Raw genomic sequence first — 56,096 nt, forward strand, 5'->3', positions numbered from 1 at the left:
CGATGTCGGCTCATCGCATCCTGGGGCTGTAGTCGGTCCCAAGGGTTGGGCTGTTCGCCCATTAAAGCGGTACGCGAGCTGGGTTCAGAACGTCGTGAGACAGTTCGGTCCCTATCCGTCGCGGGCGTAGGAAATTTGAGAGGACCTGTCCTTAGTACGAGAGGACCGGGATGGACATACCGCTGGTGTACCAGTTGTTCCGCCAGGAGCACCGCTGGGTAGCTATGTATGGACGAGATAAACGCTGAAAGCATCTAAGTGTGAAACTCGCCTCGAGATGAGATTTCCCATTTCCTTCGGGAAAGTAAGACCCCTCAGAGATGATGAGGTAGATAGGATGGAAGTGGAAGTGCCGTGAGGCATGGAGCGGACCATTACTAATCGGTCGAGGACTTAACCAATCAAAGATTGTCTGATTAATTGAGTTAGCGATTATAATTCGTTAATTAAAACTCAAATAACGCGGTGTTCTCGGTTTATTGTTTTGTTAATAAAGAAATTAGATAGTATTTAGTTTTCAAAGTACAAATCATTTAAGTGCGTCATTTGACGGACATCCTTTCATATAGGTTTGGTTCACTTAATATGATACCTGATGTCACGCCGAATGGCGTTTTTTATTTACCACCAACTGGGTGGCTAACTTCATTCTATAGTCCACCAATGGATAGTACAGTAACTAACAACCCGCAGACAAACAGCAAGCTTAATGTAAAACGTGATCCTGTCAAGACAGTAATTTTGGCTTCGATGATGGGAACGGCAATTGAGTTTTTCGATTTTTACGCTTACGGGACTGCATCTGCTGCCTATTTTCCCAAAATTTTCTTTCCGCAAATGACCCCTTTACTCGCAACACTTTTAAGTTTGTTGACTTTTGGAGTAGCCTTTGTAGCACGCCCGGTAGGTTCCTTCCTCTTTGGACATTATGGTGATCGTTTAGGACGCAAGAAAACACTTGTGATCTCACTTTTAGTAATGGGAGTGGCGACAGTAGCCATTGGTTTCATTCCTAGCTATCAAGTTATCGGCGTTTGGGGAGCATTGTTACTTTGCCTTTGTCGGTTTGTCCAAGGAATTGGGCTTGGAGGCGAATGGTCCGGAGCTGTGTTAGTAGCTACTGAAAATGCTCCGGCTAACAAGCGGGCATTATATGGTGCATTTCCGGAAGTGGGAGCACCAATCGGATTCTTCCTATGCAATGGCTTATTTTTTGCTTTAGAACGGGTACTAACACCAGCGCAAATGATGACGTTTGGTTGGCGAATTCCTTTTTGGGCCTCGGCTGTTTTAGTCGTTATAGGGTTATATGTCCGACGTCGTTTACAAGAAACACCTTTGTTTAAGTTGGCTCAAGAACGTGATAACACAACTGCTTCGCCTCTTCGTGAAGTATTCAAATCTAATTGGCGTGAAATCTTAAAAGGAACTTTCATCATGGGAGCAACCTATGCACTATTCTTTACATTAACAACCTGGTCATTATCATATGCTACAACAGCTTTAGGTTTTACCTCTTCGGAATTTTTATTATTATTAATGGGTGCAATTGCTGAATTCGCTGTTTTGATCATGTTAACTTCTGTATTAGCAGATCGTGTTGGTCGGAAAAAAGTTTTATTAACTGCGTCAGTAGCACTAGTTGGCTATTCCTTGGTATTCCCATATTTCCTTACAGGACAACATAACTTAGTTGGCGTTTTACTCTTCTTAGGACTAGGATTCTTAGTGATGGGCACTCTTTATGGTCCAGTCGGCGCTGTCTTGCCTGAACTGTTCCCAACCAGAGTTCGCTATTCTGGTGCAGGAATTACTTACAACTTAGCTGCAGTGGTTGGGGCAGCCGTTGCTCCAACTGTAACAACTTGGTTAATTGCTAATTATGGATTACATTCGGCCGGATATTATATGCTAGTTTTATCAGTACTAGCAGTTATTTCTTGGTTATTGACAAAAGAAACAAAGGATATGGATTATACTAAATAAAAGGATCCAAGTCACTTAACTGATGATGAAAAGAATCAAGTTAAGAACAAGGTCGATAATGCTAACAAGGATAAGTTCCCAGCTGGCACTACAGTTACAGTAGGCGATGACGGTACAGCTACAGTAAATTACCCAGATGGTTCAAAGGATACTATTCCAGGAAGTGACCTAGTTCGTCAATCAACCGACGCAGATAAGACTACTCCAAGTGTTCCAGAAACCAAGGTACCAGTAACGAATCCAAGTCACTTAACTGATAGTGAAAAGGACCAAGTCAAGACTAATGTAACTAATGCCAACAAGGATACTCTTCCATCAGGCAGTCAGATTACAGTAGGTGATGATGGAACAGCAACCATAACATACCCAGATGGCTCCAAGGACACTATCCCAGGCAGAGATTTAATTAAAGGTATTTCTGGAAATAAGCATGATTCAAATTCTTCTAGTGGATCTAATGGGACTGTTTCTAATACTGATGATGAAACCAGTGGTGACACTGTCAATAATGCAGAAAGTATGAATGGAAATACAGCTAAGAGTGGTAGCAAGAATAATAGCTTAAAGACATTACCACAAACAGGAACTAAAGATGTTACGATTTTAGAAATATTAGGGCTGTTTTTAAGCTTATTCGGACTACTCGGATTAAAGAAGAAGCATCACGAAGAATAACCTGGAATAGTATCCTTTGAACCATCTGGGTAATTTACTGTAGCTGTACCGTCATCGCCTACTGTAACTGTAGTGCCAGCTGGGAACTTATCCTTGTTAGCATTATCGACCTTGTTCTTAACTTGATTCTTTTCATCATCAGTTAAGTGACTTGGATCCTTACTCTGAAATGTCTCTTATCCATGATTAAGCACCATGAAAAATACCACTATCGGTATACGGACTCAATGGTCCCTGTGAAGGCATAATCACCTCACAATTTTAATATACCACTAATTCTCGATTTTTAAAGAAGAACCGGGTTGGTTTAGTATACTCTTCTTTTCTAAATATTTTTCTTGACTAATCGTAGGAAAAAGGAGATGAATACAAAAATCGATACTGCAAAAAGTAAACAGCATGTTGCCCGTTCCCGTTTTGCCTATTCAATGGGAGCCTTCGGGCATGATGTCTTTTATGCTTTACTTTCAACGTATTTCATTATGTATGTTACTGGACACTTATTCAATTCTAGTAACAAAGCATTCAACAATCACATGGTTTTATGGGTTACATCAATTATCGCTGTATTACGAATTGTGGAGTTGTTAGTTGACCCATTAATTGGAAACGCAATTGATCGTACTAACACACGTTGGGGTAAATTTAAGCCGTGGGTTGTCGGTGGTGGAATCATTTCAGCAATTATTTTAGCCATCTTATTCACCCCAATGGGCGGTTTAAGTCTTTCTAATCCTTACCTATACCTATTGATCTTTGCTATTTTATATATCATTATGGATATCTTCTATTCATTTAATGATGTTGCCTTTTGGTCAATGATTCCTGCGCTATCATTTGATTCACATGAACGTGATAAAATAGCTACTTTTGCGCGGGTTGGTTCTACTGTTGGAGGAAATATTGTTGGTTTTGTTATTATGCCAATGGTTTTATTCTTCTCAGCAAATCAAAATGGCGGTACCGGTGATGATCGTGGTTGGTTTATTTTTGCTGCAATTGCCGCTGCTGTTGCTGCTATTACTGCTGTTGGTGTCGGGCTTGGTACTCATGAAGAAAAGTCATTGCTTCGTGAAAACAAAGAACAAACTAAACTAAAAGACGTTTATAAAATTCTTGTCAAAAATGACCAATTATTCGCTATAGCTCTCTCATATCTATTCTATACAACAGGAATCACATTAGTTAACAGTATGGAGCTTTACTACTTTACTTATATTTTAGGTGATTCAAAGGCTTTCTCTATTCTAGGTGGATTAAACACTGTTATTGGTGTTATTTCAGTTCTTACTTTCCCTCTCTTTACTGGTAAAATTAGTCGGCGTAAATTATTTTACGGGTCAGTTTCAGTACTTTTCCTTGGCTTATTAATCTTTGCATTTGCTGGTAAATCACTCATTTTAGTTTTAGTTGGTGCAGAATTATTCTTCATTCCACAACCATTAGTATTTTTAGTTGTTTTAATGACTATTACTGATTCTGTTGAATATGGTCAATTAAAATTAGGACACCGTGACGAATCACTTACATTATCAGTTCGTCCACTGCTAGATAAGTTCGCTGGTGCTGTTTCTGGATGGATTATTGGACCAACTACTATTATTGCTGGAATGACTGCTGGTGCCACTGCAGCAACAGTTACTGCTGCAGGTGCTGCTAAGTTTAAGCTAGTAATGTTCCTAGCCCCTGCTATCTTGATCCTCATTAGTGTATTTATCTTTGCAAAAAAGGTTAAACTTGATGAAAAGATGCACGCCAAGATCGTTGCTGAACTTGAAAAGACTTGGGGAGATCACCTTGAAGATGCTGACAGCGACAACCCTCAAACAGTATCTGTTTCTACCCCACAACCTGGCGTTACTGATATTACATCACCAGTTGCCGGTACACTTGTTAACTTAAAAGACGTTAACGATGAAAACTTTGCTTCTGGGAACATGGGTAAAGGATTCGCTATAAAACCATCTGATGGTAAAGTAATTGCTCCATTTAGCGGAACAGTACGAGCAACTTTCTCTACTCGTCACGCAATCGGGCTTGAATCTGACAATGGTATTATGTTACTGATCCACGTTGGTATTGATACTGTTAAGCTTCGTGGTACTGGATTCATTAGTTACTTTGATAAGGATCAACACTTTAACAAAGGTGACGAATTAATGGAATTCTGGGACCCGGCAATCAAGAAAGCTGGCCTTGATGATACTGTCATGGTAACAGTTACTAACAGTAAAGACTTCGATATTAAATTATTGAAAGATGCTGGTGAAAAGGTAACCACTATTGATATCGTCATGGAAGTTACTAAAAAGTAAATGAATAAAACATTTATGAGCGGCTATTACCAAGGTGTCATCGAAACAGCCCCTACTACTCTTTCTGCTGCTAAAACAGAACAGTTAGCAATTACGATGACAATCCTCCATTTACGTCATGCTGGAATAAACATTACATCAATCCATGATTTTCTTGTCAACGATCTTCATGCAAATGAACGCCTTGTAAATAAGTATATTAATTTAAATGCTGATGGGTTAGAAACTATTCAGGCCCAAGTTATAGCAATCGCTTTCAACCAATAAAAATCATAACCACCCGTCAAACGGGTGGTTTGCACATCGGCTATAAGCCGATAATAAAAGCCGGCGTCTCAAGGCGCTGGCTTTCGCTTTGCTCAAGCCAAAATGCTCTGACTACTTTGCCACCGCTTCGGTGCAGTACTTTGCCTTAGACTTCCTTCAGATTCCACCTCGCAGTGGACACCCTTGTCCTCAGCTCATGGTTCCGACTACTACGGCCCATAGCGGACTCTCACCGCCTAGCTAATACCCATGCCAGGCGCACAAGAAAAACGACCTCATCCAAAACTGAACAAGGTCGCCATGGTAGCTTGTATGAATAAAACTCTGAAATGTCTCTTATCCATGATTAAGCACCATAAAAAATACCACTATCGGTATACGGACTCAATAGTCCCTGTGAAGGCATAACCACCTCACAATTTTAATATACCACTAATTCTCGATTTTTGAAGAAGAACCGGGTTGGTTTAGTATACTCTTCTTTTCTAAATATTTTTCTTGACTAATCGTAGGAAAACGGGAGCGAGACAGAAGTCACTCGTGACTTCGTTTTCGAGTCCCCGCAAGCAACAATAGGCCTTCAGCGTTCGACTTTGCCGGACGCTGAAGGCCATTGTTGTACTGCGCTGTTCGTATTTTGTGGAAGTGACCTAACTTATGTCACAGCTCATGGCATTAACATGGACAATTATTTGGTGGTGTTTGCTACTGGTTATTCTCGTCAATGAAATTGCGGCCATTTATACTGTTTTCCGTGAAAAGCGGGATATTGCTGCAACTTGGGCATGGTTATTGGTGCTAACGCTGATTCCTGGTTTTGGCTTTATATTATATGCATTCTTTGGACGAAAATTACCACATAAACAATTAGCCCGAATAAAATCCCAAACGCAACTAAAATTAAAACAAGCACTAGAAAGGCAGAAGCAACAATTCATCAATATGCCGAAGCCTAAAGATCAAACCGTCCAGATTTATCGGCGGACCATCATGCTTTTTCAAAGTATTGATGACTCATTTTTAACGCGGCACAATGCCGTTAATATTTTTACAAATGGTAATGCGCTTTTTAAGAAAATGTTTGATGATATTGCAGCAGCAAAAAAGAGTATCCATATTGAGTTTTATACAATTTATAATGATCAAATTGGTAATGAATTACGGACGTTACTTGAACAAAAGGCCGCTGAGGGAGTAGAAGTGCGAGTTCTCTACGATTCATGGGGGTCGATGGGAGTCTGGCCAAGTTTTTATGATCATTTACGTGAAGTCGGTGGTTATGCGGCCCCGTTCCTGATGTCGCGAAGTAACTTCTTTGATTTTCGGATAAACTACCGTGACCACCGGAAAATCATTGTTATTGATGGTGAGATTGGGTATGTTGGTGGTTTTAATGTTGGCGATCAATACCTAGGACGCGTTCCTAAATTTGGCCCATGGCGTGATACCCACCTTCGAATTGTCGGTGGTGGCGTTTATGGTCTTCAGCGACGGTTTATCGGCGACTGGAATGCATCAATGAAAAAGGATGAAGATAAGATTGTGCATTACCATCCTTACTTTCAACCAATTAGAGTTCATGGGGACGTTGCATTGCAGACTGTCTCTAGTGGTCCTGAAGCGCCATTGGAAAAAATTAAAATGGGGTATTTACGTCTAATTAATGCAGCGCAGGACCATATTTGGATCCAAACTCCCTATCTGATCCCCGACGATAGTATATTGGATGCGTTAAAAGTGGCAGCTCATTCAGGAATCGATGTACGGATAATGATTCCTTCAATGCCAGATCATGCTTTTGTATATCGGGCAACGCAGTATTATGCTCGTGAGCTCGCTAATCATGGTGTAACAATTTATTACTATCAAAAAGGTTTCCTTCATGCCAAAACAATGATGATTGATGGTCGGATGGCTTCTGTTGGATCTGCTAACCTTGACTTTCGGAGTTTTAAATTAAACTTCGAAATTAATGCCTTTATTTACAATCAAAATACGGTAGACGATCTTGAGCGAATTTTTGTTAATGATATTCGTAACTGTCGGGTGATTACACCAGCAATGTTTGCAGAGCAACCACGCTGGTTGAAGTTTAAGCAAACAGTGTCACGTCTGCTGTCCCCAATTTTATAAATGGCAGAAATATATTTACGACGCGCCCAGCTTCAAGATTTAACGGCGATTATGAAAATAATTGATGATGCAAAAGAGCTTCTAAAGAAAAATGGTAGTCCGCAATGGCAAAACGGTTATCCAGATCAGGAAACCTTTACTCAAGATATTGTGATGCAAACAAACTGGATATTAATTAATGATAATAAAGTAGTGGCTACTGCGACTCTTCAACTTACACCCGAACCAACCTACCGCAATATTACACAGGGACAGTGGCAACAACCAGATGAGCCTTATGCTACCATCCACCGGGTAGCTATCAGCAGTAATTATCAGGGCCAAGGACTTAGTAAATTGCTATTTTCTAACTTGCTAACAGTTGGCCAAATGCAAGGAATTAAGAATTTTCGGGTTGATACTCACCGCAGCAATAAAGCGATGCAGCACATTGCCGAAAATTTTAACTTTAAGAAACGAGGAATCATTAAAGTTAATGACCAAAATGATCCCGAGCGATTAGCCTATGAACTAAACTTAGGAAGCCATCATAAGCTTACCCGAATCAATAATAATTTTATGCAACCATTGATTGATAAGCTATAGAAAGAGACTGGGAATTAACTATTAATTCTTGGTTCTCTAACAGTAAAATCCGGACTATGATTTTTGATCGATTCAAAAATCGTAGTCCGGATTTTAAATTATTTATAAAATTAGTCGCCAATCGACTACTTTGCCTTAGACTTCCTTCAGATTCCACCTCACGGTGGACACCCTTGTCCTCAGCTCATGGTTCCGACTACTACGGCCCATAGCGGACTTTCACCACCTAGCTAATACCCATGCCGGGCGCACTAGAAAAGATGAGAACTTATTTAAAAACATGTGATAGGATAGATAATGTTAAAAATAAAAAAGGGGTAAATAAGTCAATGAGTGTTCATAAACATTATAAAATGTTTAAAAAGGGGAAAAACTGGTGCTACATGGCAATTGCCACGCTTTCAGTAGCTGTTGGTACGCTATCTGTTTCTCAAAGTGTTAATGCAGATACTACAGCCAATGATACTGAAAGTGTAAGTAATGCTTCAGCAGATGCACTAAGTCAAGTTACCAATACAGTATCATTAACAACACCTTCAACACCAAATAATGTGGCTACTGATCAAGCAGGAGCACAAGCATCGACGAATAACAATAATAATACACAAGCTGACCAAACTATTAATCAACCAGCAAAAGATAACAATGTTCAAGCAACTTTAAGTGAAAGTAAGGTTGCGGTAGCTCCACAGGCAGCGGCTTCTCAAAATGGTTGGCAAAAAGATAATGGTAATAATTACTATTACAAGGATGGTCAAAAAGTAACTGGTCAACAAAGTATTGACGGTAAAGACTACTACTTTAATGATCAAGGCCAGCAACAAAAGAACTATTTTTTGAATCAAGCTAATCATACTTACTACTTTCAAGCTGATGGTACGCGTTTAAACGATGGCTTCTATAACAACTGGGGTCACACCTACTATTTCCAAAAGGATGGATCTCGTTTAGATGATGGCTTCTATAACAACTGGGGTCACACCTACTATTTCCAAAAGGATGGATCTCGTTTAGATGATGGTTTCTATAACAACTGGGGTCATACCTATTATTTTGGCAAAGACGGTGCCCGTTTAGATGATGGCTTCTATAATAACTGGGGTCATACTTATTACTTCGGTAAAGATGGCGCTCGCTTAGATAATGGCTTCTACAATAATTGGGGTCATACTTATTACTTCGGTAAAGATGGTGCTCGTCTAGATAATAGTTTTTATAATAATTGGGGTCATACCTATTACTTTGGTAGTGATGGCGCTCGCTGGGACAATCGTTTTATGAACAATTGGGGTAATGTATATTACTTTGGCAAAGATGGGGCATTGCTTCAAGGTCAATCTATTAATTTAGGTTATGGTAATCTTGACTTTGATAGTCAAGGACGTTTAACCTCTAATAATGCTTTTATTGGCAGTATCGTCAATGGTGCTATTCAAGGATGGACACAACATCAAATCTTGCCGTCATTAACACTTGCTCAAGCAATTCTTGAAAGCGCATGGGGTAAGTCTTCGCTTGCTTCACAATACCACAATTTGTTTGGTATTAAGGGGAGCTATAAAGGTATGTCAGTTAATATGCCAACCTATGAAGAGTACGGTGGACGGATGGTCTTAATTAATGATGCTTTCCGTCGCTATCCAGATAATAATGCTAGTGTTCAGGACCATACTGACTTCTTAGTTAAGAATAGCCGTTACCATAATTTAATTGGGGTTCGTGATGCAAATACAGCTACTTATTTAATTCGGGCAGATGGTTATGCAACAGCATCTAGCTATACTAATTCATTACGTAGTGTAATTAATACCTATGATCTAACCCGCTATGACCGCGTAGCCTTTAATCTTTAACAAGGTGGTGTTCGGTTAGACGATGGCTTCTATAATAATTGGGGCCATACTTATTACTTCCAAAAAGATGGTTCTCGTTTAGATAATGGCTTTTATAACAATTGGGGTCACACATACTACTTTGGTCAAGGTGGTGTTCGGTTAGACGATGGCTTCTATAATAATTGGGGCCATACTTATTACTTCCAAAAAGATGGTTCTCGTTTAGATAATGGCTTTTATAACAATTGGGGTCATACTTACTACTTTGGTAATGATGGAGCCCTAGTACAAGGCACAGGAATTTGGGTTAATGGAAGCTTCTATCGTGCCGATAACAGTGGGATTCTTTTACCAATCTCAGTTTACAATAATAAGATTAATAGTTACATTATGAATAATGGTATTGGTCATGCTAATATTTCATATGTTAATGCAATTCCTGATGTAAGTAGCCATTCATACTCCGGAACGACAGACGGTAAGCCTAATATGGTAGTAGTACATGAAACCGATAATCCCAATGATAGTATTTGGGGTGAAATTAATTACGAAAAGCAGCATTATAATAGTGCGTTTGTTCATGCATTTGTTGATGCTAATAACATTATTCAAATTTCCGATACCGATCATGAAGCATGGGGAGCTGCATATCCTGCCAACGGTCGTGCTGTTCAATTTGAACAGGTTGAAGTTTATGGTGCCTGGAATTTTGCTCGTGAATTAGTTAATGCTGCTTACTACACGGCATACAACATGCGCAAGTACGGATTGACACCATCATTAGCTCAGTCCAATGGAACAGGAACTCTTTGGTCACACCATAATGTTAGCCAATACTTAGGTAATACTAATCATACTGATCCAGATGGTTACTGGAGTAATCGAGCTAGCAGTTATTTTGGTACTGGGTATAATATGAATGATTTTCTACAATTAGTAAATTATGAGTATTCTAAATTAAGCTAAACCAAAGTAGTAAGTATGACCCCAATTGTTATAAAAGCCATTATCTAAACGAGAACCATCTTTTTGGAAGTAATAAGTATGGCCCCAATTATTATAGAAGCCATCGTCTAACCGAACACCACCTTGACCAAAGTAGTATGTGTGACCCCAATTGTTATAAAAGCCATTATCTAAACGAGAACCATCTTTTTGGAAGTAATAAGTATGGCCCCAATTATTATAGAAGCCATCGTCTAACCGAACACCACCTTGAGGACAAAGAGTGTGGTGATGATGGCTTGAAGGATACACCTGTACCCATGCCGAACACAGAAGTTAAGCTTCAACACGCCGAAAGTAGTTGGGGGATCGCTCCCTGCGAGGATAGGACGTTGCCACGCTAGTGTGGTGATGATGGCTTGAAGGATACACCTGTACCCATGCCGAACACAGAAGTTAAGCTTCAACACGCCGAAAGTAGTTGGGGGATCGCTCCCTGCGAGGATAGGACGTTGCCACGCTTGGAGGATTAGCTCAGTTGGGAGAGCATCTGCCTTACAAGCAGGAGGTCACAGGTTCGAGCCCTGTATCCTCCAGAGCCGTTAGCTCAGTTGGTAGAGCATCTGACTTTTAATCAGAGGGTCGACGGTTCAAGCCCGTCACGGCTCAGCCGACTTAGCTCAGTTGGCAGAGCACCTGTCTTGTAAACAGGGGGTCGGAGGTTCGAATCCTCTAGTCGGCATGCGGAAGTAGTTCAGTGGTAGAACATCACCTTGCCATGGTGGGGGTCGCGGGTTCGAATCCCGTCTTCCGCTTTGCCAGTTCTATAATGCCGGGGTGGCGGAATTGGCAGACGCACAGGACTTAAAATCCTGCGGTTAGTGATAACCGTACCGGTTCGATCCCGGTCCTCGGCACTGCGGAAGTAGTTCAGTGGTAGAACATCACCTTGCCATGGTGGGGGTCGCGGGTTCGAATCCCGTCTTCCGCTGCCGGGGTGGCGGAATTGGCAGACGCACAGGACTTAAAATCCTGCGGTTAGTGATAACCGTACCGGTTCGATCCCGGTCCTCGGCAGCACCCATAGCGCAATTGGATAGAGTGTCTGACTACGAATCAGAAGGTTGAAGGTTCGACTCCTTCTGGGTGCACGGGAAATAGCTCAGCTTGGTAGAGCACCTGGTTTGGGACCAGGGGGTCGCAGGTTCGAATCCTGTTTTCCCGACGCGGTGTAGCTCAGCTGGCTAGAGCGTCCGGTTCATACCCGGGAGGTCGAGGGTTCGATCCCCCCCGCCGCGAGGACCTTTAGCTCAGTTGGTTAGAGCAAGCGGCTCATAACCGCCCGGTCGTAGGTTCGAGTCCTACAAGGTCCATCAGGAGGATTACCCAAGTGGCTGAAGGGGGCGGTCTTGAAAACCGCTAGGCCGTGAGAGCGACGCGAGGGTTCGAATCCCTCATCCTCCTCGCGGGGTAGAGCAGTCTGGTAGCTCGTCGGGCTCATAACCCGGAGGTCGTTGGTTCAAATCCAGCCCCCGCAAGGTCCGTTGGTCTAGTTGGTTTAGGACGCATCCCTGTCACGGATGAGATCACGAGTTCGAGTCTCGTACGGACCGGGCTCGGTAGCTCAGTTGGTAGAGCAACGGATTGAAGCTCCGTGTGTCGGCGGTTCGATTCCGTCCCGCGCCAGCGGGTATAGTTTAGTGGTAAAACCACAGCCTTCCAAGCTGTTGTCGCGAGTTCGATTCTCGTTACCCGCTGGGCCTATAGCTCAGCTGGTTTAGAGCGCACGCCTGATAAGCGTGAGGTCGATGGTTCAAGTCCATTTAGGCCCAGGAGAAGTACTCAAGTGGCTGAAGAGGCGCCCCTGCTAAGGGTGTAGATCGCGCAAGCGGTGCGAGGGTTCGAATCCCTCCTTCTCCGGACCCGTTAGTCAAGTGGTTAAGACACCAGCCTTTCACGCTGGTATCGTGGGTTCAAATCCCGCACGGGTCACGCGGGGTAGAGCAGTCTGGTAGCTCGTCGGGCTCATAACCCGGAGGTCGTTGGTTCAAATCCAGCCCCCGCAAGGTCCGTTGGTCTAGTTGGTTTAGGACGCATCCCTGTCACGGATGAGATCACGAGTTCGAGTCTCGTACGGACCGATGACAGAACAAAATGAAATTATTACCCCAGTTTTCAAAAACAAGCCAAGTAATTTACAAAAGCATTCTTTTACGGCACGCCCTGCCGTAAAAATTAATGTGAATGAAGTCAAATTAACGATTTTCAAGGGGACTAATTCTGTTTTAGCTTCGGATATCGTTAAAGTGGTTATTCGTTATGCTCGTTAAATGCGAAAAGGTATTGATGGTCTCGCAATGGTAATCGCTGAGAACTATAGATTAGAATTATATAATAATTCGCTTTTCTTATTTTGTAGCGGACGTAATGATCGCTTTAAAGGACTGTTTTGGGATGGCGAGGGCTTTATTATGCTCTATAAACGGTTTGAAAATGGCCACCTTAGTTGGCCGAGAAACAGTAATGAAGCCAAAGAATTATCTGCTCAACAGCTCGACTGGTTATTGCAAGGACTGAACCCATTACCAATTCGTAAAATTCAAGCTGTTCGACCAGGAAGTTTTTATTGAGGAAGTTTTTATTGAGTTACCTCTATTTAAAAGAAGAATTCTTTGATATAATTACCAAAGAATAATTCAAAGGAGGTGACGTACCATGAAGCAAACAGCGGAAGAACAAATCAAAGAACTTAAACAACAATTAGCTATGGCCAATGAAATGAAGCAAACAGCGGAAGAACAAATCAAAGAACTTAAACAACAATTAGCTATGGCCAATGAAAGTGTGGAATATTCAGACCCTTTTAAGGGTAAGTGAGGTAGTACAAACACCGCTTAAAGCGGTGGCAAAGTAGTCAGAGCATTTTGGCTTGAGCAAAGCGAAAGCCAGCGCCTTGAGACGCCGGCTTATGATTTATGATGCAGAAGCTGATGGTGGAATTCCCTTTAAGACACCGGAATTAAATATTGACTGGCCAATTGAATTTGATAAGGCCATTACTTCCGAAAAGGATGCCGCACAACTAACCTTAACTGAATTTGAAAAAGACAACCCATTTGTTTATGGTGAAATTTAAATGGAAACTTTTAAGAATATTATTGTTACCGGGGGAGCCGGTTTTATTGGCTCCAACTTTGTTCACTATGTTGTTAACCACCACCCGGAAGTTGAACATATTACAGTTTTAGATAAACTGACTTATGCTGGTAATCCTGCTAATCTTAATGGCTTGCCAACGGATAAAGTTGAACTCGTAGTTGGGGATATTTGTGATAAGGATTTAGTTGATAAGTTGGTAAGCAACGCTGATGCAGTTGTACATTATGCGGCGGAAAGTCACAATGACAACTCCTTGATTGATCCCACTCCATTTATCCAAACTAATATTGTGGGTACTTCAGTTTTAATCAATGCTTGTCGCAAGTATGACGTCCGTTACCACCATATTTCAACGGATGAAGTTTATGGCGATTTACCATTGCGTGAAGACTTACCCGGTCATGGTGAAGGAAAAGGAGAAAAATTTACTCCCGAATCACCATACCGACCATCAAGTCCTTATTCTTCATCGAAAGCTAGCTCTGACTTGTTAGTGCGGGCTTGGTTCCGGTCATTTGGTTTATGGGCGACGATTTCCAATTGTTCCAATAACTATGGCCCTTACCAACACATTGAAAAGTTCATTCCTCGTCAGATTACTAATATCTTGAGCGGTATTCGCCCTAAGCTTTATGGATCCGGTAAGAATGTCCGCGACTGGATTCACACTAATGATCATTCCCGGGCGGTTTGGGATATTTTGACCAAGGGGAAGATCGGTGAAACTTACCTCATTGGAGTCGATGGTGAAAAGAACAACAAGGAAGTTCTGGAAATGATCTTAGAGTTAATGGGCCAACCTAAAGATGCTTATGACCATGTTAAAGATCGTCCCGGCCACGATTTGCGTTATGCCATTGATGCCACGAAGCTCCGGACTGAACTCGGTTGGGAGCCCGAATTCACTGACTTCAAGACCGGTTTACAACACACGATTGATTGGTATACGGAACACCAAGATTGGTGGAAAGATGAAAAAGCCGCAGTTGAAGCAAAATATGCGAAAAACGGTCAATAATTGCTAAATAAACATGAAATTGTATATAATTTTAAGCAGTCCAATATCACTGATCAAGCCGTTGTAAATGAGAAGATTAGCGCCCTTAAGCCGGAAGTAATCTATCATTGTGCAGTTGATAACGCAGAAGATGTTGCCAAAGACCTCAATTGGCAAGTAAACGCAGATGGTACGCGCAATGTTGCCGAGTCTGCTAAAAGAGTTGGCGCTAAGATGGTTTACATTAGTACCGATTATGTCTTTGATGGGACCAATGAAGGCGAGTATGAAGTTGATGCGCCCACTAATCCGAAAAACGAATATGGCAAAGCTAAACTTGCCGGTGAAAAAGCAATCCAAGAAACCTTAGCTGATTACTACATCATTCGCACATCCTGGGTCTTTGGTAAATATGATAAGAATTTTGTCTACACAATGCTTCGTCTTGCCAAAGATCATGATCAGCTCATCGTCGTCAACGATCAATTTGGTCGCCCAACAGGACTAGAAACCTGGCAGAATTTATGAATGACTTACTTAGTCGATCATGATCAGCCATTCGGTACCTATCAGCTATCTAACGAGAATAGTTGTTCCTGGTACGACTTCGCCACCGAGATCTTAAAGGATAAAGATGTTGAAGTCGCTCCTGTTGATTCTTCAGCATATCCGGCCAAAGCTTATCGCCCTCGCCATTCAGTTATGAGTTTGAAGAAGGCCGAAGATACTTGCTTTGAGATTGTGGATTGGCAGACTGCGTTGAGTGAGTTTATGGAAGAAATAGGGGAGTAGACCCGAAATGTCAATTTAAGTTAGAAAAAAAGTAGTTGCTCATCAGTGACATACTTCATGAATACCTCGTAAGGTGTTTGATAGCCCAATGACTTGCGAGGAATGTTATTCCGGTAACTCATTATTTGAGCAACCTCTTCATCAGCTAGGTGGCGGAGATCGCGGCCTTTGTGGAGCCCATCGCGCCGCAGAAGGCCGTTGTTGTTCTCGTTTAACCCCCGTTGGTTAGGTGCCCGCACCTAACCAACGGGGGTTAAACGAGAACAACAACGGCCTTCTGCGGCGCGATGGGCTCCACAAAGGCCGCGATCTCCGCCACCTAGCTGATGAAGAGGTTGCTCAAATAATGAGTTACCGGAATAACATTCCTCGCAAGTCATTGGGCTATCAAACACCTTACGAGGTATTCATGAAGTATGTCACTGATGAGCAACTACTTTTTTTCTAACCTTGGTTAATAGTCGTAACCTCTGCTTGAAGGTTCGTTCAGAATCGGTAGGGTAAGTATGCGATGTTTCCAGAATCTCCCACTTCAAGCATTAAACCGTAGGTTTAGCTAAGTGGGAGTAGTTCAAAATGATTGTGCTAAATATTGGCGATGGAATCCTGTTAAATTTAGGAATAAAATTATCGTCCGCAGTATCAATGTCGTTAATTAGTAATTTTGAAATCGTTGCTACGGCAGTGATTTGCGGTGAGAAAATTACAAAGAAATTATGGCTTGGGATTAGTGTGATTGTTATTGCCAGTATGGTATTATCCTTTAACTTTAGCAGTTTGAAAATTTCTTGGGGCATCATTCTGGGCTTATTGGCAACCATTTTATGGGGATTTGAGAATAATGTTACTAAAAACTATCAATAAGTGCAAGTAGTAATAATTAAAGGGTTTGGTGTTAGCATTGGTAGCTACTTAATAGCGCTTGGTGTTAAAGAAACACCAGTAAAAAGCGTCTTGACCATCGTTTATTGTTTAATATTAGGATTTTTTGCGTTTGGTTTAAGCATTTTATTATATATAATGGCGCAGCGTTATTTAGGAGCGGCCAAAACAAGTGCTTATTATGCGTTAAGTCCGTTTATTGCGGTTATTTTATTGTTACTAATATTAGGAGAAAGTCTTAGTCTTCAATTCATTATCGCGCTTATATTAATGATTGCGGGGATATTTATTGTGGTAAATGATGTACCCGTAAGTGAGAAAAGACCGACTCAAAAATATTCGTAGATGAAAAAATTTAAGTTGATTAGCGGTTTATTAGTTATGTTCTTAGCATTCTTTATTTTAACGGGATATACAAATAATACTCAAAAGAATAGCAATACAATTAAGGTTACATACACTCTTAAACAAGGTAAAAAGGTGGTTGCTACTAAGAAAACGACTTTGAAAAAGAATGATAAGGTAATTACCGGATTGAAGAAAAATTGGAAAGTTAAAGAAGTTAAAGGCTTTATTACATCAATTGATGGAATGAAGGAAAACCAAAAGAAAGGAATTTATTGGACATATACAATTAATGGAGAAAAGGTTAATAAGTTAGCTAACCAGCAAACATTGAAGAATAAAGATAAGGTTCAGTTCACGTTGGATAAGGCGGAATGAATGAAAGTACGTGTTCATCCAGTAAGTAAGCATATGCAGGTCAAACGAATGACGCTAATTGCGATGCTGGCAGCACTAGGGACTGTTTTACGGGTCTTTAAGATAATTCCAATCCCTAACGTTCAACCTGTTACAGATTTGATAATGATTGCAACATTAGTTCTTGGCGTTGGCTTTGGAATTTCATTAGCGATGATGATAATGATCTTGTCAAATTTGCTATTAGGTTTTGGTATTTGGACCGTGCCACAGATTCTGGCTTATGCCGTATGTGTTCTTACAGTGGCTGGTCTTGCTAAAGTAACACCCTTAAAAAAGCATTTTACATTACAGCTTATATTGGCAACTTTTCTGGGATTTGAATATGGATTTTTTGTTAGTTTAGGAATGTCAATTTATGGTGGCTGGGCTGCTTTCTTGGCTTATTGGCTTAGCGGACTGTTATTTGACCTATATCATGCATTAGGAAATTTAGGCTGTTACTTTATTTTATATAAGCCGTTAACGGTAGCATTTAAGCACTATTTGCAAGAAGGATAAATGAATTACGATCGAACAGCTAAGCAGCAACAAAATTATGTTAATCAATATCGCCGCCGTATGATTCAACAAGATTTAATTACACCGGCTGGTAATGGTCAAGTGCGATTTAAATTACCGTTATTTAAAGAATATCTTGATGATACTCAAGATATCAATTCTGTTCGCTATGACCCATTGCTTTAACTGAAACTTGAAAGCACCTTAAAGAACCAGAGCCCACGCCAGCTCTGGTTTTGTTGGCCTTAAATTAGTTTTAGACAGCCACTCTAAGTACCCTTTGGATGTTTTGCGGTAAGTAGCCGATGAATTGGAATCACTATCCACGAGCTATGTTTAATGGACATTCGTCAATGGATATCTATCGTAAGGCCTTCTACCAAGAGATATCACAGCTCCATCAACCAATAATCAATTGGTCAGTATTATTTATTTGAGTCTAGTGGTTAACTTATTCTTGAAATTTAGGAAATAGCGGGTATAGTTCAGTGGTAAAACCACAGCCTTCCAATCTGTTGTCGCGAGTTCGATTCTCGTTACCCGCTTTAATATGGCCCGTTAGTCAAGTGGTTAAGACACCAGCCTTTCACGCTGGTATCGTGGGTTCAAATCCCGCACGGGTCATTTTTGGAGGATTAGCTCAGTTGGGAGAGCATCTGCCTTACAAGCAGGGGGTCACAGGTTCGAGCCCTGTATCCTCCATTGGCCCGTTAGTCAAGTGGTTAAGACACCAGCCTTTCACGCTGGTATCGTGGGTTCAAATCCCGCACGGGTCAGGAGGATTAGCTCAGTTGGGAGAGCATCTGCCTTACAAGCAGGGGGTCACAGGTTCGAGCCCTGTATCCTCCATGGGCTATAGCCAAGCGGTAAGGCAACGGTTTTTGGTACCGTCATGCGCTGGTTCGAATCCAGCTAGCCCAAATGTCCCATAATGATTCTATCCTAAATATTCTTGGAATTAAAGATAAAAATATTAAAATTATTTCTGTTGAAGAAGCTGAACACAACAACGATTCTGTTAAAGAGTATATAACGCTAATAACAGCTACTCTTTCTTATCCGATTAATCGTTGTCGTAACTGTGGCTTTCCCACAGTTAATAAGGATGGCTTTCGCAAAACTCATGTACGACTGGCAAGTTTAAATGGGAGAAGATATGAACTAGAGCTTCGTAAACAACGTTATAAATGTAAATCATGCCATACTACTTTTGGTGCTATTACTAATTTAACCAAAGAAAATCAAACCTTATCCAGTGATCTCAAAAATCAAATCATGCTTTTAGCTCGTAAAGGCCTATCTGGTCAGCTTATTGCTGAAATGTGTCACTGCTCTCCTAGCAGTGTTCGTCGAACAATCTTAGAGCGCATGGAACCACACTATCGTGTGGCTAAGTTGCCTAAGCATCTATGTTTTGACGAGTTTCGTTCAATTAAGTCTGTGATGTCCTTTATCTGTTGTGACGCTGAAACCCACCAAATTGTCACAAAGTTACAGGATCGTCTATCACCTACCATTGTTGATTATTTTGAAAGTCGTTATTCAAAAGCCGAACGCGAATGCGTTCAATCAGTTGTAATTGATTTAAATGCTCAATATCAAAGTTTTATCTATCGCCTTTTCCCTAATGCCAATATCATTATTGATCGCTTCCACCTTGTACAATTAGCTGGTCGCGCTTTGGACAATTGTCGTATCTCTATCCTAAAGCAACTTGATAAACAGAGCCGAGAATATAAAATTATGAAGTCACATTGGAAGCTATTCCATAAAAAAGCTGAAGATCTTCACCCTGAAGAAGTAGTTTTTCTTCGCGGCGTTAAACAATATATGACTCGCCAAAATGCTGTTGATCTCATTACTAGTAAATTTTCCAAGTTCGCTGAAGTCTACCAAACTTACCAAGATATCACGAAAGCCCTAAACGAGCGCAATAGTGAATTACTAGAGTCAACCATCTTAGACTACCAAAAAACCAATACAGAAATGGATACTGCTATTCAAACCCTTCGTCAAAACAGAAAATATGTCTTAAATAGCGCTAAATTTGAATACTCTAATGGTCCTTTAGAAGGCATCAATCGCAAAATCAAAACCCTAAAACGAACTTGTTATGGTTTTGCCAATCAAAAATTTTTCTTTTTAAGAATCGATTGTATTTTTTCGTAAGTTTTTTTAGTGCGCCCGGCATGGGTATTAGCTAGGTGGTGAAAGTCCGCTATGGGCCGTAGTAGTCGGAACCATGAGCTGAGGACAAGGGTGTCCACCGTGAGGTGGAATCTGAAGGAAGTCTAAGGCAAAGTACTGCATCGATGAACAAGAAGTAGCTATAAGGCTGAAATTAACTGGATAAGGCTGCTAGACAAGTTGAAGTCCACTTGTTTTAGGAAGAGTTTGGTTTTCGCTTTCCACTAAAACAGTAATGTAATATTGACCAGCAACGTTCAGACGAACAGTGACATTCTTAATTTTACCCATTGGCAATCGACCAGCTCTAAAATAGACGATACCGAGTTTTGGTAACTTTATATGATGGCAATCTAAAACTTTAATATTGCCATTAACGTACTTTGAATTGTAGCTCTGAGAATATTTTCTGGATTTAAATCGAGGGAACTTATTTTGACCTTTAAAAAAGCGTTGAAAAGCATCGGCTAAATTGCGATTAGCACTTTGCAAAGCAGTTGATTCTGCTTGTTTCAACCAAGGATACTCAACCTTAAGTTGTTTCAACAGATTATTCAATGGTTCTAAAAGCCGTTAAAATGCGCATCTATCCAAATTCAGCACAACGAAATCAGCTCTGGCAAACCTTCGGTTGTGTTCGTTTTGTATGGAATCAAATGCTTAATATGCAAATTGAACGGCGCAAGAATAATCCGGAAGCTAAATTTGTGAATGCCTTTGGGATGAATAATCTGTTGAAACAACTTAAGGTTGAGTATCCTTGGTTGAAACAAGCAGAATCAACTGCTTTGCAAAGTGCTAATCGCAATTTAGCCGATGCTTTTCAACGCTTTTTTAAAGGTCAAAATAAGTTCCCTCGATTTAAATCCAGAAAATATTCTCAGAGCTACAATTCAAAGTACGTTAATGGCAATATTAAAGTTTTAGATTGCCATCATATAAAGTTACCAAAACTCGGTATCGTCTATTTTAGAGCTGGTCGATTGCCAATGGGTAAAATTAAGAATGTCACTGTTCGTCTGAACGTTGCTGGTCAATATTACATTACTGTTTTAGTGGAAAGCGAAAACCAAACTCTTCCTAAAACACTTCCGGATTATTCTTGCGCCGTTCAATTTGCATATTAAGCATTTGATTCCATACAAAACGAACACAACCGAAGGTTTGCCAGAGCTGATTTCGTTGTGCTGAATTTGGATAGATGCGCATTTTAACGGCTTTTAGAACCATTATTTTCTCCCTTGACTTTCAATATATCGTTTTACAACTTCTAAAGGCGCTCCACCAGTGCTAATTAAGCAATAGCTTTGTGTCCAAAAAGCTGATTTCCAAAGATACTGCTTGATTTCTGGAAATTGTTTTTTGACCATTCTGGAGCTAGACGATTTGTAAGCATTTAAAAATTTAGCCATTTCCGTATGAGGCGTTGCTCTAAACAAAACATGTACGTGGTCCTGATCATGATTCCATTCTTGCAAATTAATGCCGTATGCTTGTCCCACAACTACAAAACGATGTTTAAGATATTCAGATATTTCATCGTTAATTACTTTTCGACGATACTTAACCACCATTACCAAATGGTAATTAAGTAAGTATACTGAATGCTGATTCCTATCTAACTCTATTGTTATCAGCACATTTTATAGATATATACTAAATATATCATAGAACAAAAGAAAAAGCACTAACGTGCTTTAAGAGAGCGATTCATCCCCTACTTATAGAAGTGGGGGTATTCTCGCAAATTTATGGATAAAAAGATGGTGGTTAAGTATCGTCGAAAAGTAATTAACGATGAAATATCTGAATATCTTAAACATCGTTTTGTAGTTGTGGGACAAGCATACGGCATTAATTTGCAAGAATGGAATCATGATCAGGACCACGTACATGTTTTGTTTAGAGCAACGCCTCATACGGAAATGGCTAAATTTTTAAATGCTTACAAATCGTCTAGCTCCAGAATGGTCAAAAAACAATTTCCAGAAATCAAGCAGTATCTTTGGAAATCAGCTTTTTGGACACAAAGCTATTGCTTAATTAGCACTGGTGGAGCGCCTTTAGAAGTTGTAAAACGATATATTGAAAGTCAAGGGAGAAAATAAGTGTATGAAAACTCTCAGATATTCCATGGAAAAGTAGGCCTTCAGCTTGAAACTGTAGAAGAAGCACGACAAAAACAGCGAATTACAAAAACAAGTAAAAACAATCAGTTTAATAAACGTCATCAGGTGAAAAACAAAGAGATGATTTGTCATTCGAATAAAAAAGACCTCCCGTCATAATTGATATATCAATGTGTTGGTTTTAAATTGTGTGATGGTGGGGAACTCCATGTTCATTTACTGATTAATACAGTAAAAACAAATGGTAAAACAGTATCAATAAGTCGCCTTTCTGTTAATAAAGCAAGCCCACGTAAAGATGCTAAGACGATAACTAAGAAAGCACAACTTAAACAATCGGTTTCCTATTCGGGTGTATGAGCCAACTTAGCTCAGCTGGTAGAGCATCTCCCTCGTAAAGAGAAGGTCGGAGGTTCGACTCCTCTAGTTGGCATCCGGCATAGCTCAGTTGGTAGAGCACCTGACTGTTAATCAGGTTGTCGTCAGTTCGAGTCTGACTGCCGGAGAGAGTGTGGTGATGATGGCTTGAAGGATACACCTGTTCCCATGCCGAACACAGAAGTTAAGCTTCAACACGCCGAAAGTAGTTGGGGGATCGCTCCCTGCGAGGATAGGACGTTGCCATGCGTTCGCATGGCAACGTCCTATCCTCGCAGGGAGCGATCCCCCAACTACTTTCGGCGTGTTGAAGCTTAACTTCTGTGTTCGGCATGGGAACAGGTGTATCCTTCAAGCCATCATCACCACACTCTTTGTCCCTTCAGACATGGTATCATTTAAGTGCGTCATTTGACGGACATCCTTTCATATAGGTTTGGTTCACTTAATATGATACCTGATGTCACGCCGAATGGCGTTTTTTATTTACCACCAACTGGGTGGCTAACTTTATTCTATAATCCACCGTAAAAATGAAGCCCAAAATTACACCGGAAATGAAATTAGGGATGAGAGAGTTTGAAAATACCATGTTTATGCTCAAAGCAATCCCTTGTGAAGAAAATATTAACCGTTTTGCGCTTCAAGGTAACCTCAACCCAGAACGATTAGATAACATTGCCTGGTTCTTACCGGCATATCTTTCAGCCGATTTCAACCTCTTCTTTATTTTTGCTCCAAACGTCAATAATCGTTGGGCAATTAGTTGCTCACAAATTCATATTGAGAATGATAACCAAATTACAGCAATGAGCGAAACTGTTCCAACTGGTCTTGGTTTGAATGCAGTAAACGAATTAAGTCCTAGTTCCGCAATTGAATTGGTAGCTTATCTAAAAACACTCGAAGTAAATGGATTAGGTTATTTTGACGAAGAAGTTGGTAAAGAAGAAAATGTACGTTTTCAATAAATGAAGCGAAATCTTAAATCAGCAGTATATAAACACCTAAACTTTGCTAATGATTTTCAAAATTTCTTTGATTTTCCGGATTTTCGTGAAATGAGACCAATCATCCGTGAAGCAGTTCAGCAGCTTGCTAAAGATAGCTTTTCGCAACCAGTCTTGCCTGTTAAAATTGAGCATCAGGCCCTTGCAATTGAGCAACAATTGGAACGGGAAACTAGAAAATATCAGCAACAAAACGGTTTCTACCCTAATCAGCAGTCTGAACTCCATAATTTAATCCGGCTCTACACAAACCTCTTACAAACGATTAGTAAACGTGAAATAATTGATCAAGAGATTGAAGATGTTATTTATGCCGCCAACCAAACTCGTGAAAGTCTCCGTAAACTAAAAAAGCTTGAAGGTTCCGGAGATTTATATGAGGATAGTCAAGATAAGGAACTTGTGCCAGGAACCTTTTATGATATTGTAACGCGACAGCTAATCCGACCTTACTTGTTAAATCCACAGGGAAAGATGATTCCGAAAAATGTTAATTACGAGGGACGCCAATTAGTAATCCAAATGATTACTTATTGCTATCGTGACTGGGATTCTTATCTTACCCACCAATACGATGAGCAATACAACATTAAAAATGAACGTGGCCTGACAAGCAGGGAGTATTACGATAAATTAGAGGAAAACGAACTGAAATATGCTGACCATGCCTATGCTGAGGTGATTGCAGATACGTTTAACGAATTTAAAAAAATTCTTGTCCCCAAATATCTTGCCGCTCTTGATATTATGTCAACTAACATTGAGAAAATTCTCATCCAATATCCTCGTCTCCGCCTGCAGTTCAATCAGGTAATCGCAAACAATTTCAAGCTTGATGCCCATGGGAAAATGCACGTGATGGACGCCCCGCTCCAAGATATAAGAAATAAGTATAACTACTATCGCGAAAACTTTAGTTAGTTGTATCCTAAATTTCAAGAATAAGTTAGCCACTGGACTCAAATAAATAATACTGACCAATTGATTATTGGTTGATGGAGCTGTGATATCTCTTGGTAGAAGGCCTTACGATAGATATCCATTGACGAATGGGCATGGGTATTAGCTAGGCGGTGAGAGTCCGCTATGGGCCGTAGTAGTCGGAACCATGAGCTGAGGACAAGGGTGTCCACTGCGAGGTGGAATCTGAAGGAAGTCTAAGGCAAAGTACTGCACCGATGAACAAGAAGTAGCTATAAGGCTGGAACTAACTGGATAAGACTGCATGACAAGTTAAAGTCCAACACTACTCGAAGTTACTTTCAGTAAAGCTACCGGTGACATGGTACGAAAGTTAATATCCTTACCCGGGGAGATCTGGCCTACACGTTTCCGACAAGAGGAATAAGTTTAATTTCCACAGAAACAAGCGGTGCAGTGATGTAGCGTTGAGTAAGCCAGAAGTCAGCCGAGGTCATAGTAGTCTGAGTAATCAGATGAAGGACTGAACGACAATAACTTGTAACTTATATCGGAGGTGTAATCAGGTGCGACAATCGCAGAAAACAGAACAACAAGCTGACCGCTTGTCGAGGATAGGTTTGGAAAACCGAAAGTACACAAGGGCGCGTAGTACCGATTATGGTGAAGGTAAAGGTATGAGTGTCACTATCCAAGACTTAGTCTTGGACCGCAATAACCTTAATCAGGCTTATTTGCGAGTTAAGAGAAATAAAGGGGCAGCAGGCATTGACGATATGACAGTCAATGACCTTCTGCCATATCTCAGAGAAAATAAGACGGAATTGATCGCTAGTTTGCGTGAGGGCAAGTATAAACCAGCACCAGTCAAACGGGTAGAAATTCCGAAGCCTAATGGTGGAGTAAGAAAACTCGGAATACCAACAGTGGTGGACCGAATGGTTCAACAAGCTGTGGCCCAAATTCTTACACCTATCTTTGAGCGTGTTTTCTCTGATAATAGTTTTGGCTTCCGCCCTCACCGTGGGGCTCACGACGCTATTGCAAAAGTAGTAGATCTTTATAATCAAGGTTATCGAAGAGTTGTCGACTTAGACCTAAAAGCCTATTTTGATAATGTTAATCATGACTTGATGATTAAGTATCTTCAACAATATATTGATGACCCATGGACACTAAGGCTCATTCGTAAGTTTCTAACTAGCGGAGTCTTAGACCATGGGCTTTTCGCTAAGAGTGAAAAAGGAACCCCACAAGGAGGGCCATTGTCACCAATACTGGCGAATATCTATCTAAATGAGTTGGATAAAGAGTTGACTAGACGTGGTCACCACTTTGTGCGCTATGCGGATGATTGTAACATTTATGTTAAAAGTCAACGAGCCGGAGAACGAGTAATGCGAAGCATTACCCAGTTTCTTGAAAAGCGATTGAAAGTTAAAGTGAACCCAGATAAAACCAAAGTCGGTAGCCCGCTACGGTTAAAGTTTCTTGGCTTTTCGTTGGGTGTAGACCACAATGGAGCCTACGCCCGTCCAGCAAAACAATCGCAACAACGAGTAAAGAAAGCATTGAGGTTATTAACTAAACGTAATCGTGGAATATCCCTGACAAGAATGTTTGAAGAAATTCATCGAAAAATGCGTGGATGGCTTCAGTACTACTCAATTGGGAAACTAACTGACTTTATTCAACGCCTTGACAAGTGGTTGAGGGCCCGAATAAGACAGTATATCTGGAAGCAATGGAAGAAGCTTAAAACTAAGGTAACTAACTTACAGAAGCTGGGGCTGTCCCAGCGTGATGCATATGTCTTCGCTAGTACCCGCAAGGGCTACTGGCGAACTGCACACAGTAAGACCTTGAGCTATTCTCTAACTAATAGAAAACTGGAACAACTCGGACTTATGAATATGTCCAAGACGCTCCAGTCAATTCAATGTGATTAAGTTGTCGAACCGCCGTATACGGAACCGTACGGTGCGACAATCGCAGAAAACAGAACAACAAGCTGACCGCTTGTCGAGGATAGGTTTGGAAAACCGAAAGTACACAAGGGCGCGTAGTACCGATTATGGTGAAGGTAAAGGTATGAGTGTCACTATCCAAGACTTAGTCTTGGACCGCAATAACCTTAATCAGGCTTATTTGCGAGTTAAGAGAAATAAAGGGGCAGCAGGCATTGACGATATGACAGTCAATGACCTTCTGCCATATCTCAGAGAAAATAAGACGGAATTGATCGCTAGTTTGCGTGAGGGCAAGTATAAACCAGCACCAGTCAAACGGGTAGAAATTCCGAAGCCTAATGGTGGAGTAAGAAAACTCGGAATACCAACAGTGGTGGACCGAATGGTTCAACAAGCTGTGGCCCAAATTCTTACACCTATCTTTGAGCGTGTTTTCTCTGATAATAGTTTTGGCTTCCGCCCTCACCGTGGGGCTCACGACGCTATTGCAAAAGTAGTAGATCTTTATAATCAAGGTTATCGAAGAGTTGTCGACTTAGACCTAAAAGCCTATTTTGATAATGTTAATCATGACTTGATGATTAAGTATCTTCAACAATATATTGATGACCCATGGACACTAAGGCTCATTCGTAAGTTTCTAACTAGCGGAGTCTTAGACCATGGGCTTTTCGCTAAGAGTGAAAAAGGAACCCCACAAGGAGGGCCATTGTCACCAATACTGGCGAATATCTATCTAAATGAGTTGGATAAAGAGTTGACTAGACGTGGTCACCACTTTGTGCGCTATGCGGATGATTGTAACATTTATGTTAAAAGTCAACGAGCCGGAGAACGAGTAATGCGAAGCATTACCCAGTTTCTTGAAAAGCGATTGAAAGTTAAAGTGAACCCAGATAAAACCAAAGTCGGTAGCCCGCTACGGTTAAAGTTTCTTGGCTTTTCGTTGGGTGTAGACCACAATGGAGCCTACGCCCGTCCAGCAAAACAATCGCAACAACGAGTAAAGAAAGCATTGAGGTTATTAACTAAACGTAATCGTGGAATATCCCTGACAAGAATGTTTGAAGAAATTCATCGAAAAATGCGTGGATGGCTTCAGTACTACTCAATTGGGAAACTAACTGACTTTATTCAACGCCTTGACAAGTGGTTGAGGGCCCGAATAAGACAGTATATCTGGAAGCAATGGAAGAAGCTTAAAACTAAGGTAACTAACTTACAGAAGCTGGGGCTGTCCCAGCGTGATGCATATGTCTTCGCTAGTACCCGCAAGGGCTACTGGCGAACTGCACACAGTAAGACCTTGAGCTATTCTCTAACTAATAGAAAACTGGAACAACTCGGACTTATGAATATGTCCAAGACGCTCCAGTCAATTCAATGTGATTAACCTTGGCTAATAGTCGTAACCTCTGCTTGAAGGTTCGTTCAGAATCGGTAGGGTAAGTATGCGATGTTTCCAGAATCTCCCACTTCAAGCATTAAACCGTAGGTTTAGCTAAGTGGGAGTAGTTCAAGAAAATGTGGAACAACTCTATGACCAGTTTCAACGAAAAATTGATTATTTACGATTATCAATAACAGACCGGTGTAATTTACGGTGTGTTTACTGTATGCCAGAAGAAGGATTGAAGTTCTTCCCTAAAGATAAAATTATGTCCCAAGATGAAATTATTCAGTTAGTGCAAAATTTCGCCAAAATGGGGATTACGAAAGTCCGCCTAACTGGTGGCGAACCATTATTACGGCGGGACTTACCCGAGATTATCCAGCGTATTCGGCAAATTTCTGAAATTAACGACATTTCAATTACGACGAACGGGACGGCCCTGAAGTATCAAGCAAAGAAATTGAAGGAAGCGGGTCTTGATCGCCTTAATATTTCTCTTGATACTTTTAATCCAGCAGTATATAAAAAGATGACCCGTGGCGGAAATATCAAGCATGTCCTGCAAGGGATCGCGGCAGCTGAACGAGAGGGTTTTAAGATTATTAAGGTCAACACCGTAGTCGTGCGGGGCGAAAATGACCAGGAAGTCATGGATTTTATTAATTATACGAAAGACCACCCGATCAATGTGCGCTTTATTGAATACATGCCAATCGGGCAAGAGATTAGCGATTGGAAAAAAGAATATGTTCCGCTAACCAGCATTTTTGATAAGTGTCGCGAGGCGGGGTTAACATATAAACCGTTATCATTGCCCGGTAATGGTCCTGCCGATAACTATCAGATTAAGGGTTACCGAGGTAGCTTCGGTTTGATTCACCCAATTTCAGAGCGGTTTTGTGAATCTTGTGACCGTTTGCGAATTACCTCCGATGGTTACGTCAAAGCCTGCTTATATTGGAATGAAGAACTGGATATCCGACCGGTCATCAATGACTTTGCGGCATTTAAGAAAGTAGTGCAGAAGGCGCTAAATAATAAGCCGTTAAATCATGAAATGGCAATGAAAAATGTTCATCAGATTATTAATCCAGCGCCAACGTGGCGGCATATGAGTCAGATAGGTGGGTAAATGGCAGCTGATCAAAATACCGGCGCTCCTTTTTCGCCGACGGAAAACCGAGTAATGGATGCTCTGCAGTCGGTAATTGACCCAGAATTAGGGGTAGATATTGTTAACTTAGGGTTGATTTATGATGTTCAAGTTGATGACCAACAATTATGCGTGATTACCATGACGCTAACGACAATGGGGTGTCCGGTTAGTAACGTCTTGAGTCAACAAATAATTGAACAAGCTTTGGCAACTGACGGGGTAGCAAAATGTAAGATTAACTTGGTCTGGGAACCAGTGTGGAGTCCAAGCATGATGACTCGCTATGCTAAGATTGCCCTGGGAATTCATGAATAATTATGTGCGCCTGGCATGGGTATTAGCTAGGCGGTGAGAGTCCGCTATGGGCCGTAGTAGTCGGAACCATGAGCTGAGGACAAGGGTGTCCACTGCGAGGTGGAATCTGAAGGAAGTCTAAGGCAAAGTAGAGGCTGGGAAAAAACTCTCAGTCCAAAATGAAAGCCGGACGATGAATCAAATCTTGGTTCATCGTCCGGCTTCTTATGTACACAGGAAATCGTTCCTGATATGATGTAATTACCCCTAAAAACAAAATGTATCAAAATTATATCACGGGACAAACAGAATTCGTACTAAATTATGACTACAATGTGCCAAAAAATCATCTGGTTCGGTTAATTGATACTTTTGTCGATTCCATTCCACAAGAGGTTTTGTTAGAAGAGAACGTGGCCGTCACCGGCCGCCCACTTTCTCACCCTGCACTGATGTTAAAAATTCTGTTGTTTGCGTACTCTCGTCAAACTTATTCTGGCCGGAAAATAGAAACCTTGTTAGAAGAAAACTTACCAATGCGATGGTTAGCCCGTGATCATTCATACAGTTACCATACCATCAATAACTTTCGACGGAGTGAGCACGCCAGGAACTTAATAAAACGTACCTTTGTTTACTTTACTATGGCTCTTACGGACCATGGGCTAATTCAAAATGATGCAGTCTTTATTGATGGCACTAAGGTTGAAGCGGATGCTAATAAGTACTCGTTTACTTGGCGTCGGGCAATAGAAAAGTATCACGCTAAGTTGAGAGAAAAGACGGCTAGTATTTATGATGAGTTAGTAGAAAAGCAAGTCATCAAAGAGATGAAACCAGAAATGATTGAATCTATCGACGGTATGGAATTAATGGCTGAAGAAGTGGAAAAAGAAATCACTAATCTAGACGAAGCCATTAAACAGGAGCCGAAAATAATTAAAGGTGGTTCAGTTAGAAAACGTCGGCGACGTTTTCTAAAGAAGCTTCGTCGTCAACTGAGAGAAGACTTAATTCCACGGGCTAAAAAATATGAACGTGTCGAAGATATTTTTCAAGGACGAAATAGCTTTTCGAAAACAGACCACGACGCAACTTTTATGTGCATGAAAGAAGATCCGATGATGAACCGAGAACTCAAACCCGGATATAATCTTCAGATTGCCACGCATAATCAGTTTGTCCTTGATTATGCTTTATTTTCCAATCCTACTGATACTAGGACTTTAGTGCCATTTCTTAAGCAATTCCATGGCTTGGATTTCTTTACACACGTGGTAGCTGATGCTGGTTACGGTAGTGAATATAATTACACAACACTGCTTGACCAATTCGATAAGCAACCACTCATTCCATACACCACCTATCAAAAAGAGCAGAAGCGTAAGTTCAAAAATGATCCAACAAAACCTCAGAATTGGCAGTACAATGCCGAAGATGACTACTATATTGATCATTTAGGCGTTCGCTTCAGTTTTTATCGCTACAGTAAACGAACTGATAAGTATGGATTTAAGCGCGATCTTAAACTCTATCGTGCCGACACACATCAATCATCAGAAGAGTTAGATCAGTTAGCTAAAACGCCAGGTAAGCGTCAGCGCTACATCCAGGTTAATCCAACTTGGAATTATTACAAAGCAAAAGTCAAAGAGACCCTCTCAAGCGATGAAGGTAAGATGATCTATCGTCGACGCAAGTTCGACGTTGAACCAGTCTTTGGTCGCATGAAGAGGGATTTTGGCGTACGCCGAACTCATTTGCGCGGCCAACGGGCTGTGGAAAATGATGTCGGATTAACCTTAATGGCATTGAACTTAACGAAATTGGGTAAAATGATCAACCAATTAAGACCCTTTTTAGTAAATAACCAAAAATGCGAACTACAATTTTTGATTAAATCAAAAATCATAGTTCGCATTTTCTTAGTTAGAAGCTAGCAACCAATTAAGACCCTTTTTAGTAAATAACCAAAAATGCGAACTACAATTTTTGATTAAATCAAAAATCATAGTTCGCATTTTCTTAGTTAGAAGCTAGAAAATAATAGTTAATTCCCAGCCTCTTGAGGCTGGGAAAAAACTCCTAGTCCAAATAAAAACCGGATGATGAATTTTTTGAACAATTCATCATCCGGTTTTTATGTACACAGGAAATCGTTCCTGATATGATGTAATTACCCCTAAAAACAACCAAAGGGAGCGATTTTCATGTATCAAAATTATACCATAGGGCAAACCGAATTCGTACTAAACTATAACTATGATTTACCACAGAATCATGTTGCACGATTAATTAGTGATTTTGTCGACTCGATTCCACAAGATGTGCTATTAGAAGATTCGGGAGCGGCTACTGGCCGCCCTTCATCACATCCAGCAATTATGCTTAAGATTCTCTTGTTTGCCTACTCACGTCAAACTTATTCTGGAAGAAAGATTGAAATGATGTTGGATGAGAACCTGCCAATGCGTTGGTTAGCCCATGATTATACTTATAGCTACCATACCATCAATAACTTTCGACGCAGTCAGCACGCTAGTAAGCTAATTAAACATGCCTTTGTTTACTTTACCATGGCTTTGAAAGATCACGGACTAATTCAAAATGATGCAGTTTTTATCGATGGGACCAAGGTGGAAGCCGATGCTAATAAATATTCATTTACTTGGCGGCGGGCGGTTGAAAAGTATCACGCTAAGTTAAGAGAAAAGACGAGTAAGCTTTATGAGGAACTAGTAGAAAAACAAGTGGTGCAAGAAATGGCACCCGAGCTGGTTACTTCTGCCGAAGGCATGGAAGTAATGGAACAAGAACTTGCGGAGAAAATCACTAAGTTGGATGAAGAGATTAAGCAAGAACCAAAAATCATCAAAGGTGGTTCAGTTAGAAAACGGCGCCATGTATCAAAATTATACCATAGGGCAAACCGAATTCGTACTAAACTATAACTATGATTTACCACAGAATCATGTTGCACGATTAATTAGTGATTTTGTCGACTCGATTCCACAAGATGTGCTATTAGAAGATTCGGGAGCGGCTACTGGCCGCCCTTCATCACATCCAGCAATTATGCTTAAGATTCTCTTGTTTGCCTACTCACGTCAAACTTATTCTGGAAGAAAGATTGAAATGATGTTGGATGAGAACCTGCCAATGCGTTGGTTAGCCCATGATTATACTTATAGCTACCATACCATCAATAACTTTCGACGCAGTCAGCACGCTAGTAAGCTAATTAAACATGCCTTTGTTTACTTTACCATGGCTTTGAAAGATCACGGACTAATTCAAAATGATGCAGTTTTTATCGATGGGACCAAGGTGGAAGCCGATGCTAATAAATATTCATTTACTTGGCGGCGGGCGGTTGAAAAGTATCACGCTAAGTTAAGAGAAAAGACGAGTAAGCTTTATGAGGAACTAGTAGAAAAACAAGTGGTGCAAGAAATGGCACCCGAGCTGGTTACTTCTGCCGAAGGCATGGAAGTAATGGAACAAGAACTTGCGGAGAAAATCACTAAGTTGGATGAAGAGATTAAGCAAGAACCAAAAATCATCAAAGGTGGTTCAGTTAGAAAACGGCGCCGTCGTTTTCTAAAAAAACTTCGCCATCAATTAAGCAACGACCTAATTCCGCGTGCCAAAAAGTATGAACGTGCCGAAGATATCTTCCAAGGTCGTAATAGCTATTCCAAGACTGATCATGATGCGACTTTTATGTGTATGAAGGAAGATCCGATGATGAATCGGGAGTTAAAGCCCGGCTATAACCTGCAAATCGCTACACATAAGCAATTTGTCCTTGATTACGGGCTCTTTTCAAATCCAACTGACACCAGGACCTTAGTGCCATTCCTTACCCAGTTTCATGCTTTAGATTTCTTTAAGCATATCGTTGCCGATGCCGGTTATGGTAGTGAGTACAATTACACAATGATTCTTGATCAGTTTGAAAAGCAGCCTGTTATTCCATACACAACTTATCAAAAGGAACAGAAACATAAATTTAAAAACGATCCAACTAAATCACAAAATTGGCAGTATAATGCCGAAGATGATTACTACATCGATCATTTAGGAGTTCGCTTTAGCTTTTATCGGTATAGTAGGCGAACCGATAAATATGGTTTCGAACGTGATTTCAAACTCTATCGAGCGGATAAGCACCAACTGTCAGAACAATTGGATGAGTTGGCAAAAACACCAAGTGGTCGGCAACGCTATATGCAGGTTAACCCAACGTGGAATTATTACAAGGCTAAAGTAAAAGCAACCCTCTCAAGTGACGAAGGCAAGGCAATTTATCGTCGACGAAAGTTCGACGTTGAGCCAGTCTTTGGTCACATGAAGAGGGATTTTGGCATACGCCGAACTCATCTACGCGGACAACGGGCTGTGGAAAATGACATTGGGCTAGTCTTGATGGCATTAAATCTAACGAAATTTGGTCAATCAATTAGTCGATTGGCGACTAATTTTATAAATAATTTAAAATCCGGACTACGATTTTTGAATCGATCAAAAATCATAGTCCGGATTTTACTGTTAGAGAACCAAGAATTAATAGTTAATTCCCAGTCTCGCCATCAATTAAGCAACGACCTAATTCCGCGTGCCAAAAAGTATGAACGTGCCGAAGATATCTTCCAAGGTCGTAATAGCTATTCCAAGACTGATCATGATGCGACTTTTATGTGTATGAAGGAAGATCCGATGATGAATCGGGAGTTAAAGCCCGGCTATAACCTGCAAATCGCTACACATAAGCAATTTGTCCTTGATTACGGGCTCTTTTCAAATCCAACTGACACCAGGACCTTAGTGCCATTCCTTACCCAGTTTCATGCTTTAGATTTCTTTAAGCATATCGTTGCCGATGCCGGTTATGGTAGTGAGTACAATTACACAATGATTCTTGATCAGTTTGAAAAGCAGCCTGTTATTCCATACACAACTTATCAAAAGGAACAGAAACATAAATTTAAAAACGATCCAACTAAATCACAAAATTGGCAGTATAATGCCGAAGATGATTACTACATCGATCATTTAGGAGTTCGCTTTAGCTTTTATCGGTATAGTAGGCGAACCGATAAATATGGTTTCGAACGTGATTTCAAACTCTATCGAGCGGATAAGCACCAACTGTCAGAACAATTGGATGAGTTGGCAAAAACACCAAGTGGTCGGCAACGCTATATGCAGGTTAACCCAACGTGGAATTATTACAAGGCTAAAGTAAAAGCAACCCTCTCAAGTGACGAAGGCAAGGCAATTTATCGTCGACGAAAGTTCGACGTTGAGCCAGTCTTTGGTCACATGAAGAGGGATTTTGGCATACGCCGAACTCATCTACGCGGACAACGGGCTGTGGAAAATGACATTGGGCTAGTCTTGATGGCATTAAATCTAACGAAATTTGGTCAATCAATTAGTCGATTGGCGACTAATTTTATAAATAATTTAAAATCCGGACTACGATTTTTGAATCGATCAAAAATCATAGTCCGGATTTTACTGTTAGAGAACCAAGAATTAATAGTTAATTCCCAGTCTCTGCTGTAAACTACCCAGTTGTTATTCGCAGCACCATTAATTACTACCTTGGAAACTGTATCTGGGATAGTAATCACATTGTTGGCGATTCTATTGTAGTCACCCCTCATAATAAGAATTCCTGTTGTATGACGAAAACTGTTTATCAGTTAAACGAACAGAATATTTACATTTCATCATTTCAGGCTGATGACAGCTATCTATTAAGGGCAAACGAAATTCTGATTGCTCCTGACGATACTACTTATCCTCCATATAAGTTTGATGGAAAAAGGGGAATAGGCATAACTTATGCTGAGTGGAAAAAGAAACATCCAAATGAATCGAACCCCAATAGTAGTGTAGGAAGCGTAGATTTTGATTCCTCATATAAAATTTTAAAAGGGCAACCTGGAAAATCAGCGTATGAAATAGCTGTCAAACAAGGCTTTATTGGAACGGAAGCCGAATGGGTGAAATCACTTAAAGGCGAAAAGGGACCAATTCCAGTATTCGCCACAGGGCTAACCACAACACTACCCCCAAACGAAAGTGCGAAAGTAGATATTGTAAAAATTAATGATGAATATAATGCGTATAGAGTCGATTTTAGTATTCCTAGAGGTGAAAAAGGGGATCCCGGTCAAGTTCCAGATATTTCAGGTATAAAAAAAGACATTAGTACTTTAACCAAAAAAATGAGTACTATGTTTGTTAATATTTTAGATTTTGGTGCGCAACCAGAAAATGTTAATTTTGATAACGCTCCTGCTTTTAATAAAGCCATTCAATCTCTACCTTCGGTAGGTGGAACTGTATTTATTCCTAATGGAAATTACTTCCTTAAATCTACTGTCAATGTAGACCGTTCTTATGTTCATATTATGGGATTTAATAACGGACTACGAAGTGGGATAGATCCAGCTGATGGTTCAACACAGACGGGTGGTGGAGGAGCAAAAGTAACGGTTCAAAATCCTATTACCGCTTTTAAATTAGAAAATACCCATAATGATAAGCGATTGTCTGGAATTACATTTAGTGGTTTTGACCTACGAGGAGATACTAATGGTGGAGTTGGTATTGACGGAGTATCTAATTCAGATAGAATCGTTATTGATAATATGACTATTAATAACGTAGGAATTGGAGTTAGATTATACGCGGCAGACGCTCCTAGAATTACTAATTCATGGATTGCGGAAACTCAATCAAGTATACTTTTGACTGGCGCAAGTCAGCAAGCGGAAATAAAGAATAATTCTCTAGGTGCACAGCCAAAAGGAACTACAATTTATATGGAAAATCCAGACAGATTTAATATTTCTGGTAATAATATTTATCCAGATGGAGCAGCGGCCATTCGTATTCTTAATCCTGTTCATGGGGTAATTACAGGTAATACAATCTCTGCATATTATAACGGCATGATTGAATTTTTACCCAATTCAGATGGAGCATTTGGAAATGGGAATGTTATTTCTGGAAACGTGATCGCATTAGAAGCATGGCATGATAACCCTGACGGAAAAGATAACAAGTGGGGTGTTATTCATATCGAAGCGTTCAATAATGTGATTTCCAATAACAACCTTCTTGCCAATGGAACTCCTCATGACACAACAGGAATTCTTATTATGAGGGGTGACTACAATAGAATCGCCAACAATGTGATTACTATCCCAGATACAGTTTCCAAGGTAGTAATTAATGGTGCTGCGAATAACAACTGGGTAGTTTACAGCACTAAATACCTATATTCTTATTTGACTGGTTTCCGCCGTCCTGGAAGGCCGAACCTTCTGTGCTGTAAACTACCCAGTTGTTATTCGCAGCACCATTAATTACTACCTTGGAAACTGTATCTGGGATAGTAATCACATTGTTGGCGATTCTATTGTAGTCACCCCTCATAATAAGAATTCCTGGGAATTCTTATTATGAGGGGTGACTACAATAGAATCGCCAACAATGTGATTACTATCCCAGATACAGTTTCCAAGGTAGTAATTAATGGTGCTGCGAATAACAACTGGGTAGTTTACAGCACAGAAGGTTCGGCCTTCCAGGACGGCGGAAACCAGTCAAATAAGAATATAGGTATTTAGAGTGCGTCATTTGACGGACATCCTTTCATATAGGTTTGATTCACTTAATATGATACCTGATGTCACGCCGAATGGCGTTTTTGCATTTACCACCAATTAGGTGGCTAACTTCATTCTATAATCCACCGATGGCGTTTTTGCATTTACCACCAATTAGGTGGCTAACTTCATTCTATAATCCACCGGCCAGTCTTTCGAATCAAACGCAGCCAGCCCCAGAAATCATGCTGATTACACCTAAAGCGACGGCCGAGTTTGATGCAGTAACTTTTAAGTTGGTTCAACCAGCAACGGTACCATTTAAAACAGTGGTTAAATTGGCAAACCAGTGGGCAACGGGTGATTATATCACCTTTCTTTCGGCCAACAATTTTTACTTGAAGGAGGACGCTTTGGCGACTTGCTTGACGGAACTGACTGCTAAGCAAGCGGATATGGGGGTGGCAAACTTAGTAACGTTAGTAGATGGAACCTTCCAAATTTAAGTGAAAGTGGCAGGAGTTCCACCCAAAAATGGACCAACCGGTGGCTTAAAGCTATCAATGCTTGCTTGGCCGGTGCCGCCAATGGGCCATGAACCAGGTAAATTACGCCCCCCTGGGGATTATTGATTGCTGCCTAACCTCTTGCCAGAAGTTGACCGGGTCTTGTACCTTGATTATGATACCCTGGTGCTGGGCGATTTAACGACCCTGTGGCACAGTGATTTGGCCCGGACGCGAACAATTACTTTAATTCAGGGGTCTTGTTGAATGGATTTAGCCCTCCTACGCAAGTATGGGGTAACGGGCTACTTCTACCAATTTATCCTTGAGTCCACCAAGTTTTTTATCTTGGGGGATCAAGATGCATACAACCTCTACTTTAAGGATGCCGTACAGTACTTACCAATTGAAAATAATTATGTGACCCAACTATTGGAAAGCAGAGATCCGGCAGAGCACCGGGAACTGGCCAAAGTGACGATTTTACACTTTTTAAGTGAAAAAAAGCCCTGGAAGGAAACGACAAGCTACCCAGCGGCGATATTACCAGCGATGCGATTATATCGGCAGTATCGCCAAGCGATGCGAACTGAATACCAACTGGCAAAGCAAGTACCGCAACTGACCGTTTTGGTGTTGGTGGATGATGAGCATGACTTGGCGCGTTGCTTAGAAAGTATCTATTACCAAGATTACCCGAATTTAGCGGTGGCGGTGTTGGATGCCAGCTCCCAGCCGGCGCAGGTTTATGCATCCGTTGCGGCCTTAAGGCAGCGGGTGCTTGAATTGTCCGCTCAATAAGGTGGATTATAGAATGAAGTTAGCTACCTAATTGGTGGTAAATAAAAAACGCCATTCGGCGTGACATCAGGTATCATATTAAGTGAACCAAACCTATATGAAAGGATGTCCGTCAAATGACGCACTTAAATGATACCATGTCTACTAGTTTATTGACTCTGAAACTTGAAAGCACCTTAAAGAACCAGAGCCCACGCCAGCTCTGGTTTTGTTGGCCTTAAATTAGTTTTAGACAGCCACTCTAAGTACCCTTTGGATGTTTTGCGGTAAGTAGCCGATGAATTGATGAAAAGTATAACCCAAATTCAAGCAGAAAACGATACTAAAAGCCTAATTTCTTCCTTTCTCCACCTGATTGGTCTAGGTCAGCTCAGTAAGCAGGTCAACTTTAAACGCCACTCTGCGATTTCTTTTACCATGATCATCTCTTGGTTATTCGAGGCCCGCTTTAGTCGACGTTCGCTTTACCGGGCGCAAGCCAGTCCCAATTTTAGTCCCCGCACCGCCCGCAATGTCCTCAATGATGGGCGAATCAACTGGCAAAAACTACTATGCTTAGTGGCGGTGAAGTTGATCGGCATCTTGCGACCGTTAATTGACCAACGGAGACGGTTAGCGCTGATCGTCGATGATACCTTAATTGCCCGCCCGTATTCGCTCAAAACGGAGTTACTAGCGCGGACATATGATCATGACCACCACCAGTATTTGACCGGCTATCGGAACCTGACGATTGGCTGGAGTGATGGGAATACCTTTTTGCCCGTTAACTTCGCCCTAATGTCAACGCGAAATAAGCAGAATCTGGTTGGGACTTCAGCTCGGGTAGTTGATCAACGGACAATTGCCGGTCAACGGCGGGCGCAAGCCCAACGGAAAATGAACGAGGTGGTCATCGAATTAATTCGCCAAGCCCGCAACCTTGGGGTGGTGGCGAAATACGTGCTCTTTGATAGCTGGTACAGTTCGCCGCAAATGTTTTGGCGCTTAAAACAGCTAGGCCTCGATAGTGTCGCCATGCTTAAGCGGAGCTCTAAGGTTTATTACCGCTATCGTGGTCGGGCCTATAGCGTCAAGGCGCTTTATCTGCGCCTTCTCAATTCGCGGCGTCCTCAAATGAAGGCCTATCAATACAGCTGTATTGTGGAAGCCGACTACCAAGGGCATCGTTTCCCGGTAAAACTGGTCTTCGTGGCCAAAAAGGGCTTTAAGAACCAGTACCTAGTCCTGGCTTCTACTAGCACCCAACTAACTCCTCAAGAGATCATTCAACTGTATAGCCGCCGGTGGTCCATCGAAACCTACTTTAAGGCCACCAAACAGTACCTCCGCTTAAATGCGTCCCAAATCCAAAGCTATGACGGTCAAGTAGCTCAGATTACCGTCACTGCCTTAACCTACCTGTTTCTAGCCTGGCAGGAACGCCAAGCCAAAGACGACCGCACCTTAGGAGACCTTTTCTACCTAATGAATGCGGCCCTCCCTGAAATCAAATTTATCGAGGCATTGGTCTACCTGTTAAAGTCCCTCCAAACCCAAGCAACTGATTTTCTCGACCACACCATCGACCAATTCATCGGCTACTTACCGCAAAACATCCAAAGGGTACTTAGAGTGGCTGTCTAAAGACTCTCTTCTACTTATTTTTTGGGTTACTTAAGTATAACGTGAGAGTTCTTGCGTTTTCTATTTTTTACGCGAGAAAGCCTAGAGTCGCGGTGGTTAGCCGTGATTCTAGGCTTTCAAGTTTCAGTGCAGTAAATCAGTTCTTTATAAATTTACGCCAGAAAATGGGCACAGATGCTTACTATCGCATCTTTAAGACAATAACCTCTGACAACGGTTCAGAATTTAGTGAGTTAACACAAGTTCACGATCATATTTTCTATGCTGATCCGTATTCCCCTTGGGAACGTGGATCCAATGAGATCAATAACCGGTTTCTCCGCAAAGAGATTACCAAAGGTGAAGCTATAAATAACTATAGTAGTGCTCAGATCATAGCGACTAATGATTGGATGAATCACTATCCACGAGCTATGTTTAATGGATATTCGTCAATGGATATCTATCGTAAGGCCTTCTACCAAGAGATATCACAGCTCCATCAACCAATAATCAATTGGTCAGTATTATTTATTTGAGTCCAGTGGCTAACTTATTCTTGAAATTTAGGAAGAAGAAAATGCAGTAAATCAGTTCTTTATAAATTTACGCCAGAAAATGGGCACAGATGCTTACTATCGCATCTTTAAGACAATAACCTCTGACAACGGTTCAGAATTTAGTGAGTTAACACAAGTTCACGATCATATTTTCTATGCTGATCCGTATTCCCCTTGGGAACGTGGATCCAATGAGATCAATAACCGGTTTCTCCGCAAAGAGATTACCAAAGGTGAAGCTATAAATAACTATAGTAGTGCTCAGATCATAGCGACTAATGATTGGATGAATCACTATCCACGAGCTATGTTTAATGGATATTCGTCAATGGATATCTATCGTAAGGCCTTCTACCAAGAGATATCACAGCTCCATCAACCAATAATCAATTGGTCAGTATTATTTATTTGAATGATATACTATATTCCAGAAAAAGAAGTCTTAATCGATAGCAACTTTAATCCATTTGCAAACATCAGCAACTATCAACAAGAATTAGAAGAGCTGCTTGCAAACCAATATGGATTATCTGGAGACGATCTTAAAGGCGCGGCTTTCCTATCACTTTATCAATTGAAAATGAGTGATTATGGGCTTAAATTATCAAGTGTAAATGATGCAATCAATAAGGTTGTTGCATTCTTAAACGAGGAGCATGGCCTGAGTGTTAAACAGGACAAAGCTAATGAACCATTGATTAAAATCTTAGCATTAATTGCTACAAATATCCGGCGTCCATGGAACCGGGGATGGTCTAATTATGAATTGTTAAGGACCAAGGATATTGCCAAATTAGTGTCTGAAATGGAAATTAATTTAGAAGAACCTAAACTGTCAAGTGAGATTGTTAGTGGAATTCAAGTGGAAAGCATTAACCGTGATGAGTTGCTTAACTTCCTTGAAAATAGTAATTTACCGCCAAAAGTAATCTCGAAGCTGTATAAACAAGCCGAAGAATTATAAGTATCTGTCAAGTTTTCATAGGTAGCCTTTAAATATACAGTTTTAGTGGGTTAGTGCCTTAAAAAGTTGTCCCATTGGTCTACTTGTGGCCGTGTTAATCGGAATTATTCCTTGTACTGCTCCAATTCGATGTGTAGGTTCCGTTTTATTCCTTAGAAAGGAGGTGATCCAGCCGCAGGTTCTCCTACGGCTACCTTGTTACGACTTCACCCCAGTCATCTGTCCCGCCTTAGGCGGCTCCCTCCATAAAGGTTTATGAGAGTTTGATCCTGGCTCAGGATGAACGCCGGCGGTGTGCCTAATACATGCAAGTCGTACGCACTGGCCCAACTGATTGATGGTGCTTGCACCGGATTGACGATGGATCACCAGTGAGTGGCGGACGGGTGAGTAACACGTAGGTAACCTGCCCCGGAGCGGGGGATAACATTTGGAAACAGATGCTAATACCGCATAACAACAAAAGTCGCATGGCTTTTGTTTGAAAGATGGCTTTGGCTATCACTCTGGGATGGACCTGCGGTGCATTAGCTAGTTGGTAAGGTAACGGCTTACCAAGGCGATGATGCATAGCCGAGTTGAGAGACTGATCGGCCACAATGGAACTGAGACACGGTCCATACTCCTACGGGAGGCAGCAGTAGGGAATCTTCCACAATGGGCGCAAGCCTGATGGAGCAACACCGCGTGAGTGAAGAAGGGTTTCGGCTCGTAAAGCTCTGTTGTTGGAGAAGAACGTGCGTGAGAGTAACTGTTCATGCAGTGACGGTATCCAACCAGAAAGTCACGGCTAACTACGTGCCAGCAGCCGCGGTAATACGTAGGTGGCAAGCGTTATCCGGATTTATTGGGCGTAAAGCGAGCGCAGGCGGTTGCTTAGGTCTGATGTGAAAGCCTTCGGCTTAACCGAAGAAGTGCATCGGAAACCGGGCGACTTGAGTGCAGAAGAGGACAGTGGAACTCCATGTGTAGCGGTGGAATGCGTAGATATATGGAAGAACACCAGTGGCGAAGGCGGCTGTCTGGTCTGCAACTGACGCTGAGGCTCGAAAGCATGGGTAGCGAACAGGATTAGATACCCTGGTAGTCCATGCCGTAAACGATGAGTGCTAGGTGTTGGAGGGTTTCCGCCCTTCAGTGCCGGAGCTAACGCATTAAGCACTCCGCCTGGGGAGTACGACCGCAAGGTTGAAACTCAAAGGAATTGACGGGGGCCCGCACAAGCGGTGGAGCATGTGGTTTAATTCGAAGCTACGCGAAGAACCTTACCAGGTCTTGACATCTTGCGCTAACCTTAGAGATAAGGCGTTCCCTTCGGGGACGCAATGACAGGTGGTGCATGGTCGTCGTCAGCTCGTGTCGTGAGATGTTGGGTTAAGTCCCGCAACGAGCGCAACCCTTGTTACTAGTTGCCAGCATTAAGTTGGGCACTCTAGTGAGACTGCCGGTGACAAACCGGAGGAAGGTGGGGACGACGTCAGATCATCATGCCCCTTATGACCTGGGCTACACACGTGCTACAATGGACGGTACAACGAGTCGCAAGCTCGCGAGAGTAAGCTAATCTCTTAAAGCCGTTCTCAGTTCGGACTGTAGGCTGCAACTCGCCTACACGAAGTCGGAATCGCTAGTAATCGCGGATCAGCATGCCGCGGTGAATACGTTCCCGGGCCTTGTACACACCGCCCGTCACACCATGGGAGTTTGTAACGCCCAAAGTCGGTGGCCTAACCTTTATGGAGGGAGCCGCCTAAGGCGGGACAGATGACTGGGGTGAAGTCGTAACAAGGTAGCCGTAGGAGAACCTGCGGCTGGATCACCTCCTTTGGCCGATCAGTCTCTCAACTCGGCTATGCATCATCGCCTTGGTAAGCCGTTACCTTACCAACTAGCTAATGCACCGCAGGTCCATCCCAGAGTGATAGCCAAAGCCATCTTTCAAACAAAAGCCATGACTTTGCCTTAGACTTCCTTCAGATTCCACCTCGCAGTGGACACCCTTGTCCTCAGCTCATGGTTCCGACTACTACGGCCCATAGCGGACTCTCACCGCCTAGCTAATACCCATGCCGGGCGCACATAAAAATTGGGAGGTCTAAAAGAAGCTCTCGTAATTGATCGGGAGGAGCTAAAAGATGTCAAGCATTTACCAAGTGCAGACGAAATTAAGGAATTAGCAGAAGTGGCATTTAATCATACGTTGGCTTTTTGTAATGAAAATAAGCATGCGTTGTCAAATTTGCTTTCCTCAAATGGAGATATGCAGTTTTATCAAATGATTATTGAAGTAGCAAATAATGAATTTGATGCGCGAGTTCCATATTTGTTTGGGGATATAAATATTAAAGAAGCTAATGTAAAATCGTCATTGCCATTCTCATTTATTAAAACCCTCTATATCAATACAATTGTTAATTTGTTAATGCTTTGGGGTGCCGCACCAGACTCTTTAAGCATTAATGAAATTAAGTCAATTGCAGGCTTGATTCAAACAAAATCACCAGTTGAATTGATTCAAATTTATAAATCATATTTAAACTAGATGGCTTTTTATTTTTCTAACTTAATTTTACAAACCGCGATGTTAAATGGAATTAAGGAAGGATTTATTACTGTTTTAGATACTAAAAAATTATCAGAATGTACTACTAATGATATTGTAAATAGCGCTGAAATTAGTAAAAAACTTTCTACAACTATTACCAAAATAAACAAGATCTTCTCCATGAAATTGAAAATGATCTATTGGGAGGTCTAAATCGCGGTTTGTAAAATTAAGTTAGAAAAATAAAAAGCCATTTGTGGTAGACTTTTGAATACCCATACATCAAAAGAAAGGACACCACAAATGACCTACCATCATCTTACCATAGACGAACTAACGAATGATCGTGAACTTGTGTTAACTCACTAAATTCTGAACCGTTGTCAGAGGTTATTGTCTTAAAGATGCGATAGTAAGCATCTGTGCCCATTTTCTGGCGTAAATTTATAAAGAACTGATTTACTGCATGCGCAGTTTTACCAGCAATTTTACTCGTGATATTAACTCGTGAAAGGCGATCAGTCATTACTAGTACAACACTGTCATTACCGTTTTTCTGTCCCTGAACTGTATCTAGTTCCCAATGGCCAATTTCGGACCGTTGGTCCGCAGTTTGAGGTCGTTGAGCAATATTAGGCCCTAAGCACCTTTTAGCTTGCGGATGAGTTCGATGATGCTTACGTTTAGGTTTTTCAAAGAGGTCTAAATTGGACGTACGAAGCACACCCTCATTAATCCATTGATATAAAGTTACAACCGACTTTGGGATCAGGGTGCCATCATTCATTAAATCTCGAGCCTTATAAATAACCGCTTGTGGGGAGTAATGGTGGTCGTCAAACTCACCAAGCATTAGCTGATCAGCTAATCGTAAAAATTGCTTTGAAGAATAATATAAGCAAGAATGCTCATCTTACTAAAGAAGAACGTGTGATGATTGCGACTTTAAAGTCGCAAGGACTTTCCAATCGCGCAATTGGTCGCCAATTAGGAGTTAATCATCAAACAATTAATAACGAGCTCAACCGTGGTACGGTCCGCCAACTTCGTCGTCAAAAATCTAATGGTAAGATTTACGAATATTCTTACTACATCTATAGTTATGAAGCTGGTCAGGCCACATATCTTGAACATCACCGCCATTCTGGTCGTCGTCGCTTATATTATTCTTCAAAGCAATTTTTACGATTAGCTGATCAGCTAATGCTTGGTGAGTTTGACGACCACCATTACTCCCCACAAGCGGTTATTTATAAGGCTCGAGATTTAATGAATGATGGCACCCTGATCCCAAAGTCGGTTGTAACTTTATATCAATGGATTAATGAGGGTGTGCTTCGTACGTCCAATTTAGACCTCTTTGAAAAACCTAAACGTAAGCATCATCGAACTCATCCGCAAGCTAAAAGGTGCTTAGGGCCTAATATTGCTCAACGACCTCAAACTGCGGACCAACGGTCCGAAATTGGCCATTGGGAACTAGATACAGTTCAGGGACAGAAAAACGGTAATGACAGTGTTGTACTAGTAATGACTGATCGCCTTTCACGAGTTAATATCACGAGTAAAATTGCTGGTAAAACTGCGCATGCAGTAAATCAGTTCTTTATAAATTTACGCCAGAAAATGGGCACAGATGCTTACTATCGCATCTTTAAGACAATAACCTCTGACAACGGTTCAGAATTTAGTGAGTTAACACAAGTTCACGATCATGGTTGAGCTCGTTATTAATTGTTTGATGATTAACTCCTAATTGGCGACCAATTGCGCGATTGGAAAGTCCTTGCGACTTTAAAGTCGCAATCATCACACGTTCTTCTTTAGTAAGATGAGCATTCTTAAGCACGACTAAGTGATTATTTAGACCGCCATTATAAGCTTGCCGGTCAAACGATCTTTTTGGCCAGTGACGCTGGCCCAGGTTACGAACCAGCTAAGCTATTAAGTCTAGTTCCTCAAGGTGCACATGGTGAATACTTTCTCGACCGCTATCATTGTTTACAGAAAATTGAACATACTTTAGGCCGGCACAACGAATTAGCCATGCGAGCAATTAAAGCCGTTCGTCATCATGATCAAGCAGAGCTAACAATAATTTTAGATACTTATGAATCACAAAACCTAACGGAAAAACAAGCAGACGACCTAATGCGTTTAAGAAAGTATCTACAGCGAAATTGGCGGTATATCCTCTCACCACAAATGCGTGGATTTAAGGATATTCATTTAATTGGTTCAGTCGAAAGTTCTCACCGGGCTTTTACTTACCGGATGAAGAAACAGGGCAAGTCATGGACTAAGCAGGGGGCTAAAGTCATGATTGGTTTAATTGAAGCCCGAATGAATGGTGAACTGCAAGCTAGTTTAAATACAATCCTAGAACAATTAACAGTTCTTCCTCGAGTGGCTCAAACCAGCCTATTACAGGAAATGCATATTCGAACTGGAGAGTTTCTAAGAAAGGCACCGACAAAGCCGTCAATTGGAGCAGTACAAGGAATAATTCCGATTAACACGGCCACAAGTAGACCAATGGGACAACTTTTTAAGGCACTAACCCACTAAAACTGTATATTTAAAGGCTACCTATGCACGACTAAGTGATTATTTAGACCGCCATTATAAGCTTGCCGGTCAAACGATCTTTTTGGCCAGTGACGCTGGCCCAGGTTACGAACCAGCTAAGCTATTAAGTCTAGTTCCTCAAGGTGCACATGGTGAATACTTTCTCGACCGCTATCATTGTTTACAGAAAATTGAACATACTTTAGGCCGGCACAACGAATTAGCCATGCGAGCAATTAAAGCCGTTCGTCATCATGATCAAGCAGAGCTAACAATAATTTTAGATACTTATGAATCACAAAACCTAACGGAAAAACAAGCAGACGACCTAATGCGTTTAAGAAAGTATCTACAGCGAAATTGGCGGTATATCCTCTCACCACAAATGCGTGGATTTAAGGATATTCATTTAATTGGTTCAGTCGAAAGTTCTCACCGGGCTTTTACTTACCGGATGAAGAAACAGGGCAAGTCATGGACTAAGCAGGGGGCTAAAGTCATGATTGGTTTAATTGAAGCCCGAATGAATGGTGAACTGCAAGCTAGTTTAAATACAATCCTAGAACAATTAACAGTTCTTCCTCGAGTGGCTCAAACCAGCCTATTACAGGAAATGCATATTCGAACTGGAGAGTTTCTAAGAAAGGCACCGACAAAGCCGTCAATTGGAGCAGTACAAGGAATAATTCCGATTAACACGGCCACAAGTAGACCAATGGGACAACTTTTTAAGGCACTAACCCACTAAATCGTTAGTTCGTCTATGGTAAGATGATGGTAGGTCATTTGTGGTGTCCTTTCTTTTGATGTATGGGTATTCAAAAGTCTACCACAAATGGCTTTTTATTTTTCTAACTTAATTTTACAAACCGCGTATAATTATAGTAGAGAAGCACGGTTAAAACCAGCTGAATTATATTGTGTGAATTTGATTCAAGAAACTTATAAATGTAATGAGTGTATTAATTCTAATGGTAGCGATGTACTTGTCAGTAGTAAGATGCCACAGAGTCTTTTACCCCATAGTTACTTTTCGAGTACTATTTTAGCAAAAGTAGCAGAATTGAAGTTTAATCTTGCATTACCGTTTCATCGTCAAATTAAGCTTTGGCAAGCCATCGGCTTACAAGTTGATGCCCGATTATTGGCGGCGAACATCATTAAGGTTAGTCAAACTTACCTTGAACCACTGTACGATTATTTACAAAGATTAGTCAAAAAAGAACCGGTAATTCATATGGATGAAACACCATTTAAAGTAATTGCTGAATCTAATGGAAATGGCTATTTTTGGGTAACGCGATCAACGAAAGAATTCAGTAAACATCAAATTACCATGTTTCATTACTATAATACCCGAGCTGGCAAAACTGTTGGACAGATTCTTGGTCAGCAATATAGTGGAGTTATTATGTGTGATGGCTATGGCGGATATAGTGATCGATTATACGCGGTTTGTAAAATTAAGTTAGAAAAATAAGGCATCTTACTACTGACAAGTACATCGCTACCATTAGAATTAATACACTCATTACATTTATAAGTTTCTTGAATCAAATTCACACAATATAATTCAGCTGGTTTTAACCGTGCTTCTCTACTATATAGAGAGTTAAATTAAAGAATATTCTAATGGCATCTACAGATAAACGAATATCTAAGATGAAAGCTTATAAGTATGCCGATCGATTAATCGATCTCGCCCAAAAATCATATCCGGCTGTTTCTGGTGATGCCATTCAGGTTGATGAAGTTCGCTACTATGCTCGCCAATTAATTGCCTTAACCCGTAAAAAGGAAGAGGTTATCAAGCGGATGGAATCTATTGCCCAGCGCTTGCCAGAGTATATCCTATACTGCTCTTTTCCGGGAATTGGGAAACAGACTGCGGCTCAGTTAATGGGAGAATTGGGCGACATTAGTCGCTTTGACAATGCTAATCAGCTTAATGCCTTTGTTGGAATTGATATTCGTCGTTACCAATCTGGAACCTATTTAGGTCAAGATCATATTAATAAGCGTGGAAACCCGATTGCCCGTAAGCTCTTATATTTTACTGTAGGTAATATGATCCGCCAACAACACGCTAATTCTAATCATATTGTTGACTATTACTATCGTTTAAATCGAGTAGGAGATAATTGATTAGTTCAATTATCGACCTCTCACACCACCGTACGTACGGTTCCGTATACGGCGGTTCGACAACTTAATCACATTGAATTGACTGGAGCGTCTTGGACATATTCAAGAGTTAAATTAAAGAATATTCTAATGGCATCTACAGATAAACGAATATCTAAGATGAAAGCTTATAAGTATGCCGATCGATTAATCGATCTCGCCCAAAAATCATATCCGGCTGTTTCTGGTGATGCCATTCAGGTTGATGAAGTTCGCTACTATGCTCGCCAATTAATTGCCTTAACCCGTAAAAAGGAAGAGGTTATCAAGCGGATGGAATCTATTGCCCAGCGCTTGCCAGAGTATATCCTATACTGCTCTTTTCCGGGAATTGGGAAACAGACTGCGGCTCAGTTAATGGGAGAATTGGGCGACATTAGTCGCTTTGACAATGCTAATCAGCTTAATGCCTTTGTTGGAATTGATATTCGTCGTTACCAATCTGGAACCTATTTAGGTCAAGATCATATTAATAAGCGTGGAAACCCGATTGCCCGTAAGCTCTTATATTTTACTGTAGGTAATATGATCCGCCAACAACACGCTAATTCTAATCATATTGTTGACTATTACTATCGTTTAAATCGAGTAGGAGATAATTGACTATCTCGTCCCTGAAGCCGTTTAACGATGATAAGACGACTCTTACGCTCGACAAACGTAGCTATTGCTTGACCTTTACGCTTTCCAGATAAAACTGTATCTGCTTCAAAGTGACCTGAGGTATGACATGGGCACCACTATTTTATCATTTGAAGACCGTGTTGTCATCGAAACTCTTCGTTATGAAAACCGCTCCCTTAAATACATCGCTGATCACCTTGGCTTCAGTAAAACCACGATCTTTAATGAGGTTCATCGTTTGACTGGTGAATATCACGCAGTTAAAGCTCAAGTTGATTATGAAGCTAAACTTAGTCATCGTGGGCGTAAAACCATCTTAACGACTAACCTCAAGCGATTAATTGAAGAAAAGATTAAGATCCAAAAATGGTCGATTGAACAAGTGGCTCATGTAGTTAGAATCGCCTACAAGACCATCTACAACTGGATTGATCAAGGAGTATTGGATATTGGCGTGGCTGATTTACCTGACCATGGAATTCGCCGCCGACGAGCCAAAGAAACCCGTGGGACTTTTAGCCATGGACGTTCCATTGAAGATCGTCCCACTGAAGTTATTGACCGTCATACCTCAGGTCACTTTGAAGCAGATACAGTTTTATCTGGAAAGCGTAAAGGTCAAGCAATAGCTACGTTTGTCGAGCGTAAGAGTCGTCTTATCATCGTTAAACGGCTTCAGGGACGAGATAAGGGAGCGGTTTTCATAACGAAGAGTTTCGATGACAACACGGTCTTCAAATGATAAAATAGTGGTGCCCATAAAGGTCCTTCTTTCTAATGGAATGTTGTGGTGACACCATTAAAGACCTTTATGGAAAAAAGAAAAGACCAGTAGCCTTTAGTGTGTCGAATACTAAGCAAAGGCAGGTCTTTCCTCATGGATATTTTAACAGAAATCGAGCAGAATTTGGTGAAATCAGGCAGTTTATTTGAAGCTGAACAATGGATATTTTAACAGAAATCGAGCAGAATTTGGTGAAATCAGGCAGTTTATTTGAAGCTGAACAGATTATTTTAAAAGGGGTATTGGAGTTAGGACAAGTAATCATGCAAAACTTTTTGGAAAGCTTAGATCGAAGCTTAAAGTCCCAAGCTCCAGCGAACTATCAAGTAATCAATAAACAGCCACGGACGCTTAACTTTATCTTTGGCCCGGTGACTTTTCAACGACGGTATTATCAGGCTGGGACAAAGAAACATGAATTTTACTTAGACCAACAATTAAAAATTAAACCACGTCGTCGTTTATCGCCACACTACTTAATGATGATGGCTAAGATTGCCCAAACAACTACAATGCGCAATACTGCCGACATTTTAAACCTTGTATTTGACAGCGGAATTACTGCCGATTCGGTAATGCACGCCGTGCATGAGTTAGGAAATCAGGTAGCTAAACAAACTCAAGCAAAAGAACACCAAGCTACTCCTCGCCATATGCCTAAAAATTTAACTATTGAGGGTGATGCCTTTATGATTAAATAATGCACGCCGTGCATGAGTTAGGAAATCAGGTAGCTAAACAAACTCAAGCAAAAGAACACCAAGCTACTCCTCGCCATATGCCTAAAAATTTAACTATTGAGGGTGATGCCTTTATGATTAAAGGCCAGCAACCAAGGTACCAGTAGCAGATACCACCAACTTAACTGAAACTGAAAAAGATCAAGTTAAGAAGAATGTGGAAGACGCTAATAAGGGTAACTTCCCAGATGGCACTACAGTTACAGTAGGTGATGATGGTACAGCAACGATTAACTACAAAGATGGTTCCAAGGACACCATCCCAGGTGACCAATTAGTTCAAGGCCAAAAGGGCGATACAACTGATGCTGGTAAGATCACACCAACTGTTCCAGGCGACAAGGTAACTGTTAAGGATCCAAGTCACTTAACTGATGATGAAAAGAATCAAGTTAAGAACAACGTCGATAATGCTAACAAGGATAAGTTCCCAGCTGGCACTACAGTTACAGTAGGCGATGACGGTACAGCTACAGTAACTTACCCAGATGGTTCAAAGGATACTATTCCAGGTGACCAATTAGTTCAAGGCCAAAAGGGCGACACAACTGATGCTGGTAAGATCACACCAACTGTTCCAGGCGACAAGGTAACTGTTAAGGATCCAAGTCACTTAACTGATGATGAAAAGAATCAAGTTAAGAACAACGTCGATAATGCTAACAAGGATCCTGGAATAGTATCCTTTGAACCATCTGGGTAAGTTACTGTAGCTGTACCGTCATCGCCTACTGTAACTGTAGTGCCAGCTGGGAACTTATCCTTGTTAGCATTATCGACGTTGTTCTTAACTTGATTCTTTTCATCATCAGTTAAGTGACTTGGATCCTTGCTGTACCATCATCACCTACTGTAACTGTAGTGCCATCTGGGAAGTTACCCTTATTAGCGTCTTCCACATTCTTCTTAACTTGATCTTTTTCAGTTTCAGTTAAGTTGGTGGTATCTGCTACTGGTACCTTGGTTGCTGGAGCGGGGTTTAATGCTCTACGAGATATGATTAAGAAAGCTCAGAAGCCAATTATCTACTTTGAAGCGACTGGAATTTATTCGCGAGTAATTGAACATTTCTGTGAGACCAATGGTCTCCGCTTTTGCCGTCTTAATCCACTAGAACTTCATTTAAAGTCCGAGAGTCTACGACGAGTTAAGACCGATCAGAAAGACGCTCATCGGATTGCGCTCACTGTCCAGGAAAATGCTTTTCGATTAACAGTTCCTTGGAAAAAAGACTATCTTCAGTTACATGAGCTTAGTCGGTTCTATAATCAGCTCAATGCTGATTGGAACTATCGTCTAAATCATCTTCATACTGCACTTGAACAAGTTTTTCCAGAACTTAAGCAATTATTTGTAAATAGAACATCTAAATTAGCGTTGAATATCGTGGAGCTTTTTCCTCATCCAGCACTAGTTAGGCCTTATTCGAGAGTTAAATTAAAGAATATTCTAATGGCATCTACAGATAAACGAATATCTAAGATGAAAGCTTATAAGTATGCCGATCGATTAATCGATCTCGCCCAAAAATCATATCCGGCTGTTTCTGGTGATATCACCAGAAACAGCCGGATATGATTTTTGGGCGAGATCGATTAATCGATCGGCATACTTATAAGCTTTCATCTTAGATATTCGTTTATCTGTAGATGCCATTAGAATATTCTTTAATTTAACTCTCGCAAAAGCGGAGACCATTGGTCTCACAGAAATGTTCAATTACTCGCGAATAAATTCCAGTCGCTTCAAAGTAGATAATTGGCTTCTGAGCTTTCTTAATCATATCTCGTAGAGCATTAAACCCCGCTGGCATCTTACTACTGACAAGTACATCGCTACCATTAGAATTAATACACTCATTACATTTATAAGTTTCTTGAATCAAATTCACACAATATAATTCAGCTGGTTTTAACCGTGCTTCTCTACTATATAATGAAGCAAACAGCGGAAGAACAAATCAAAGAACTTAAACAACAATTAGCTATGGCCAATGAAAAGATTGCTCAATTAACAGCTATTATCAAACTTCAAAAGAACCAAATATTTGGGAAAAAAACTGAAGTAATGGAGCCCGTCGTTGATGGACAACAATCCTTATTTAGTGAGCAAGAAATGGATCAACTTCAAGATCCTGATATTTCAGTCACGGAAGTGACTGAAAAGAAAATAAAGCAAGTGGTGCGTCACCGGAAAGCAAAACAATCTGGTCAGCGGACCACTTTTTTAGATGGTTTACCACAGGTTGAATAATTCATTGGCCATAGCTAATTGTTGTTTAAGTTCTTTGATTTGTTCTTCCGCTGTTTGCTTCATGGTACGTCACCTCCTTTGAATTATTCTTTGGTAATTATATCAAAGAATTCTTCTTTTAAATAGAGGGAAAAGAGGTTATATAAATATGGCTAATAAATTAAATAGCTTAGCCCATACGAAGTGGTTATGTAAGTATCACATCGTATTCATACCAAAGTATAGACGTAAAGCGATCTTCAATCAATACCGAAGAGACCTGAGAGATTATATTCGTTTGTTGTGCAAATATAAGGGAGTAGAAATAATTGAAGGTCATATGATGCCAGATCATGTGCACTTATTAGTAAGTATTCCGCCGAAGCTAAGTGTATCGCAGTTTATGGGATACTTAAAAGGGAAAAGTGCATTAATGATGTTTGATCGACATGCAAACTTAAAATACAAATATGGGAACCGACATTTTTGGGCTGAAGGCTACTATGTAAGTACAGTTGGATTGAATGAATCCACGATAAAGAAGTATATCCGAGATCAAGAGAAACATGATATAGCAATGGATAAGCTAACAAGTGTGGAATATTCAGACCCTTTTAAGGGTAAGTGAGGTAGTACAAACACCGCTTAAAGCGGTGGCAAAGTAGTCAGAGCATTTTGGCTTGAGCAAAGCGAAAGCCAGCGCCTTGAGACGCCGGCTTATGGCTAATAAATTAAATAGCTTAGCCCATACGAAGTGGTTATGTAAGTATCACATCGTATTCATACCAAAGTATAGACGTAAAGCGATCTTCAATCAATACCGAAGAGACCTGAGAGATTATATTCGTTTGTTGTGCAAATATAAGGGAGTAGAAATAATTGAAGGTCATATGATGCCAGATCATGTGCACTTATTAGTAAGTATTCCGCCGAAGCTAAGTGTATCGCAGTTTATGGGATACTTAAAAGGGAAAAGTGCATTAATGATGTTTGATCGACATGCAAACTTAAAATACAAATATGGGAACCGACATTTTTGGGCTGAAGGCTACTATGTAAGTACAGTTGGATTGAATGAATCCACGATAAAGAAGTATATCCGAGATCAAGAGAAACATGATATAGCAATGGATAAGCTAACAAGTGTGGAATATTCAGACCCTTTTAAGGGTAAGTGAAACATGATCGTGAACTTGTGTTAACTCACTAAATTCTGAACCGTTGTCAGAGGTTATTGTCTTAAAGATGCGATAGTAAGCATCTGTGCCCATTTTCTGGCGTAAATTTATAAAGAACTGATTTACTACATGCGCAGTTTTACCAGCAATTTTACTCGTGATATTAACTCGTGAAAGGCGATCAGTCATTACTAGTACAACACTGTCATTACCTTTTTTCTGTCCCTGAACTGTATCTAGTTCCCAATGGCCAATTTCGGACCGTTGGTCCGCAGTTTGAGGTCGTTCAGCAATATTAGGCCCTAAGCACCTTTTAGTTTGCGGATGAGTTCGATGATGCTTACGTTTAGGTTTTTCAAAGAGGTCTAAATTGGACGTACGAAGCACACCCTCATTAATCCATTGATATAAAGTTACAACCGACTTTGGGATCAGAGTGCCATCATTCATTAAATCTCGAGCCTTATAAATAACCGCTTGTGGGGAGTAATGGTGGTCGTCAAACTCACCAAGCATTAGCTGATCAGCTAATCGTAAAAATTGCTTTGAAGAATAATATAAGCTTATATTATTCTTCAAAGCAATTTTTACGATTAGCTGATCAGCTAATGCTTGGTGAGTTTGACGACCACCATTACTCCCCACAAGCGGTTATTTATAAGGCTCGAGATTTAATGAATGATGGCACTCTGATCCCAAAGTCGGTTGTAACTTTATATCAATGGATTAATGAGGGTGTGCTTCGTACGTCCAATTTAGACCTCTTTGAAAAACCTAAACGTAAGCATCATCGAACTCATCCGCAAACTAAAAGGTGCTTAGGGCCTAATATTGCTGAACGACCTCAAACTGCGGACCAACGGTCCGAAATTGGCCATTGGGAACTAGATACAGTTCAGGGACAGAAAAAAGGTAATGACAGTGTTGTACTAGTAATGACTGATCGCCTTTCACGAGTTAATATCACGAGTAAAATTGCTGGTAAAACTGCGCATGTAGTAAATCAGTTCTTTATAAATTTACGCCAGAAAATGGGCACAGATGCTTACTATCGCATCTTTAAGACAATAACCTCTGACAACGGTTCAGAATTTAGTGAGTTAACACAAGTTCACGATCATGTTTCTATTTTAGAGCTGGTCGATTGCCAATGGGTAAAATTAAGAATGTCACTGTTCGTCTGAACGTTGCTGGTCAATATTACATTACTGTTTTAGTGGAAAGCGAAAACCAAACTCTTCCTAAAACAAGTATTTTAGAGCTGGTCGATTGCCAATGGGTAAAATTAAGAATGTCACTGTTCGTCTGAACGTTGCTGGTCAATATTACATTACTGTTTTAGTGGAAAGCGAAAACCAAACTCTTCCTAAAACAAGTAAATATATTGGTGGCGATTTAGGACTTAAGTCATTACTTAATCTTTCAGATGGATGCAAGGAACCGATCAATCATTTTGAAGACAAATACCATAAAAAGTTGTATCGTTGGGAGAAATTACGTAGTCGTCGGTTCTTAAAGGCTCAGCAGGAAATCGCCTGGGATCATCATAATAAAGTGTTAGTTCCACGGCAATTAGATGATTTTAAGAATTATCAGAAAGCTCGTATTATGGTGGCGAAGTATCGGCAAAAGATTGCCAACCAACGGTTGGATCAGCTACAAAAATTCACTACTAAATTGGTCAAAAAGTACGACATCATTGTGTTGGAAAAACTTAATACTAAGGGAATGATGAAGAATCACCATTTAGCTAGAGCAATCGCTAACGCTAGCTGGTCAAAATTAGTAGATATGTTGCAATATAAGTGTAAAAGTACGACATCATTGTGTTGGAAAAACTTAATACTAAGGGAATGATGAAGAATCACCATTTAGCTAGAGCAATCGCTAACGCTAGCTGGTCAA

General features: G+C 40.8%; 47 protein-coding genes, 29 tRNA genes, 6 rRNA genes and 29 pseudogenes (2 of these 111 running past the window's edge). 98 read left to right on the top strand and 13 right to left on the bottom strand.

Annotated features, from left to right (window positions below; all coding sequences use genetic code 11):
* The 4 genes and pseudogenes from HHK02_RS11575 to HHK02_RS12745 all read left to right on the top strand — a co-directional run.
* A 23S ribosomal RNA gene (locus HHK02_RS11575) occupies positions 1-401 on the top strand (it extends 2,522 nt beyond the left edge of the window).
* A 262-nt stretch (positions 402-663) separates the two neighbouring features.
* The gene (locus tag HHK02_RS11580; RefSeq protein ID WP_152738283.1) at positions 664-1,986 is read left to right on the top strand and encodes an MFS transporter; all 1,323 of its coding nucleotides are present in this window, start codon (positions 664-666) and stop codon (positions 1,984-1,986) included.
* Between the two features lie 60 nt (positions 1,987-2,046).
* Positions 2,047-2,337, top strand: a pseudogene (locus tag HHK02_RS12740) (LEA family epithelial adhesin); the annotation flags it as partial.
* A 168-nt stretch (positions 2,338-2,505) separates the two neighbouring features.
* The gene (locus HHK02_RS12745) at positions 2,506-2,661 is read left to right on the top strand and encodes an LPXTG cell wall anchor domain-containing protein (protein WP_152697188.1); all 156 of its coding nucleotides are present in this window, start codon (positions 2,506-2,508) and stop codon (positions 2,659-2,661) included.
* Here HHK02_RS12745 and HHK02_RS13180 read toward each other — a convergent pair.
* Positions 2,649-2,810: pseudogene (locus HHK02_RS13180) on the bottom strand (hypothetical protein); the annotation flags it as partial. The gene HHK02_RS12745 and the pseudogene HHK02_RS13180 sit on opposite strands and share 13 nt — an antisense overlap.
* Positions 2,811-3,023: 213 nt before the next feature.
* On the opposite strand from HHK02_RS13180, the gene HHK02_RS11590 reads away from it, so the two are divergent.
* The 36 genes and pseudogenes from HHK02_RS11590 (at position 3,024) to rfbD (ending at position 15,689) form a co-directional block, all read left to right on the top strand.
* Positions 3,024-4,976: a glycoside-pentoside-hexuronide (GPH):cation symporter gene (locus HHK02_RS11590; RefSeq protein ID WP_107690448.1), complete on the top strand. Its 1,953-nt coding sequence runs from the start codon at positions 3,024-3,026 to the stop codon at positions 4,974-4,976.
* Positions 4,977-5,243 carry a hypothetical protein gene (locus HHK02_RS11595; protein ID WP_099979823.1) on the top strand — a complete coding sequence of 89 codons (267 nt, stop codon included), beginning with the start codon at positions 4,977-4,979 and terminating at the stop codon, positions 5,241-5,243. It abuts the gene before it with no gap.
* Positions 5,244-5,504: 261 nt separating this feature from the next.
* A pseudogene (locus HHK02_RS13275) lies at positions 5,505-5,651 on the top strand (IS110 family transposase); the annotation flags it as partial.
* Positions 5,652-5,912: 261 nt separating this feature from the next.
* Entirely contained in the window at positions 5,913-7,376 is a 1,464-nt protein-coding gene (gene cls / locus HHK02_RS11600; protein ID WP_152742774.1) for a cardiolipin synthase, read from the top strand.
* Positions 7,377-7,961, top strand: a complete 585-nt coding sequence (locus HHK02_RS11605; RefSeq protein ID WP_181462478.1) for a GNAT family N-acetyltransferase — start codon at positions 7,377-7,379, stop codon at positions 7,959-7,961.
* A gap of 260 nt (positions 7,962-8,221) precedes the next feature.
* Entirely contained in the window at positions 8,222-9,814 is a 1,593-nt protein-coding gene (locus HHK02_RS11610) for a glucosaminidase domain-containing protein (protein WP_181462479.1), read from the top strand.
* Between the two features lie 372 nt (positions 9,815-10,186).
* A complete protein-coding gene (locus HHK02_RS11615; RefSeq protein ID WP_181462480.1) occupies positions 10,187-10,762 on the top strand; it encodes a peptidoglycan recognition protein family protein in 576 nt (191 codons plus the stop codon).
* A gap of 263 nt (positions 10,763-11,025) precedes the next feature.
* Positions 11,026-11,142 (top strand): 5S ribosomal RNA (gene rrf, locus HHK02_RS11620).
* A gap of 3 nt (positions 11,143-11,145) precedes the next feature.
* A 5S ribosomal RNA gene (rrf, locus tag HHK02_RS11625) occupies positions 11,146-11,262 on the top strand.
* Positions 11,263-11,264: 2 nt separating this feature from the next.
* A tRNA-Val gene (locus HHK02_RS11630) sits at positions 11,265-11,337 on the top strand.
* Positions 11,338-11,410 (top strand) — tRNA-Lys (locus HHK02_RS11635).
* Positions 11,411-11,483 (top strand) — tRNA-Thr (locus HHK02_RS11640). It abuts the tRNA gene before it with no gap.
* Between the two features lies 1 nt (position 11,484).
* Positions 11,485-11,556 (top strand) — tRNA-Gly (locus tag HHK02_RS11645).
* 16 nt (positions 11,557-11,572) lie between these two features.
* Positions 11,573-11,658, top strand: a tRNA-Leu gene (locus tag HHK02_RS11650).
* A gap of 2 nt (positions 11,659-11,660) precedes the next feature.
* Positions 11,661-11,732 (top strand) — tRNA-Gly (locus HHK02_RS11655).
* Positions 11,733-11,818 (top strand) — tRNA-Leu (locus tag HHK02_RS11660).
* Positions 11,819-11,892, top strand: a tRNA-Arg gene (locus HHK02_RS11665).
* A tRNA-Pro gene (locus HHK02_RS11670) sits at positions 11,893-11,966 on the top strand.
* Positions 11,967-12,040 (top strand) — tRNA-Met (locus HHK02_RS11675). It begins immediately after the preceding tRNA gene.
* Positions 12,041-12,114 (top strand) — tRNA-Ile (locus HHK02_RS11680).
* Positions 12,115-12,117: 3 nt separating this feature from the next.
* Positions 12,118-12,205 (top strand) — tRNA-Ser (locus HHK02_RS11685).
* A tRNA-Met gene (locus HHK02_RS11690) sits at positions 12,206-12,279 on the top strand.
* Positions 12,280-12,354 (top strand) — tRNA-Asp (locus HHK02_RS11695).
* A tRNA-Phe gene (locus HHK02_RS11700) sits at positions 12,355-12,427 on the top strand.
* Positions 12,428-12,498, top strand: a tRNA-Gly gene (locus HHK02_RS11705).
* A tRNA-Ile gene (locus HHK02_RS11710) sits at positions 12,499-12,573 on the top strand.
* Positions 12,574-12,661: transfer RNA gene (locus HHK02_RS11715), tRNA-Ser, on the top strand.
* A tRNA-Glu gene (locus HHK02_RS11720) sits at positions 12,662-12,733 on the top strand. It abuts the tRNA gene before it with no gap.
* Positions 12,734-12,807: transfer RNA gene (locus HHK02_RS11725), tRNA-Met, on the top strand.
* Positions 12,808-12,882 (top strand) — tRNA-Asp (locus HHK02_RS11730). It begins immediately after the preceding tRNA gene.
* Positions 12,883-13,071 (top strand): hypothetical protein, encoded by a 189-nt coding sequence (locus HHK02_RS11735; protein WP_078010112.1) that lies wholly within the window; start codon positions 12,883-12,885, stop codon positions 13,069-13,071. It abuts the tRNA gene before it with no gap.
* Positions 13,072-13,371 carry an IS66 family insertion sequence element accessory protein TnpB gene (tnpB, locus tag HHK02_RS11740; RefSeq protein WP_181462481.1) on the top strand — a complete coding sequence of 100 codons (300 nt, stop codon included), beginning with the start codon at positions 13,072-13,074 and terminating at the stop codon, positions 13,369-13,371.
* A gap of 85 nt (positions 13,372-13,456) precedes the next feature.
* Positions 13,457-13,618, top strand: coding sequence for a hypothetical protein (locus HHK02_RS11745; protein WP_181462482.1), 162 nt, complete (start codon positions 13,457-13,459; stop codon positions 13,616-13,618).
* Between the two features lie 97 nt (positions 13,619-13,715).
* Positions 13,716-13,877 (top strand): annotated as a pseudogene (locus tag HHK02_RS11750) (dTDP-4-dehydrorhamnose 3,5-epimerase); the annotation flags it as partial.
* Entirely contained in the window at positions 13,878-14,918 is a 1,041-nt protein-coding gene (rfbB, locus tag HHK02_RS11755) for a dTDP-glucose 4,6-dehydratase (RefSeq protein WP_181462483.1), read from the top strand. It begins immediately after the preceding pseudogene.
* Positions 14,919-15,689: pseudogene (gene rfbD / locus HHK02_RS11760) on the top strand (dTDP-4-dehydrorhamnose reductase).
* A 20-nt stretch (positions 15,690-15,709) separates the two neighbouring features.
* Here rfbD and HHK02_RS11765 read toward each other — a convergent pair.
* A pseudogene (locus HHK02_RS11765) lies at positions 15,710-15,928 on the bottom strand (IS30 family transposase); the annotation flags it as partial.
* Between HHK02_RS11765 and HHK02_RS11770 the strand changes: the two are divergent.
* The 14 genes and pseudogenes from HHK02_RS11770 to HHK02_RS11830 all read left to right on the top strand — a co-directional run.
* Positions 15,919-16,137, top strand: a pseudogene (locus tag HHK02_RS11770) (IS30 family transposase); the annotation flags it as partial. The pseudogenes HHK02_RS11765 and HHK02_RS11770 overlap by 10 nt on opposite strands.
* Positions 16,138-16,265: 128 nt before the next feature.
* Positions 16,266-16,553 carry a hypothetical protein gene (locus tag HHK02_RS11775; RefSeq protein WP_181462484.1) on the top strand — a complete coding sequence of 96 codons (288 nt, stop codon included), beginning with the start codon at positions 16,266-16,268 and terminating at the stop codon, positions 16,551-16,553.
* Entirely contained in the window at positions 16,554-16,916 is a 363-nt protein-coding gene (locus HHK02_RS11780; RefSeq protein WP_003669960.1) for an EamA family transporter, read from the top strand.
* The gene (locus tag HHK02_RS11785; protein ID WP_003669961.1) at positions 16,917-17,294 is read left to right on the top strand and encodes a DUF4430 domain-containing protein; all 378 of its coding nucleotides are present in this window, start codon (positions 16,917-16,919) and stop codon (positions 17,292-17,294) included.
* Positions 17,295-17,834 carry an ECF transporter S component gene (locus tag HHK02_RS11790; RefSeq protein ID WP_003669962.1) on the top strand — a complete coding sequence of 180 codons (540 nt, stop codon included), beginning with the start codon at positions 17,295-17,297 and terminating at the stop codon, positions 17,832-17,834. It begins immediately after the preceding gene.
* A complete protein-coding gene (locus HHK02_RS11795; RefSeq protein ID WP_003675117.1) occupies positions 17,835-18,020 on the top strand; it encodes a hypothetical protein in 186 nt (61 codons plus the stop codon).
* Positions 18,021-18,148: 128 nt separating this feature from the next.
* Positions 18,149-18,271 (top strand): annotated as a pseudogene (locus tag HHK02_RS12750) (IS30 family transposase); the annotation flags it as partial.
* Positions 18,272-18,308: 37 nt separating this feature from the next.
* Positions 18,309-18,379 (top strand) — tRNA-Gly (locus HHK02_RS11800).
* Positions 18,380-18,386: 7 nt separating this feature from the next.
* Positions 18,387-18,458 (top strand) — tRNA-Glu (locus HHK02_RS11805).
* 5 nt (positions 18,459-18,463) lie between these two features.
* Positions 18,464-18,536, top strand: a tRNA-Val gene (locus HHK02_RS11810).
* A 2-nt stretch (positions 18,537-18,538) separates the two neighbouring features.
* Positions 18,539-18,610, top strand: a tRNA-Glu gene (locus HHK02_RS11815).
* A tRNA-Val gene (locus HHK02_RS11820) sits at positions 18,611-18,683 on the top strand.
* Positions 18,684-18,755 (top strand) — tRNA-Gln (locus HHK02_RS11825).
* Positions 18,756-20,003 carry an ISL3 family transposase gene (locus HHK02_RS11830; RefSeq protein WP_013923976.1) on the top strand — a complete coding sequence of 416 codons (1,248 nt, stop codon included), beginning with the start codon at positions 18,756-18,758 and terminating at the stop codon, positions 20,001-20,003.
* Positions 20,004-20,210: 207 nt separating this feature from the next.
* On the opposite strand, the pseudogene HHK02_RS11835 reads toward HHK02_RS11830, so the two are convergent.
* A pseudogene (locus HHK02_RS11835) lies at positions 20,211-20,579 on the bottom strand (RNA-guided endonuclease TnpB family protein); the annotation flags it as partial.
* On the opposite strand from HHK02_RS11835, the pseudogene HHK02_RS11840 reads away from it, so the two are divergent.
* Positions 20,579-21,109 (top strand): annotated as a pseudogene (locus tag HHK02_RS11840) (RNA-guided endonuclease TnpB family protein); the annotation flags it as partial. The pseudogenes HHK02_RS11835 and HHK02_RS11840 overlap by 1 nt on opposite strands.
* Before the next feature lies 1 nt (position 21,110).
* On the opposite strand, the pseudogene HHK02_RS11845 reads toward HHK02_RS11840, so the two are convergent.
* Positions 21,111-21,251: pseudogene (locus HHK02_RS11845) on the bottom strand (helix-turn-helix domain-containing protein); the annotation flags it as partial.
* Positions 21,251-21,649, bottom strand: coding sequence for an IS200/IS605 family transposase (gene tnpA, locus HHK02_RS11850; protein WP_041816984.1), 399 nt, complete (start codon positions 21,647-21,649; stop codon positions 21,251-21,253). The pseudogene HHK02_RS11845 and the gene tnpA (HHK02_RS11850), both read right to left, overlap by 1 nt.
* A 123-nt stretch (positions 21,650-21,772) precedes the next feature.
* Here tnpA (HHK02_RS11850) and tnpA (HHK02_RS11855) point away from each other — a divergent pair, with 123 nt between their 5' ends.
* The 6 genes from tnpA (HHK02_RS11855) to rrf (HHK02_RS11880) all read left to right on the top strand — a co-directional run bounded on the left by tnpA (HHK02_RS11855) (position 21,773) and on the right by rrf (HHK02_RS11880) (position 22,777).
* Positions 21,773-22,129, top strand: coding sequence for an IS200/IS605 family transposase (tnpA, locus tag HHK02_RS11855; protein WP_181462485.1), 357 nt, complete (start codon positions 21,773-21,775; stop codon positions 22,127-22,129).
* A complete protein-coding gene (locus tag HHK02_RS11860) occupies positions 22,130-22,309 on the top strand; it encodes a hypothetical protein (protein WP_181462486.1) in 180 nt (59 codons plus the stop codon).
* On the top strand, positions 22,310-22,510 hold the full coding sequence (locus HHK02_RS11865; RefSeq protein WP_078010130.1) for a hypothetical protein: 201 nt from the start codon (positions 22,310-22,312) through the stop codon (positions 22,508-22,510). It abuts the gene before it with no gap.
* Positions 22,511-22,583, top strand: a tRNA-Thr gene (locus tag HHK02_RS11870).
* A tRNA-Asn gene (locus HHK02_RS11875) sits at positions 22,584-22,656 on the top strand.
* 4 nt (positions 22,657-22,660) lie between these two features.
* A 5S ribosomal RNA gene (gene rrf, locus HHK02_RS11880) occupies positions 22,661-22,777 on the top strand.
* Positions 22,778-22,781: 4 nt separating this feature from the next.
* Here rrf (HHK02_RS11880) and rrf (HHK02_RS11885) read toward each other — a convergent pair.
* Positions 22,782-22,898 (bottom strand): 5S ribosomal RNA (rrf, locus tag HHK02_RS11885).
* A 163-nt stretch (positions 22,899-23,061) separates the two neighbouring features.
* On the opposite strand from rrf (HHK02_RS11885), the gene HHK02_RS11890 reads away from it, so the two are divergent.
* From HHK02_RS11890 to HHK02_RS11990, 19 genes and pseudogenes are all read left to right on the top strand, one after another.
* Positions 23,062-23,499, top strand: a complete 438-nt coding sequence (locus HHK02_RS11890) for a hypothetical protein (protein ID WP_072574967.1) — start codon at positions 23,062-23,064, stop codon at positions 23,497-23,499.
* Positions 23,500-24,459 (top strand): hypothetical protein, encoded by a 960-nt coding sequence (locus tag HHK02_RS11895; protein WP_078010040.1) that lies wholly within the window; start codon positions 23,500-23,502, stop codon positions 24,457-24,459.
* A gap of 566 nt (positions 24,460-25,025) precedes the next feature.
* Positions 25,026-26,408 carry a group II intron reverse transcriptase/maturase gene (gene ltrA, locus HHK02_RS11900; protein WP_013923770.1) on the top strand — a complete coding sequence of 461 codons (1,383 nt, stop codon included), beginning with the start codon at positions 25,026-25,028 and terminating at the stop codon, positions 26,406-26,408.
* A gap of 31 nt (positions 26,409-26,439) precedes the next feature.
* On the top strand, positions 26,440-27,822 hold the full coding sequence (gene ltrA / locus HHK02_RS11905) for a group II intron reverse transcriptase/maturase (protein WP_013923770.1): 1,383 nt from the start codon (positions 26,440-26,442) through the stop codon (positions 27,820-27,822).
* Positions 27,823-27,955: 133 nt separating this feature from the next.
* A complete protein-coding gene (moaA, locus tag HHK02_RS11910) occupies positions 27,956-28,954 on the top strand; it encodes a GTP 3',8-cyclase MoaA (protein ID WP_180874888.1) in 999 nt (332 codons plus the stop codon).
* Positions 28,955-29,293, top strand: coding sequence for a metal-sulfur cluster assembly factor (locus tag HHK02_RS11915; RefSeq protein ID WP_003674482.1), 339 nt, complete (start codon positions 28,955-28,957; stop codon positions 29,291-29,293).
* 257 nt (positions 29,294-29,550) lie between these two features.
* The gene (locus HHK02_RS11920; protein ID WP_056968813.1) at positions 29,551-31,212 is read left to right on the top strand and encodes an IS1182 family transposase; all 1,662 of its coding nucleotides are present in this window, start codon (positions 29,551-29,553) and stop codon (positions 31,210-31,212) included.
* 270 nt (positions 31,213-31,482) lie between these two features.
* Complete coding sequence (locus HHK02_RS11925; RefSeq protein WP_181462487.1) at positions 31,483-32,223, top strand: transposase; 741 nt, start codon at positions 31,483-31,485, stop codon at positions 32,221-32,223.
* Positions 32,174-34,843: an IS1182 family transposase gene (locus HHK02_RS12755; RefSeq protein ID WP_231124865.1), complete on the top strand. Its 2,670-nt coding sequence runs from the start codon at positions 32,174-32,176 to the stop codon at positions 34,841-34,843. The genes HHK02_RS11925 and HHK02_RS12755 overlap by 50 nt, the downstream gene beginning before the upstream one ends.
* A 119-nt stretch (positions 34,844-34,962) precedes the next feature.
* Complete coding sequence (locus HHK02_RS11940) at positions 34,963-36,657, top strand: right-handed parallel beta-helix repeat-containing protein (protein WP_181462488.1); 1,695 nt, start codon at positions 34,963-34,965, stop codon at positions 36,655-36,657.
* 335 nt (positions 36,658-36,992) lie between these two features.
* Positions 36,993-37,406, top strand: coding sequence for a hypothetical protein (locus HHK02_RS11945; RefSeq protein ID WP_181462489.1), 414 nt, complete (start codon positions 36,993-36,995; stop codon positions 37,404-37,406).
* A gap of 141 nt (positions 37,407-37,547) precedes the next feature.
* Positions 37,548-38,207: pseudogene (locus HHK02_RS11955) on the top strand (glycosyltransferase).
* Between the two features lie 285 nt (positions 38,208-38,492).
* Positions 38,493-39,833, top strand: a complete 1,341-nt coding sequence (locus HHK02_RS11960) for an IS4 family transposase (RefSeq protein ID WP_181462491.1) — start codon at positions 38,493-38,495, stop codon at positions 39,831-39,833.
* A gap of 41 nt (positions 39,834-39,874) precedes the next feature.
* Positions 39,875-40,351: an IS30 family transposase gene (locus tag HHK02_RS11965; protein WP_269204219.1), complete on the top strand. Its 477-nt coding sequence runs from the start codon at positions 39,875-39,877 to the stop codon at positions 40,349-40,351.
* Positions 40,352-40,391: 40 nt separating this feature from the next.
* A pseudogene (locus HHK02_RS11970) lies at positions 40,392-40,784 on the top strand (IS30 family transposase); the annotation flags it as partial.
* Positions 40,785-41,336, top strand: a complete 552-nt coding sequence (locus HHK02_RS11975; protein WP_231124868.1) for a hypothetical protein — start codon at positions 40,785-40,787, stop codon at positions 41,334-41,336.
* 251 nt (positions 41,337-41,587) lie between these two features.
* A 16S ribosomal RNA gene (locus HHK02_RS11980) occupies positions 41,588-43,163 on the top strand.
* 259 nt (positions 43,164-43,422) lie between these two features.
* Positions 43,423-43,878, top strand: coding sequence for a TetR-like C-terminal domain-containing protein (locus HHK02_RS11985; protein WP_003670293.1), 456 nt, complete (start codon positions 43,423-43,425; stop codon positions 43,876-43,878).
* Complete coding sequence (locus HHK02_RS11990; RefSeq protein WP_181462920.1) at positions 43,879-44,094, top strand: hypothetical protein; 216 nt, start codon at positions 43,879-43,881, stop codon at positions 44,092-44,094. It begins immediately after the preceding gene.
* A 127-nt stretch (positions 44,095-44,221) separates the two neighbouring features.
* On the opposite strand, the pseudogene HHK02_RS11995 reads toward HHK02_RS11990, so the two are convergent.
* Positions 44,222-44,779 (bottom strand): annotated as a pseudogene (locus tag HHK02_RS11995) (IS30 family transposase); the annotation flags it as partial.
* Between HHK02_RS11995 and HHK02_RS12000 the strand changes: the two are divergent.
* Positions 44,749-45,597 (top strand): annotated as a pseudogene (locus HHK02_RS12000) (IS30 family transposase); the annotation flags it as partial. The pseudogenes HHK02_RS11995 and HHK02_RS12000 overlap by 31 nt on opposite strands.
* Before the next feature lies 1 nt (position 45,598).
* Here HHK02_RS12000 and HHK02_RS12005 read toward each other — a convergent pair.
* A pseudogene (locus tag HHK02_RS12005) lies at positions 45,599-45,730 on the bottom strand (helix-turn-helix domain-containing protein); the annotation flags it as partial.
* Here HHK02_RS12005 and HHK02_RS12010 point away from each other — a divergent pair.
* The 5 genes and pseudogenes from HHK02_RS12010 to HHK02_RS12760 all read left to right on the top strand — a co-directional run.
* Positions 45,727-46,449, top strand: a pseudogene (locus tag HHK02_RS12010) (ISLre2-like element ISLre2 family transposase); the annotation flags it as partial. The pseudogenes HHK02_RS12005 and HHK02_RS12010 overlap by 4 nt on opposite strands.
* Positions 46,450-46,474: 25 nt before the next feature.
* Positions 46,475-47,197: pseudogene (locus HHK02_RS12015) on the top strand (ISLre2-like element ISLre2 family transposase); the annotation flags it as partial.
* Positions 47,198-47,329: 132 nt separating this feature from the next.
* Positions 47,330-47,911, top strand: a pseudogene (locus HHK02_RS12020) (IS66 family transposase); the annotation flags it as partial.
* Between the two features lie 170 nt (positions 47,912-48,081).
* Complete coding sequence (locus tag HHK02_RS12025) at positions 48,082-48,594, top strand: transposase (protein ID WP_181462492.1); 513 nt, start codon at positions 48,082-48,084, stop codon at positions 48,592-48,594.
* A gap of 312 nt (positions 48,595-48,906) precedes the next feature.
* Positions 48,907-49,236 (top strand): IS110 family transposase, encoded by a 330-nt coding sequence (locus tag HHK02_RS12760; protein WP_269204230.1) that lies wholly within the window; start codon positions 48,907-48,909, stop codon positions 49,234-49,236.
* Here HHK02_RS12760 and HHK02_RS12035 read toward each other — a convergent pair.
* Positions 49,233-49,355 (bottom strand): annotated as a pseudogene (locus HHK02_RS12035) (IS30 family transposase); the annotation flags it as partial. The gene HHK02_RS12760 and the pseudogene HHK02_RS12035 sit on opposite strands and share 4 nt — an antisense overlap.
* Before the next feature lie 8 nt (positions 49,356-49,363).
* Between HHK02_RS12035 and HHK02_RS12040 the strand changes: the two are divergent.
* The 4 genes and pseudogenes from HHK02_RS12040 to HHK02_RS13190 all read left to right on the top strand — a co-directional run.
* Positions 49,364-49,945: pseudogene (locus HHK02_RS12040) on the top strand (IS30 family transposase); the annotation flags it as partial.
* A gap of 254 nt (positions 49,946-50,199) precedes the next feature.
* A pseudogene (locus tag HHK02_RS12045) lies at positions 50,200-50,739 on the top strand (UPF0236 family transposase-like protein); the annotation flags it as partial.
* Between the two features lie 2 nt (positions 50,740-50,741).
* Positions 50,742-50,888, top strand: coding sequence for a hypothetical protein (locus HHK02_RS12050; RefSeq protein ID WP_181462493.1), 147 nt, complete (start codon positions 50,742-50,744; stop codon positions 50,886-50,888).
* Positions 50,867-51,451 (top strand): annotated as a pseudogene (locus HHK02_RS13190) (LEA family epithelial adhesin); the annotation flags it as partial. The gene HHK02_RS12050 and the pseudogene HHK02_RS13190, both read left to right, overlap by 22 nt.
* Here the strand turns inward: HHK02_RS13190 and HHK02_RS13195 are convergent.
* Together HHK02_RS13195 and HHK02_RS12780 are read right to left on the bottom strand one after the other, a co-directional pair.
* Positions 51,415-51,552, bottom strand: a pseudogene (locus HHK02_RS13195) (hypothetical protein); the annotation flags it as partial. The pseudogenes HHK02_RS13190 and HHK02_RS13195 sit on opposite strands and share 37 nt — an antisense overlap.
* A 41-nt stretch (positions 51,553-51,593) precedes the next feature.
* Positions 51,594-51,782 carry a hypothetical protein gene (locus HHK02_RS12780; protein WP_331271664.1) on the bottom strand — a complete coding sequence of 63 codons (189 nt, stop codon included), beginning with the start codon at positions 51,780-51,782 and terminating at the stop codon, positions 51,594-51,596.
* On the opposite strand from HHK02_RS12780, the gene HHK02_RS12065 reads away from it, so the two are divergent.
* The gene (locus tag HHK02_RS12065) at positions 51,778-52,359 is read left to right on the top strand and encodes an IS110 family transposase (RefSeq protein WP_231124870.1); all 582 of its coding nucleotides are present in this window, start codon (positions 51,778-51,780) and stop codon (positions 52,357-52,359) included. The genes HHK02_RS12780 and HHK02_RS12065 overlap by 5 nt on opposite strands.
* A gap of 94 nt (positions 52,360-52,453) precedes the next feature.
* Here the strand turns inward: HHK02_RS12065 and HHK02_RS12785 are convergent, their stop codons facing one another.
* Positions 52,454-52,666, bottom strand: coding sequence for a hypothetical protein (locus HHK02_RS12785; RefSeq protein WP_231124871.1), 213 nt, complete (start codon positions 52,664-52,666; stop codon positions 52,454-52,456).
* A gap of 50 nt (positions 52,667-52,716) precedes the next feature.
* Here HHK02_RS12785 and HHK02_RS12075 point away from each other — a divergent pair.
* From HHK02_RS12075 to tnpA (HHK02_RS12085), 3 genes and pseudogenes are all read left to right on the top strand, one after another.
* Positions 52,717-53,031: pseudogene (locus HHK02_RS12075) on the top strand (IS66 family transposase); the annotation flags it as partial.
* Positions 53,032-53,182: 151 nt separating this feature from the next.
* Positions 53,183-53,641, top strand: coding sequence for an IS200/IS605 family transposase (gene tnpA / locus HHK02_RS12080; protein WP_003664118.1), 459 nt, complete (start codon positions 53,183-53,185; stop codon positions 53,639-53,641).
* Positions 53,642-53,732: 91 nt separating this feature from the next.
* Complete coding sequence (gene tnpA, locus HHK02_RS12085) at positions 53,733-54,191, top strand: IS200/IS605 family transposase (protein ID WP_003664118.1); 459 nt, start codon at positions 53,733-53,735, stop codon at positions 54,189-54,191.
* Here tnpA (HHK02_RS12085) and HHK02_RS12090 read toward each other — a convergent pair.
* Positions 54,192-54,752: pseudogene (locus HHK02_RS12090) on the bottom strand (IS30 family transposase); the annotation flags it as partial.
* Between the two features lie 2 nt (positions 54,753-54,754).
* On the opposite strand from HHK02_RS12090, the pseudogene HHK02_RS12095 reads away from it, so the two are divergent.
* From HHK02_RS12095 to HHK02_RS13280, 4 genes and pseudogenes are all read left to right on the top strand, one after another.
* Positions 54,755-55,315 (top strand): annotated as a pseudogene (locus HHK02_RS12095) (IS30 family transposase); the annotation flags it as partial.
* Between the two features lie 26 nt (positions 55,316-55,341).
* Positions 55,342-55,500, top strand: a complete 159-nt coding sequence (locus HHK02_RS13200) for a hypothetical protein (RefSeq protein ID WP_231124874.1) — start codon at positions 55,342-55,344, stop codon at positions 55,498-55,500.
* Positions 55,443-56,000: pseudogene (locus tag HHK02_RS12105) on the top strand (RNA-guided endonuclease TnpB family protein); the annotation flags it as partial. The gene HHK02_RS13200 and the pseudogene HHK02_RS12105, both read left to right, overlap by 58 nt.
* A 2-nt stretch (positions 56,001-56,002) precedes the next feature.
* A pseudogene (locus HHK02_RS13280) lies at positions 56,003-56,096 on the top strand (RNA-guided endonuclease TnpB family protein) (its annotated part continues 32 nt past the right edge of the window); the annotation flags it as partial.

Origin of the sequence: Limosilactobacillus reuteri (assembly GCF_013694365.1) — a bacterium.
Lineage (GTDB): Bacteria > Bacillota > Bacilli > Lactobacillales > Lactobacillaceae > Limosilactobacillus > Limosilactobacillus reuteri_E.

Bases quoted from the DNA above. Each gene is read 5' to 3' on its own strand.
- HHK02_RS11975 (WP_231124868.1), top strand. From the start codon at position 40,785: ATGATATACTATATTCCAGAAAAAGAAGTCTTAATCGATAGCAACTTT.
- HHK02_RS11595 (WP_099979823.1), top strand. From the start codon at position 4,977: ATGAATAAAACATTTATGAGCGGCTATTACCAAGGTGTCATCGAAACA.
- HHK02_RS11895 (WP_078010040.1), top strand. From the start codon at position 23,500: ATGAAGCGAAATCTTAAATCAGCAGTATATAAACACCTAAACTTTGCT.
- HHK02_RS12745 (WP_152697188.1), top strand. From the start codon at position 2,506: ATGAATGGAAATACAGCTAAGAGTGGTAGCAAGAATAATAGCTTAAAG.
- HHK02_RS11745 (WP_181462482.1), top strand. From the start codon at position 13,457: ATGAAGCAAACAGCGGAAGAACAAATCAAAGAACTTAAACAACAATTA.
- HHK02_RS11925 (WP_181462487.1), top strand. From the start codon at position 31,483: ATGTATCAAAATTATACCATAGGGCAAACCGAATTCGTACTAAACTAT.
- HHK02_RS12760 (WP_269204230.1), top strand. From the start codon at position 48,907: ATGGAATCTATTGCCCAGCGCTTGCCAGAGTATATCCTATACTGCTCT.
- HHK02_RS12755 (WP_231124865.1), top strand. From the start codon at position 32,174: ATGTATCAAAATTATACCATAGGGCAAACCGAATTCGTACTAAACTAT.
- HHK02_RS11830 (WP_013923976.1), top strand. From the start codon at position 18,756: ATGTCCCATAATGATTCTATCCTAAATATTCTTGGAATTAAAGATAAA.
- HHK02_RS11960 (WP_181462491.1), top strand. From the start codon at position 38,493: ATGAAAAGTATAACCCAAATTCAAGCAGAAAACGATACTAAAAGCCTA.
- HHK02_RS12025 (WP_181462492.1), top strand. From the start codon at position 48,082: ATGGCATCTACAGATAAACGAATATCTAAGATGAAAGCTTATAAGTAT.
- HHK02_RS11590 (WP_107690448.1), top strand. From the start codon at position 3,024: ATGAATACAAAAATCGATACTGCAAAAAGTAAACAGCATGTTGCCCGT.
- HHK02_RS11940 (WP_181462488.1), top strand. From the start codon at position 34,963: ATGACGAAAACTGTTTATCAGTTAAACGAACAGAATATTTACATTTCA.
- HHK02_RS11775 (WP_181462484.1), top strand. From the start codon at position 16,266: ATGATTGTGCTAAATATTGGCGATGGAATCCTGTTAAATTTAGGAATA.
- HHK02_RS12065 (WP_231124870.1), top strand. From the start codon at position 51,778: ATGATTAAGAAAGCTCAGAAGCCAATTATCTACTTTGAAGCGACTGGA.
- HHK02_RS12050 (WP_181462493.1), top strand. From the start codon at position 50,742: ATGCACGCCGTGCATGAGTTAGGAAATCAGGTAGCTAAACAAACTCAA.
- tnpA (WP_003664118.1), top strand. From the start codon at position 53,183: ATGGCTAATAAATTAAATAGCTTAGCCCATACGAAGTGGTTATGTAAG.
- HHK02_RS11790 (WP_003669962.1), top strand. From the start codon at position 17,295: ATGAAAGTACGTGTTCATCCAGTAAGTAAGCATATGCAGGTCAAACGA.
- HHK02_RS11990 (WP_181462920.1), top strand. From the start codon at position 43,879: ATGGCTTTTTATTTTTCTAACTTAATTTTACAAACCGCGATGTTAAAT.
- HHK02_RS13200 (WP_231124874.1), top strand. From the start codon at position 55,342: ATGGGTAAAATTAAGAATGTCACTGTTCGTCTGAACGTTGCTGGTCAA.
- HHK02_RS11735 (WP_078010112.1), top strand. From the start codon at position 12,883: ATGACAGAACAAAATGAAATTATTACCCCAGTTTTCAAAAACAAGCCA.
- HHK02_RS11890 (WP_072574967.1), top strand. From the start codon at position 23,062: ATGAAGCCCAAAATTACACCGGAAATGAAATTAGGGATGAGAGAGTTT.
- cls (WP_152742774.1), top strand. From the start codon at position 5,913: ATGGCATTAACATGGACAATTATTTGGTGGTGTTTGCTACTGGTTATT.
- HHK02_RS11920 (WP_056968813.1), top strand. From the start codon at position 29,551: ATGTATCAAAATTATATCACGGGACAAACAGAATTCGTACTAAATTAT.
- HHK02_RS11605 (WP_181462478.1), top strand. From the start codon at position 7,377: ATGGCAGAAATATATTTACGACGCGCCCAGCTTCAAGATTTAACGGCG.
- HHK02_RS11945 (WP_181462489.1), top strand. From the start codon at position 36,993: ATGGCGTTTTTGCATTTACCACCAATTAGGTGGCTAACTTCATTCTAT.
- HHK02_RS11785 (WP_003669961.1), top strand. From the start codon at position 16,917: ATGAAAAAATTTAAGTTGATTAGCGGTTTATTAGTTATGTTCTTAGCA.
- tnpB (WP_181462481.1), top strand. From the start codon at position 13,072: ATGCGAAAAGGTATTGATGGTCTCGCAATGGTAATCGCTGAGAACTAT.
- HHK02_RS11580 (WP_152738283.1), top strand. From the start codon at position 664: ATGGATAGTACAGTAACTAACAACCCGCAGACAAACAGCAAGCTTAAT.
- tnpA (WP_181462485.1), top strand. From the start codon at position 21,773: ATGGATAAAAAGATGGTGGTTAAGTATCGTCGAAAAGTAATTAACGAT.
- HHK02_RS11915 (WP_003674482.1), top strand. From the start codon at position 28,955: ATGGCAGCTGATCAAAATACCGGCGCTCCTTTTTCGCCGACGGAAAAC.
- rfbB (WP_181462483.1), top strand. From the start codon at position 13,878: ATGGAAACTTTTAAGAATATTATTGTTACCGGGGGAGCCGGTTTTATT.
- HHK02_RS11795 (WP_003675117.1), top strand. From the start codon at position 17,835: ATGAATTACGATCGAACAGCTAAGCAGCAACAAAATTATGTTAATCAA.
- tnpA (WP_003664118.1), top strand. From the start codon at position 53,733: ATGGCTAATAAATTAAATAGCTTAGCCCATACGAAGTGGTTATGTAAG.
- HHK02_RS11615 (WP_181462480.1), top strand. From the start codon at position 10,187: ATGAATAATGGTATTGGTCATGCTAATATTTCATATGTTAATGCAATT.
- HHK02_RS11610 (WP_181462479.1), top strand. From the start codon at position 8,222: ATGAGAACTTATTTAAAAACATGTGATAGGATAGATAATGTTAAAAAT.